The sequence below is a fragment of the Savagea faecisuis genome (genome assembly GCF_042675605.1).
Classification (GTDB): domain Bacteria; phylum Bacillota; class Bacilli; order Bacillales_A; family Planococcaceae; genus Savagea; species Savagea faecisuis.
Genome location: NZ_JBHTJF010000035.1, coordinates 1 through 57,671, shown reverse-complemented (window position 1 = coordinate 57,671; position 57,671 = coordinate 1). Strand labels below are relative to the sequence as shown.

General features: G+C 40.4%; 56 protein-coding genes, 1 tRNA gene and 1 riboswitch (1 of these 58 running past the window's edge). Of the genes, 47 read left to right on the top strand and 10 right to left on the bottom strand.

The window, feature by feature from the left end; genetic code table 11:
* The 3 genes in view from ACFQ0V_RS10960 to asd are tightly spaced (at most 18 nt apart) and all read right to left on the bottom strand, a layout consistent with a single transcriptional unit that may run on beyond the window.
* Positions 1–210, bottom strand: the 5' end (the start) of a protein-coding gene (locus ACFQ0V_RS10960) for a TatD family hydrolase (protein WP_381013373.1). It extends 552 nt beyond the left edge of the window; only the first 210 of its 762 coding nucleotides appear in the window; it begins with the start codon at positions 208–210; its stop codon lies off the left edge, out of view.
* Positions 203–715: a DedA family protein gene (locus ACFQ0V_RS10955; RefSeq protein ID WP_381013370.1), complete on the bottom strand. Its 513-nt coding sequence runs from the start codon at positions 713–715 to the stop codon at positions 203–205. Before ACFQ0V_RS10955 ends, ACFQ0V_RS10960 begins: the two co-directional genes overlap by 8 nt.
* A gap of 18 nt (positions 716–733) precedes the next feature.
* The gene (gene asd, locus ACFQ0V_RS10950; protein ID WP_381013368.1) at positions 734–1,510 is read right to left on the bottom strand and encodes an archaetidylserine decarboxylase; all 777 of its coding nucleotides are present in this window, start codon (positions 1,508–1,510) and stop codon (positions 734–736) included.
* 34 nt (positions 1,511–1,544) lie between these two features.
* Here asd and pssA point away from each other — a divergent pair, with 34 nt between their 5' ends.
* The 3 genes from pssA (at position 1,545) to ACFQ0V_RS10935 (ending at position 4,164) form a co-directional block, all read left to right on the top strand.
* Positions 1,545–2,078 carry a CDP-diacylglycerol--serine O-phosphatidyltransferase gene (gene pssA / locus ACFQ0V_RS10945; protein ID WP_381013366.1) on the top strand — a complete coding sequence of 178 codons (534 nt, stop codon included), beginning with the start codon at positions 1,545–1,547 and terminating at the stop codon, positions 2,076–2,078.
* Between the two features lie 86 nt (positions 2,079–2,164).
* Positions 2,165–3,952, top strand: a complete 1,788-nt coding sequence (recQ, locus tag ACFQ0V_RS10940) for a DNA helicase RecQ (RefSeq protein ID WP_381013365.1) — start codon at positions 2,165–2,167, stop codon at positions 3,950–3,952.
* On the top strand, positions 3,949–4,164 hold the full coding sequence (locus ACFQ0V_RS10935) for a hypothetical protein (RefSeq protein WP_381013363.1): 216 nt from the start codon (positions 3,949–3,951) through the stop codon (positions 4,162–4,164). The genes recQ and ACFQ0V_RS10935 overlap by 4 nt, the downstream gene beginning before the upstream one ends.
* 64 nt (positions 4,165–4,228) lie before the next feature.
* Here the strand turns inward: ACFQ0V_RS10935 and ACFQ0V_RS10930 are convergent, their stop codons facing one another.
* From ACFQ0V_RS10930 to ACFQ0V_RS10920, 3 genes are all read right to left on the bottom strand, one after another.
* On the bottom strand, positions 4,229–4,873 hold the full coding sequence (locus ACFQ0V_RS10930; protein WP_381013360.1) for a queuosine precursor transporter: 645 nt from the start codon (positions 4,871–4,873) through the stop codon (positions 4,229–4,231).
* A gap of 8 nt (positions 4,874–4,881) precedes the next feature.
* Positions 4,882–5,379, bottom strand: a complete 498-nt coding sequence (gene queF, locus ACFQ0V_RS10925; RefSeq protein WP_381013357.1) for a preQ(1) synthase — start codon at positions 5,377–5,379, stop codon at positions 4,882–4,884.
* A gap of 77 nt (positions 5,380–5,456) precedes the next feature.
* Positions 5,457–5,500: riboswitch (PreQ1 riboswitch) on the bottom strand.
* A 30-nt stretch (positions 5,501–5,530) separates the two neighbouring features.
* Entirely contained in the window at positions 5,531–6,688 is a 1,158-nt protein-coding gene (locus ACFQ0V_RS10920) for an MFS transporter (RefSeq protein WP_194563147.1), read from the bottom strand.
* 141 nt (positions 6,689–6,829) lie between these two features.
* On the opposite strand from ACFQ0V_RS10920, the gene ACFQ0V_RS10915 reads away from it, so the two are divergent.
* The 6 genes from ACFQ0V_RS10915 to pheT all read left to right on the top strand — a co-directional run bounded on the left by ACFQ0V_RS10915 (position 6,830) and on the right by pheT (position 14,784).
* Complete coding sequence (locus ACFQ0V_RS10915) at positions 6,830–7,807, top strand: diaminopimelate dehydrogenase (protein ID WP_381013354.1); 978 nt, start codon at positions 6,830–6,832, stop codon at positions 7,805–7,807.
* 64 nt (positions 7,808–7,871) lie between these two features.
* Entirely contained in the window at positions 7,872–8,960 is a 1,089-nt protein-coding gene (locus ACFQ0V_RS10910; protein ID WP_381013351.1) for a M42 family metallopeptidase, read from the top strand.
* A 211-nt stretch (positions 8,961–9,171) separates the two neighbouring features.
* Positions 9,172–10,107, top strand: a complete 936-nt coding sequence (argF, locus tag ACFQ0V_RS10905) for an ornithine carbamoyltransferase (protein ID WP_381013678.1) — start codon at positions 9,172–9,174, stop codon at positions 10,105–10,107.
* 128 nt (positions 10,108–10,235) lie between these two features.
* Positions 10,236–10,982: a TrmH family RNA methyltransferase gene (locus tag ACFQ0V_RS10900; protein WP_381013348.1), complete on the top strand. Its 747-nt coding sequence runs from the start codon at positions 10,236–10,238 to the stop codon at positions 10,980–10,982.
* A 336-nt stretch (positions 10,983–11,318) separates the two neighbouring features.
* Positions 11,319–12,356, top strand: a complete 1,038-nt coding sequence (gene pheS / locus ACFQ0V_RS10895) for a phenylalanine--tRNA ligase subunit alpha (RefSeq protein WP_381013345.1) — start codon at positions 11,319–11,321, stop codon at positions 12,354–12,356.
* Between the two features lie 13 nt (positions 12,357–12,369).
* Positions 12,370–14,784: a phenylalanine--tRNA ligase subunit beta gene (gene pheT / locus ACFQ0V_RS10890; protein WP_381013343.1), complete on the top strand. Its 2,415-nt coding sequence runs from the start codon at positions 12,370–12,372 to the stop codon at positions 14,782–14,784.
* A gap of 30 nt (positions 14,785–14,814) precedes the next feature.
* Here the strand turns inward: pheT and rnhC are convergent, their stop codons facing one another.
* The gene (gene rnhC, locus ACFQ0V_RS10885) at positions 14,815–15,741 is read right to left on the bottom strand and encodes a ribonuclease HIII (RefSeq protein WP_381013340.1); all 927 of its coding nucleotides are present in this window, start codon (positions 15,739–15,741) and stop codon (positions 14,815–14,817) included.
* A 141-nt stretch (positions 15,742–15,882) separates the two neighbouring features.
* Between rnhC and zapA the strand changes: the two genes are divergently transcribed.
* The 12 genes from zapA to uvrC all read left to right on the top strand — a co-directional run bounded on the left by zapA (position 15,883) and on the right by uvrC (position 28,941).
* A complete protein-coding gene (zapA, locus tag ACFQ0V_RS10880; protein ID WP_381013337.1) occupies positions 15,883–16,143 on the top strand; it encodes a cell division protein ZapA in 261 nt (86 codons plus the stop codon).
* 9 nt (positions 16,144–16,152) lie between these two features.
* Positions 16,153–16,695 carry a CvpA family protein gene (locus ACFQ0V_RS10875; protein ID WP_381013334.1) on the top strand — a complete coding sequence of 181 codons (543 nt, stop codon included), beginning with the start codon at positions 16,153–16,155 and terminating at the stop codon, positions 16,693–16,695.
* Positions 16,696–16,737: 42 nt separating this feature from the next.
* Positions 16,738–18,438: a DNA polymerase/3'-5' exonuclease PolX gene (polX, locus tag ACFQ0V_RS10870; RefSeq protein WP_381013331.1), complete on the top strand. Its 1,701-nt coding sequence runs from the start codon at positions 16,738–16,740 to the stop codon at positions 18,436–18,438.
* A gap of 15 nt (positions 18,439–18,453) precedes the next feature.
* Positions 18,454–20,802 (top strand): endonuclease MutS2, encoded by a 2,349-nt coding sequence (locus ACFQ0V_RS10865; protein WP_381013328.1) that lies wholly within the window; start codon positions 18,454–18,456, stop codon positions 20,800–20,802.
* A 16-nt stretch (positions 20,803–20,818) separates the two neighbouring features.
* Positions 20,819–21,232, top strand: coding sequence for a DUF350 domain-containing protein (locus ACFQ0V_RS10860; protein WP_381013325.1), 414 nt, complete (start codon positions 20,819–20,821; stop codon positions 21,230–21,232).
* Between the two features lie 243 nt (positions 21,233–21,475).
* Positions 21,476–23,158: a long-chain-fatty-acid--CoA ligase gene (locus ACFQ0V_RS10855; RefSeq protein ID WP_381013322.1), complete on the top strand. Its 1,683-nt coding sequence runs from the start codon at positions 21,476–21,478 to the stop codon at positions 23,156–23,158.
* Between the two features lie 135 nt (positions 23,159–23,293).
* On the top strand, positions 23,294–23,875 hold the full coding sequence (locus tag ACFQ0V_RS10850) for a TetR/AcrR family transcriptional regulator (RefSeq protein WP_381013319.1): 582 nt from the start codon (positions 23,294–23,296) through the stop codon (positions 23,873–23,875).
* A 94-nt stretch (positions 23,876–23,969) separates the two neighbouring features.
* Entirely contained in the window at positions 23,970–24,737 is a 768-nt protein-coding gene (locus ACFQ0V_RS10845) for an enoyl-CoA hydratase (RefSeq protein WP_381013317.1), read from the top strand.
* 65 nt (positions 24,738–24,802) lie between these two features.
* Positions 24,803–25,576, top strand: coding sequence for an electron transfer flavoprotein subunit beta/FixA family protein (locus ACFQ0V_RS10840; protein WP_381013314.1), 774 nt, complete (start codon positions 24,803–24,805; stop codon positions 25,574–25,576).
* 31 nt (positions 25,577–25,607) lie between these two features.
* On the top strand, positions 25,608–26,576 hold the full coding sequence (locus ACFQ0V_RS10835) for an electron transfer flavoprotein subunit alpha/FixB family protein (protein WP_381013312.1): 969 nt from the start codon (positions 25,608–25,610) through the stop codon (positions 26,574–26,576).
* Positions 26,577–26,776: 200 nt separating this feature from the next.
* Positions 26,777–27,091, top strand: a complete 315-nt coding sequence (gene trxA, locus ACFQ0V_RS10830; protein ID WP_381013309.1) for a thioredoxin — start codon at positions 26,777–26,779, stop codon at positions 27,089–27,091.
* Positions 27,092–27,150: 59 nt separating this feature from the next.
* Positions 27,151–28,941, top strand: coding sequence for an excinuclease ABC subunit UvrC (uvrC, locus tag ACFQ0V_RS10825; protein ID WP_381013306.1), 1,791 nt, complete (start codon positions 27,151–27,153; stop codon positions 28,939–28,941).
* A 22-nt stretch (positions 28,942–28,963) separates the two neighbouring features.
* On the opposite strand, the gene ACFQ0V_RS10820 is transcribed toward uvrC, so the two are convergent.
* Positions 28,964–29,383, bottom strand: a complete 420-nt coding sequence (locus ACFQ0V_RS10820; protein ID WP_381013303.1) for a DUF2507 domain-containing protein — start codon at positions 29,381–29,383, stop codon at positions 28,964–28,966.
* A 190-nt stretch (positions 29,384–29,573) separates the two neighbouring features.
* Between ACFQ0V_RS10820 and ACFQ0V_RS10815 the strand changes: the two genes are divergently transcribed.
* From ACFQ0V_RS10815 to ACFQ0V_RS10730, 18 genes are all read left to right on the top strand, one after another.
* Positions 29,574–30,182, top strand: coding sequence for a succinate dehydrogenase cytochrome b558 subunit (locus tag ACFQ0V_RS10815; RefSeq protein ID WP_381013300.1), 609 nt, complete (start codon positions 29,574–29,576; stop codon positions 30,180–30,182).
* Between the two features lie 56 nt (positions 30,183–30,238).
* Positions 30,239–31,984 carry a succinate dehydrogenase flavoprotein subunit gene (gene sdhA, locus ACFQ0V_RS10810; protein WP_381013298.1) on the top strand — a complete coding sequence of 582 codons (1,746 nt, stop codon included), beginning with the start codon at positions 30,239–30,241 and terminating at the stop codon, positions 31,982–31,984.
* 27 nt (positions 31,985–32,011) lie between these two features.
* Positions 32,012–32,779: a succinate dehydrogenase iron-sulfur subunit gene (gene sdhB / locus ACFQ0V_RS10805; protein ID WP_381013295.1), complete on the top strand. Its 768-nt coding sequence runs from the start codon at positions 32,012–32,014 to the stop codon at positions 32,777–32,779.
* A gap of 236 nt (positions 32,780–33,015) precedes the next feature.
* Positions 33,016–33,885 carry a 3-hydroxyacyl-CoA dehydrogenase family protein gene (locus ACFQ0V_RS10800; protein WP_381013292.1) on the top strand — a complete coding sequence of 290 codons (870 nt, stop codon included), beginning with the start codon at positions 33,016–33,018 and terminating at the stop codon, positions 33,883–33,885.
* Between the two features lie 19 nt (positions 33,886–33,904).
* Positions 33,905–35,554 (top strand): class I adenylate-forming enzyme family protein, encoded by a 1,650-nt coding sequence (locus ACFQ0V_RS10795; RefSeq protein ID WP_381013290.1) that lies wholly within the window; start codon positions 33,905–33,907, stop codon positions 35,552–35,554.
* A gap of 12 nt (positions 35,555–35,566) precedes the next feature.
* Positions 35,567–36,775 carry an acyl-CoA dehydrogenase gene (locus ACFQ0V_RS10790; protein WP_381013287.1) on the top strand — a complete coding sequence of 403 codons (1,209 nt, stop codon included), beginning with the start codon at positions 35,567–35,569 and terminating at the stop codon, positions 36,773–36,775.
* A gap of 12 nt (positions 36,776–36,787) precedes the next feature.
* Positions 36,788–37,555 carry an SDR family oxidoreductase gene (locus ACFQ0V_RS10785; protein ID WP_381013284.1) on the top strand — a complete coding sequence of 256 codons (768 nt, stop codon included), beginning with the start codon at positions 36,788–36,790 and terminating at the stop codon, positions 37,553–37,555.
* Entirely contained in the window at positions 37,545–38,174 is a 630-nt protein-coding gene (locus ACFQ0V_RS10780) for a TetR/AcrR family transcriptional regulator (RefSeq protein WP_381013281.1), read from the top strand. Before ACFQ0V_RS10785 ends, ACFQ0V_RS10780 begins: the two co-directional genes overlap by 11 nt.
* A 58-nt stretch (positions 38,175–38,232) precedes the next feature.
* The gene (locus ACFQ0V_RS10775) at positions 38,233–39,288 is read left to right on the top strand and encodes a phosphotransferase family protein (protein ID WP_381013279.1); all 1,056 of its coding nucleotides are present in this window, start codon (positions 38,233–38,235) and stop codon (positions 39,286–39,288) included.
* A 5-nt stretch (positions 39,289–39,293) separates the two neighbouring features.
* The gene (locus ACFQ0V_RS10770) at positions 39,294–40,016 is read left to right on the top strand and encodes a 2-phosphosulfolactate phosphatase (protein WP_381013276.1); all 723 of its coding nucleotides are present in this window, start codon (positions 39,294–39,296) and stop codon (positions 40,014–40,016) included.
* A complete protein-coding gene (locus ACFQ0V_RS10765) occupies positions 40,016–40,696 on the top strand; it encodes an AMP-binding protein (protein WP_381013274.1) in 681 nt (226 codons plus the stop codon). The genes ACFQ0V_RS10770 and ACFQ0V_RS10765 overlap by 1 nt, the downstream gene beginning before the upstream one ends.
* 125 nt (positions 40,697–40,821) lie before the next feature.
* On the top strand, positions 40,822–41,286 hold the full coding sequence (locus tag ACFQ0V_RS10760) for an acyl-CoA thioesterase (protein ID WP_381013271.1): 465 nt from the start codon (positions 40,822–40,824) through the stop codon (positions 41,284–41,286).
* Between the two features lie 73 nt (positions 41,287–41,359).
* Positions 41,360–41,806 carry a MarR family winged helix-turn-helix transcriptional regulator gene (locus tag ACFQ0V_RS10755; protein ID WP_381013269.1) on the top strand — a complete coding sequence of 149 codons (447 nt, stop codon included), beginning with the start codon at positions 41,360–41,362 and terminating at the stop codon, positions 41,804–41,806.
* A gap of 10 nt (positions 41,807–41,816) precedes the next feature.
* Positions 41,817–42,629 carry a glutamate racemase gene (gene racE, locus ACFQ0V_RS10750; protein WP_381013267.1) on the top strand — a complete coding sequence of 271 codons (813 nt, stop codon included), beginning with the start codon at positions 41,817–41,819 and terminating at the stop codon, positions 42,627–42,629.
* A 77-nt stretch (positions 42,630–42,706) separates the two neighbouring features.
* Entirely contained in the window at positions 42,707–43,462 is a 756-nt protein-coding gene (gene rph, locus ACFQ0V_RS10745; RefSeq protein ID WP_381013264.1) for a ribonuclease PH, read from the top strand.
* Positions 43,455–44,042 carry an XTP/dITP diphosphatase gene (locus ACFQ0V_RS10740; protein ID WP_381013261.1) on the top strand — a complete coding sequence of 196 codons (588 nt, stop codon included), beginning with the start codon at positions 43,455–43,457 and terminating at the stop codon, positions 44,040–44,042. Before rph ends, ACFQ0V_RS10740 begins: the two co-directional genes overlap by 8 nt.
* A gap of 14 nt (positions 44,043–44,056) precedes the next feature.
* Entirely contained in the window at positions 44,057–44,551 is a 495-nt protein-coding gene (locus ACFQ0V_RS10735) for a metallophosphoesterase (RefSeq protein WP_381013259.1), read from the top strand.
* A 69-nt stretch (positions 44,552–44,620) separates the two neighbouring features.
* Positions 44,621–44,694: transfer RNA gene (locus ACFQ0V_RS10730), tRNA-Arg, on the top strand.
* Between the two features lie 53 nt (positions 44,695–44,747).
* On the opposite strand, the gene ACFQ0V_RS10725 is transcribed toward ACFQ0V_RS10730, so the two are convergent.
* Together ACFQ0V_RS10725 and chrA are read right to left on the bottom strand one after the other, a co-directional pair.
* Complete coding sequence (locus ACFQ0V_RS10725) at positions 44,748–45,182, bottom strand: hypothetical protein (protein WP_381013258.1); 435 nt, start codon at positions 45,180–45,182, stop codon at positions 44,748–44,750.
* Positions 45,183–45,227: 45 nt separating this feature from the next.
* Positions 45,228–46,394 (bottom strand): chromate efflux transporter, encoded by a 1,167-nt coding sequence (chrA, locus tag ACFQ0V_RS10720; RefSeq protein WP_381013256.1) that lies wholly within the window; start codon positions 46,392–46,394, stop codon positions 45,228–45,230.
* 157 nt (positions 46,395–46,551) lie between these two features.
* On the opposite strand from chrA, the gene ACFQ0V_RS10715 reads away from it, so the two are divergent.
* The 8 genes from ACFQ0V_RS10715 (at position 46,552) to ACFQ0V_RS10680 (ending at position 57,633) form a co-directional block, all read left to right on the top strand.
* Positions 46,552–47,505, top strand: coding sequence for an NAD(P)H-dependent flavin oxidoreductase (locus ACFQ0V_RS10715; RefSeq protein WP_381013254.1), 954 nt, complete (start codon positions 46,552–46,554; stop codon positions 47,503–47,505).
* Between the two features lie 81 nt (positions 47,506–47,586).
* Positions 47,587–48,483 carry a 3-hydroxyacyl-CoA dehydrogenase gene (locus ACFQ0V_RS10710; protein WP_381013252.1) on the top strand — a complete coding sequence of 299 codons (897 nt, stop codon included), beginning with the start codon at positions 47,587–47,589 and terminating at the stop codon, positions 48,481–48,483.
* Positions 48,484–48,807: 324 nt separating this feature from the next.
* Entirely contained in the window at positions 48,808–49,371 is a 564-nt protein-coding gene (gene ahpC / locus ACFQ0V_RS10705) for an alkyl hydroperoxide reductase subunit C (RefSeq protein WP_381013249.1), read from the top strand.
* 14 nt (positions 49,372–49,385) lie between these two features.
* Positions 49,386–50,915, top strand: a complete 1,530-nt coding sequence (ahpF, locus tag ACFQ0V_RS10700; RefSeq protein WP_381013246.1) for an alkyl hydroperoxide reductase subunit F — start codon at positions 49,386–49,388, stop codon at positions 50,913–50,915.
* A 161-nt stretch (positions 50,916–51,076) separates the two neighbouring features.
* Positions 51,077–52,093 (top strand): Wadjet anti-phage system protein JetD domain-containing protein, encoded by a 1,017-nt coding sequence (locus ACFQ0V_RS10695; protein ID WP_381013243.1) that lies wholly within the window; start codon positions 51,077–51,079, stop codon positions 52,091–52,093.
* Positions 52,094–53,596 (top strand): hypothetical protein, encoded by a 1,503-nt coding sequence (locus tag ACFQ0V_RS10690; RefSeq protein ID WP_381013240.1) that lies wholly within the window; start codon positions 52,094–52,096, stop codon positions 53,594–53,596.
* Positions 53,589–54,326: a DUF6063 family protein gene (locus ACFQ0V_RS10685; RefSeq protein ID WP_381013238.1), complete on the top strand. Its 738-nt coding sequence runs from the start codon at positions 53,589–53,591 to the stop codon at positions 54,324–54,326. The genes ACFQ0V_RS10690 and ACFQ0V_RS10685 overlap by 8 nt, the downstream gene beginning before the upstream one ends.
* Positions 54,310–57,633 carry a hypothetical protein gene (locus ACFQ0V_RS10680; protein ID WP_381013236.1) on the top strand — a complete coding sequence of 1,108 codons (3,324 nt, stop codon included), beginning with the start codon at positions 54,310–54,312 and terminating at the stop codon, positions 57,631–57,633. The genes ACFQ0V_RS10685 and ACFQ0V_RS10680 overlap by 17 nt, the downstream gene beginning before the upstream one ends.
* Positions 57,634–57,671 lie beyond the last annotated feature (38 nt).

Genomic DNA, 57,671 nt, shown 5'->3' with positions numbered 1-57,671 from the left:
GGCGCATTCATTCAATGTCGGAAGCGGTTGTTCAGGATGCCAACCGACTGCTGGAATAATTTGAGTGTGTTGTTTTGAAAGATTTAACGTTCGACGTGCACTTTCCCAATCTGTTGAAACAGCGATGAAATGGGAAGTGAGCTGCTGTTGCAGTAATTGTTTCACCATATTAGTAGATAATTGATCAAAATGGATATGACTATCAATCAATCACTTCACCTCCTGGATGTAAGAAAGGTATTCCGATATAGTATCCAAGCGTTAAATAAATAATCGTTGAAACCGAAGCTCCAATTAAAACGTAAAGGAGATAGGTTTTCGTTTTCATCCCACCCATTCCTGAAATGTAACAAATGATGTGACGCATACCCGGAATGAAAAAACCGAAAAGAACGGTGATGGGACCATGTTTTTTGATCCAACCTTCCGTCGTCTGAATCGATTGATCTTTAATGCCGATCCAACGCCCGCCTTTTCTTAAAAGTGGTTTCCCAATCCATTTCCCGATATAAAAGGTGAGCAACGTTCCGATGAAAACACCGAGAATCGTAATCGGTAAGGCGATGGAGTAGTGGAGTGTACCATTTGATGTGAAGAAGCCGACAGAGGTGACGACGACTTCATCAGGCATCGGCAGCCCAAAAATGCCGAGGGCTAAAAAAGTGAAAACTGCGAAATAACCGAAGTGTAATATGAATAGTTCTAAATTTTCCAAGATGCATTCCTCATTTAGTTAAAGCCATTGTCCTACTTTTTCACCGACATGTACTGCACTTCCGACATCAACGGTCGATTCGAATGATGGTTGATGTGAAAGGAATAAGACGACGGTTGAACCGAAGGAGAAGTGGCCAAAATCTTTTCCTTTTTCTACATGTTCATTTGCACAATAAAGCTGTACACTATTGACATTCAAAGCGCCAACCTTCACAATTGCTATATTCCCATAGTTTGTATCCAATTCAGTAATAAGACGATAGTTCGTATGGAAAGGTTCGTCTCCGTAAGTAAGACCTAATTGATTGACAGGATAGGAAGTAGAGCCTAATGCATAACGATTTCTAATCGTACCATCAATAGGATGATGAAAATGGTGATAGTGTTGAGGCGATAAATAAAAAATGTAATAGTAGCCATTTTCATAAGAAGATGCGATTTTTTTTGAACCGAATACCTCATCGATCGAATATGTTTTTCCTTTAATCGTAAATCGCGTACCTTCATGTAAAGGACCCGCAGCAGTTAAATCGGCATCGACAGGGGAAACAATTGCATTGGAATGTTGATCGATTGGGCGTAAATTCATATCGATTGAACGTGTAAAGAATTCATTTAATGTCTCATATGATGCAACCGGTCGTACCATTTCGGCGTCTGTAATACTGTATATTTTTTGGAAAGGACGAATGAGCGGTTTGCTAAGGGGGGAGGATGTGAATCCTTGCAAAAAATGAGATATCTTTTCGTTACCTGTTAGTCGAACAAATGATTGAAATAATTTTTGTTTCATAAATATCATCTCCCTTAAGAAAGGGGGGAATCGTATGTTTTCGATCCGTCACCATTATTATTGTAAATTAAAAGAACAACTTGCGAATATTTTAACATTAATTAATTTGAGTTTCGGTATTTTATCTCTTATTTTCTTATTTAAGGGACATCCATCAATTGCAGTCATTTTTATTATTATTGCAGCGATGTGTGACCGTTTTGACGGGGCAGCAGCGAGACGTTTCCATACAGAATCAGATTTTGGAAAAGAGCTCGACTCATTGAGTGATCTCATTTCATTCGGAGTAGCACCTGCCTTTTTGATTTATCAATCGGTATTAGTCGATACGTTATGGCTCGGTATTGGTATGGTCATCTTCTATATTTTAGCAGGCGCGATCCGTCTTGCTCGTTACAATGTGCAAACATTTGACGGTGCATTTTACGGATTACCGATTACCGTTGCGGGTGTGTTTGTAGCGACAAGCTATTTCATTATACCTTATATGTCGGTACAATTTTATATTATTTTATTACTTGTAATGGGTCTTGCGATGGTCAGCTCATTCCGCATATCAAAAATGTAAGCTTTGCACAAAGGAGCGGACATTGCGTATACTAAAAGGAGACGTTTGGGCGTCTTCTTTTTTGTTGTGGAAGGAGTTTTTAAAAGATGAGTGAAAGAGCCCAACAAGTGTTGCAAGAAGTATTCGGTTTTGCCACTTTTCGAGAAGGACAGCGTAAAGTGATTGAAGCAATATTAAAAGGAGAATCACATATTTGTGTCATGCCGACAGGAGGCGGAAAGTCTCTCTGTTATCAAGTGCCAGCTCTCGTCTTAGAGGGAACGACGCTCGTCATTTCCCCTTTAATTTCATTGATGAAAGATCAAGTGGACGCGCTCCATCAATTAGATGTAAGAGCAGCCTATATAAATAGTACACTTGCAGATGAAGAGTATCGTAATATTTTATATTTAGCGGAGCGTGGAGAATATGATTTATTGTATATCGCTCCAGAACGATTGCAGTCAGCATCTTTTTTACGTGTATTAGAACGCATGACGATTTCTTTCATAGCGATTGATGAAGCGCATTGTATATCGGAATGGGGTCACGATTTCCGACCGAGCTATCGCAATATCCATACGATTTTCGAACATTTTGAAACGCGGCCACCTGTGCTTGCGTTAACGGCTACTGCGACACCTGAAGTGCGAGCGGATATTAGTCGCGCACTCGACGTACCTGAACAGCAATTAACATTGACAGGGTTTGCGCGAGACAATTTAACATTCGGTGTCGTCAAAGGAGTAGCGCGCGACACGTATGTGAAAAGTTACGTTCAAAAAAACGTGACGGAAGCGGGTATTATTTATACAGCGACTCGAAAAGCAGCAGACGCTTTAACAGCGATGTTAGATCGTGCGCACATCGACGTAGCGAAATATCATGGGGGCATGACGGACGAAGAGCGTGAACGAGCGCAGGAGCAATTTTTAAATGATGAAGTAGCAGTGATGGTGGCGACGAATGCATTCGGTATGGGAATCGATAAATCGAATATTCGCTACGTCATTCATTATCAAATGCCTGCGAGTATGGAAAGTTACTACCAAGAAGCGGGTCGTGCAGGACGTGACGGTCTTCCGAGTGAATGTTTATTATTGTTTTCATCTCAAGATGTGATGACGCAACGCTTCATTATCGAGCAAGGTACCGATACGGAACGGATGCCGATGGAGCTTGAGAAATTACAACAAATGATCGATTATTGTCATACGGAGCAATGTTTTCAGTCGTATATTTTAACGTATTTCGGAGAAGAAGAAGCCGATTCGTGTGGACGTTGTTACAATTGTACAGATACGCGCGAACGGATCGATGTCACAGTGGAAGCTCAAAAAGTATTAAGTTGTATCGTGCGGATGGGGCAGCGCTTCGGAAAGACGCTCGTCGCACAAGTATTAACCGGTTCACGCAATCGAAAAGTGCTCGAATTTCAATTTGAAAAACTGTCGACGTACGGTTTATTAAAAGGTCATTCGATCAAAGAAGTGACGGCCTTCATTGAATTTTTAATTGCGGAAGGTTGTATCGGCGTTGAAAACGGTCAATTTCCAATTTTATACGTGACGGAAATAGGGCGGACTGTGCTGACAGGCGAACAACAAATTTTGAAAAAAGAGACGAAACGTGTCGAACAAATTGTTGAAACAGACGAATTGTTTGAACAGTTACGCGTATTGCGCCGGACGATTGCAGATCGTGAAGAGGTACCTCCATTTGTTGTTTTCTCAGACAAAACATTAAAAGAAATGGTCCATTTACGCCCGAAAACGGATGATGAATTACTTCAAGTAAGTGGGGTCGGGCAAGTGAAACTTGAAAAATACGGTGCAGAATTTTTACAATGCATTTGTCACTATATCGAAGAAGAGGAAAAGGAGCGAGTTCGTTGACGAGTTGGTGGAAAAAGATGAAGCAAAAATGGGATGATTCTGTCGATCGACGCATTCGTGAACGAGATGAAGCGGAACTGCGCATCATTGAAAAGTACGCTTCTTATGAAACGAGCGCTTTATTGCGTATGCATGACGTTTCGACCGATAAAAAAGAACGTGAAGAAATTGTTTTTGCCGTTCAAGTACGGAGAGAACTTGGTGGCATGTAAAAGTTAATGAAACACCCGAAAAAAGAGTGAATCACTCAATTTTCGGGTGTTTTCATGTTGATATTTAAGCATTGTACATCGCGATGTCTCGTTCGTCTTCTTTTTTACGAATATTGCGTACGACGTACACGAGTCCATACACAATCGGTGTATCTAAAATAGCGACGATAAATTTGAAAATGTATTGCGATGCGATCATGATGAGCAATGCTTGTATCGGCATCGTTCCTGTAAATGCGATTAAAATAAAAATGGCCGTATCCGCAAATTGACTCACCATCGTTGACGCGTTGTTGCGTAACCATAGCTTTTTAGTACCGTGGCGTTTTTTCAAGCGGTCAAAAATGATGACATCGATATTTTGACTGACTGCATAAGCGATTAAACTCGCTAATGTGACACGAAAGCTTCCAGCAAAAATAAGCTCAAATGCTTGTTGATTTTCATAAAATGGAGCGGCCGGAAAACGTATTGCAATCCAAATGAATCCGAGCGCGAACACTTGAGCGATGAGCCCAGCAAATACGGTGCGCCGTGCATATTTCTTTCCGTATGTTTCTGTAATGACATCTAAAATTGGATACGTAAAGACGTAAATGATGACCGCTGCTGGTAAGACGACCCAATCGCCAATCGCAATTAATTTGACGGCGATGACATTTGATAACAGTAAGAGCCCGACAAAAATTCCAGTTAAATATTGTAACATAACTCGATTTATCGGTTGTCGATTGGCTCAGGGTGTAAATCGTGATAGAGCAATCGTTGTTCCGCCATTTTTTCATATTTTGTACCTGGTTTTCCGTAGTTTACGTACGGATCGATCGATAAGCCGCCACGTGGTGTAAACTTACCCCACAATTCAATGTAGCGTGGGTCTAACAATTCAATTAAATCATTGACGATAATGTTAATGACGTCTTCGTGGAAATCTCCGTGATTACGGAAACTAAATAAATAGAGCTTCAATGACTTACTTTCGACTAATTTTTTATCCGGAATAAAACTTAAATACAATGTCGCAAAATCCGGTTGATTCGTCTTCGGGCAAAGCGATGTGAACTCTGGACAATTAAACTTCACGAAGTAATCTCGCTCCGTATGCAAATTATCAATCGCTTCTAATACACTCGGTGAATATTCAAATAAATAGTCCGTATTTTCACTTCCGAGTAAAGTGACATCCGGCATTTGGCAATCTGTTCTTCCTGCCATATTGCATTCCTCCTTAAATTGTCCCTGAAGGAAAACACAAAAAACGCGCTACTATAGAAGTAGCGCGTGAAAATGCGTATTCCATAGTTTTTTATAGAGGGTCGCTATGAACCTCTCCTACTGATAGGGATATGTTATTCAGGTCATTACTTTAATATAAGAAAGACGAGTTGTCAAATCCTCGTTTCATTTTGGATCCGACATAACCGGAAACGATGAATAAAATAATACTCGTAATGATGAATCCAGTGTTGATGGAAACATTTAATGCTCCAATGATGCTAGAGCCGACGAATACGCCAATTGAGAAAAATCCGTAAAAATATCCGTACGCTTTTCCCCGAACCTGTTCCCCTGTGCTGTCGATAAGTAAGGAATTAATCGATGGGAATAAAAGGGCAAATCCCGTACCGTAAATCGCCATCGTGCTGTATAAAATCCACGTTTCTTCAAATAAGCCGAGAAGAAGCATGCTGACAGCCATAAGAGATAATCCAATTGTAAATGTAATAATTGGGCGCACACGATCAAAAATGCGATTTGTCGGTAATAAAAAAATCAAAACAGCGACGAATCCAAACGTGCTAAACAAAAAGGCGCTCATATTTGTCGAATCTCCCGGTTGGTTCACTTTTAAAGGTAGTAATAGTGCGAGTACACCTTGAGAAAACATAAGGAAAAACGCACCTGCGAAAGAACGAAGTACGAAAGGGTTTTGGAAAAGTGCTTTCACTTCACCTTCATGAATGACAGGCTTTTCTTTCTTTTTCACAATTTCTTTACGGAGCAAAATAAAGGCGATGCCCCCTAATAAAAGCATAATCGCTCCGTTAATTCCCATTACATAAGCGGGGCTTTTAATACTTGAGACAATGCCTCCGAATGCGGGTCCGATAATCGCTGCGAGACCGACAAAGGCACCAGAGATTGCAACGTTTCGCCCCCGTTTATTCTCTTCACTACGATTAGCGATAAAAGTAAATGCAGCGGGAACGATTAAACCTTCTGTAAAACCGTGTAACAAACGAACGCTAATTAATGTAATCGTATAGTCGACTGTCGTGTACAAGAAAAGCGCGACGGCAGAACTTAATAAACCGGCGACGAGAACGTAAAACGGTCCGTATTTGTCGGTTAAAAATCCACTGATCACATTTCCAAACAAGTTAGAAAACGAGTAAATTCCGACGACGAGTCCGAGGACAAATCCTGTTGCGCCTAACGCTTGTCCCATCGGGGTCATAATCGGCAATTGGGTAAATAAATCAAAAAATGAGAAAAACACAATGAAATAAATAAAAATTCGCATAAGGCACTCCTTCACAAAAAGTCCATCATCTTTTCATTGTACAACTCTAACATGAATTCAACATGGACAAAAATGAAAAGTTAGCAAAAAATAAAAAAGAACGTTAAAATAAAACAAATGGTCACAAAGGAGAGATGGAAAATGATTCAAGTAGGTATTGTCGGATATGGAAATTTAGGGCGCGGTGTCGAATACGCGATCCAAAAGACTGAAGATTTAGAACTTGTCGGTGTTTTTTCACGACGTGCACCGGAGACAGTGGAAACAGTATATGCGGAAACGAACGTATATGCATTAAATACAATTTTAGATTTTAAAGAAAAGATCGATGTCCTCGTTTTATGTGGAGGTTCGAAAGATGATTTACCGCAACAAACGCCGGAACTTGCGGAGCATTTCGCTGTTGTCGATAGCTTTGATACGCATGCGAACATTCCTGACCATTTCGCAAAAGTAGACGAAGCAGCTCAAAAAGGAAAACAAGTCGCGATCATTTCAACAGGATGGGACCCAGGTTTATTCTCATTGAACCGTATCATGATGGAAGCGATCATTCCAGACGGGAAAACGAACACTTTTTGGGGGAAAGGGTTAAGTCAAGGGCATTCGGACGCTGTTCGTCGTGTAGACGGTGTAAAAGGTGGCGTTCAATATACGATTCCATCAGAAGTCGCGATGGAAAAAGCACGTTCTGGCTCGAAAGAAGAACTGGAAACGAAAGAAAAGCACGTACGTGAATGTTACGTCGTGTTAGAAGAAGGAGCGGACGCAAAAGAAGTAGAGCAAGCGATTGTTACGATGCCGAACTATTTCGAACCGTATGACACGACTGTTCATTTCATTACAGAAGAAGAGCTCGCACGTGACCATCAAGCGATGCCACATGGTGGGTTTGTCATTCGCAGTGGACAAACAGGAGAAGGAACGAATCAGACGATGGAATTTTCTTTAAAATTAGATTCCAATCCGGAATTTACATCGAGCGTTCTCGTTGCTTATGCGCGCGCAGCAGCACGTCTCGCAAAAGAGGGAGTGGTCGGAGCACAAACGCCATTCGACGTCGCACCGAAGTACATTCATCCGAAAACGAACGAGCAATTACGTAAACAATATTTGTAATTGTTTCGTTTCTCGAAAGAATTCATTATAATGGAGAAGATGATGAATTAAAGGAGAATGTAGGATGACGAAATTAGACGCAGATTTACAAATGTTAAAAGAGTTAACGGACGCGAACGGAATTGCAGGTAACGAACGCGCTGTTCGCGAAGTGATGAAGTCGTATATCGAGCCGTACGCGGATGAGATCACATATGACGGTCTCGGGTCACTCATCGCTAAAAAAGAAGGACAAGCAGACGGACCACGCATCCTCGTTGCGGGTCACTTAGATGAAGTTGGCTTCATGGTGACACGCATCGACGACCAAGGATTTTTACGTTTCCAAACAGTTGGCGGATGGTGGAGCCAAGTGATGCTTGCGCAACGTGTAACAGTCATTACACGTGAAGGTAAAACGATCACAGGTGTCATCGGTTCAAAACCACCACATATTTTACCAGCGGCAGCACGCAATAAGCCGGCAGACATTAAAGATATGTTTATCGATGTCGGTGCAGCTTCGAAAGAAGAAGTGTTAGAGTGGGGAATTTTACCAGGAGATATGGTTGCGCCGTATTTCGAATTTACGGTGATGAACAACCCGGACTATTTATTAGCAAAAGCATGGGATAACCGTATTGGAATTGCGATTGCGATTGACGTGATGCGCAAATTAAAAGACGAAAATCACCCGAACATTTTATTCAGTGCGGGAGCGGTACAAGAAGAAGTCGGCTTACGCGGAGCGAAAACGGTGACACGTCAAGTGAAACCAGATATCGGATTTGCGGTAGACGTCGGTATCGCGGGGGACACACCTGGAATTTCACCAAATGACGCAACGAGCAAAATGGGAGAAGGCCCACAAATTATTTTATATGACGCTTCTATGGTCTCTCATCGTGGTTTACGCAATCTCGTCGTCGAAACAGCGGAAGAAAACGATATTCCATATCAATTCGATGCGATTGCAGGAGGCGGAACAGACGCTGGTTCAATTCACGTGTCAAATGAAGGAGTACCGTCATTAGCGATCACAATCGCGACGCGTTACATCCATTCAAACGCGGCGATGCTTCACCGTAAAGACTATGAAAATGCGGTCGACTTACTCGTCGCAGTCATTAAAAAACTAGACGCAGATACAGTAGCTCAAATTAAATTAAGTTAATCGATAGCGATTTTTCTCATCAGAGGAAGGTCGCTTTTTTAGGGGTAGAACGTCAATCAATTCAGAAAAATGAATACGATTGTATAAAAACATATAAAATCTTTTAATTTTAAAATAAAAATACAGTTGACTTTATATTTATACAATTGTATACTCCTTTTATACAGTTTGAAAAGAAACGGGGCTGACGACATTGACGAACGAACAACAAATGTTACAACAACTTAAAAATAGAGATATGCTTTCATTATTGGATTATACGAGTGAAGAAATTGAATTTTTATTACAGTATGCAGTTGATTTGAAAGCGAAATTACACGCAGGTGAAAAAGTAGATATTTTAAAAGGAAAGACGCTCGGTATGATTTTTGAGAAGCATTCGACGCGTACGCGTATTTCATTTGAAGTCGGAATGCAACAACTCGGTGGATACGGTATGTTTATGAATGCGCGTGATTTGCAAATTGGCCGTGGAGAATCAGTATATGATACGGGGAATGTAATGAGCGAATATTTGGACGGCATTATGATTCGTGCCAACTCACATGAAATGGTGAAAGAATTAGCAGAACATTCTTCTATACCGGTCATCAACGGGTTAACGGATATTTTCCACCCATGTCAAGCGCTTGCGGACATGTTGACGATGATTGAAATTAAAGGAAATATTAAAGGATTGAAAATTGCATATATCGGAGACGGTAATAATGTGGCGCACTCATTGATGATCGCAGCTGCTCATCTTGGATTGCATGGCGTTGTCGCTTCACCAAAAGGATATGAATTCGCAGAAGACCTCATTCCGAAAGTGCAAGCAATTGCGGAACAAAATGGTGGTTCATTCACAGTGACGAACGATCCGATTGCAGCGGCAACGGATGCGGATGCGATTTATGCAGATGTTTGGACGAGTATGGGGCAAGAAGAGGAAGCTGAGCAACGTTTGAAAGATTTTAAAGATTATCAAATTAACGATGCACTCGTCTCACATGCGAAAGACGATTACATGTTTTTACATTGTCTTCCGGCTCACCGTGAAGAAGAAGTGACGACATCGGTTATCGATGGACCGAACTCGCACATTTTCCAACAAGCTGGAAATAGACTTCACGCTCAAAAAGCAGTACTTGCAGCAGTGATGCAATAAATGATGAAGCACCTTTTTCAAAAGGCGTAACGCTATTTTGAAAAAGGTGCTTTTTTGTACAGAAAACGTTCTTTTTTTATCGAAACACGTTACAATAAAAGAAGCTCAATGATAGAAAGGAAATCGGTATGAAAGAAATTACATCGAGTCAAAATAATCTCGTCAAACAGTGGCGAAAATTAATCGATAAAAAGAAAGAGCGTGAACAGACGGGACAGTTTATCGTCGAAGGGTTTCATCTCGTAGAAGAAGCGATGAAAGAAGGATTAGCGATTCAAGTAATGATGACAGAAGATGTCATTACACCTTTTTCATTAAATGATGTCGAAACGATTTTAATTACAGAAGAAATTGCAAAACTACTCGCTGAGACGGAAACGAGTCAAATGATTTTCGCGCATTGTAAAAAGAAAGAATCAAGCTTAGACCAAGTACAAGGCAAACGCTTTTTACTCATCGACGCGGTGCAAGATCCAGGTAATGTCGGTACGATGATTCGCACAGCGGACGCTGCAGGGGTCGACGGCATTATTTTAGGGAAGGGAAGTGCGGATGCGTACAATTCAAAAACATTGCGTGCAGCACAAGGCTCGCATTTCCACGTACCGATCATTCAAATGGATTTGCAAGAAGCGGTGGAACAATTGCAAGCGCGCCGTATTCCAGTACTTGCAACAGGTTGGACGGAGCAAGCGATCAATTACCGAGAGGTCGAGACGGAGTCATTTGCCATCATCGTTGGAAATGAAGGAAGCGGCGTTGCCACACATCTGTTAGAAATGTCTGACGAAGTCATTTACATCCCGATGCCTGGCCGTGCTGAGTCATTGAATGTCGGCATTGCGACAGGAATATTGCTATTTCACTTTGCATAAGTGAAAAAAGTTGATATACTAGAGTTGATATACTAGAAACGAATGAAATAATAAATGCGTTATGAGTAGGAAGAGTACGTTACGTTCTTCATTGTGAGGGAGTTCGCATCATAGACTGGAAGTGCGAATATGAAGACTTAGCCGAAGTTCACCCTACGAGCAGCCGCCAGGACCACAAATGTGTAAAGGTGAGCCGGTTCCGAGCCGTTAATCGTTACAATGAAGTGACTGCTTATTAAAGCAGTAATTCAGGGTGGTACCGCGAACTCGTCCTCGTCCCTATATTTATAGGGGCGAGGACTTTTTATTTTTTACATAATTGAAAGGAGCAAGAGCATGGAAACAAAATTACAGCAATTAAAAGAAGAAGCGTTATTGAAAATTAAAGAAGCGCTCGACACGAAAGAATTAAATGACATTCGAGTGAAGTATCTCGGGAAAAAAGGTCCAATTACCGATTTATTAAAAGGGATGGGAAAACTTCCAGCGGAAGAACGTCCAAAAATGGGGCAATTGGTGAATGTCATTCGTGAAGAAGTGACGACATTTTTAGAAAGTAAAAAAGCAGATTTAGAAGAGCAAGCATTGAACGAACAATTAGCAAAAGAAACGATCGACGTCACATTACCAGGTCGTCCGGTCAATGTCGGCAACCATCACCCGATTACACGCGTAGCGGAAGAAATTGAAGATTTCTTCTTAAGTATGGGGTATGAAATTGCGGAAGGTCCAGAAGTAGAACGTGACTTTTACAACTTCGAAGCTTTGAACTTACCGAAAGATCACCCAGCACGCGATATGCAAGACTCATTTTACATTTCAGAAGAGACATTATTGCGTACACATACATCACCTGTTCAAGCGCGCACGATGGAGAAAAAAGAAGGCGCACCAATTAAAATTATTTGTCCAGGTAAAGTGTACCGCCGAGATTCAGATGACGCGACACATTCACACCAGTTCTCACAAATCGAAGGACTCGTCGTCGGAGAAAATATTCGCATGAGCGATTTAAAAGGAACGCTCGATCTATTTGCGAAAAAGATGTTCGGTGAAGAGCGTGAAATTCGTTTACGTCCAAGCTTCTTCCCGTTTACAGAACCTTCTGTTGAAATGGATATTTCATGTTTCAAATGTGGCGGAGACGGTTGTAACGTATGTAAGCAAACAGGCTGGATTGAAATTTTAGGCGGTGGAATGGTTCACCCGAACGTTCTCGAAATGGCAGGGTATGATTCGAAAACGATGACAGGATTCGCATTCGGTATGGGTCAAGAGCGTATTGCGATGTTGAAATACGGAGTGGAAGACATCCGTCATTTCTTCACGAACGATATGCGCTTCATCTCACAATTCGGGCGAACAGAACAATAAGGAGGAACGGAACATGTTAGTATCTACGAAATGGTTAAACGATTACGTCAAAATAGATGATCAAGATGTGTTTGAACTTGCCGAGCGCATTACACGTTCAGGAATTGAAGTCGATGCGGTACTCGTGCGCGGACACAATATGCAAAATGTTGTCGTCGGAGAAGTAATGGAATGTGAAAAGCATCCAGAAGCCGACCGATTAAACATTTGTCAAGTAAATGTCGGAGGAGAAGAGCTTCAACAAATTATTTGTGGAGCGCCGAACGTAGCGAAAGGACAAAAAGTCATTACAGCTTTACCAGGAGCTGTCCTTCCAGGTAACTTTAAAATTAAAAAAGCGAAACTGCGCGGTGAAGCTTCTCACGGTATGATTTGTTCACTTCAAGAACTCGGAGTAGAAGGGAAAGTCGTCGCTAAAGAATTCGCAGAAGGCATTTACGTCTTACCAGAAGATGCGAAAGTTGGCGATTCAGCGCTTGACTACATCGGATTAGACGACGTCGTCTATGAGTTCGATTTAACACCGAACCGTTCAGATGCACTGAGCATGCTCGGTGTTGCATTTGAAGTCGGAGCGATTTTAGATCGACCAATCCAAATGCCTACGGTGCAATACGATACGATTTCAGAACGAGCATCGGATTATATTTCAGTCCAAATTGATGCGAAAGAACAAAACCCATTGTACGCGGCGAAAGTTGTGAAAAATGTTAAAATTGGTCCGTCTCCAATGTGGATGCAAAATGTTTTAATGTCAGCAGGTATTCGCCCGCACAACAACGTCGTGGATATTACGAACTTCGTGTTATTAGAGTTTGGTCAACCACTTCACGCATTCGACTACGATAAATTAAACTCGAAAGAAATCGTCGTTCGTTTAGCAGAAGAAGGCGAAAAGATGACGACTTTAGACGAACAAGAACGTGAATTAACAGCGTCAGACCTCGTCATTACGAACGGTAAAGAGCCAGTCGCATTAGCAGGTGTCATGGGTGGAGGCAACTCAGAAGTGACAGAAGATACGACAACGGTCGTCATCGAAGCTGCGTACTTCGATCCAGCAACGGTGCGTCGCACGTCACGTCGACTCGGTTTACGCAGTGATTCAAGTGCACGTTTCGAAAAAGGAGTCGATCCGAACCGCGTCTTATTAGCAGGAGAGCGTGCGGCTCAATTGATGGCTCAATATGCAGGTGGAGAAGTGTGTGAAGGAACGGTTTCCATTGACGAACTCGATCGCACACCGAAACGTATTATTTTATCGCCAGACGATGTGAACAACCGTCTCGGCATGAAAATTAGTTTGACGGAAATGTTATCGATTCTCGGTCGCTTAAACATTCCGACAACAGTGGAAAACGGAAAAATGATCATCGATGCACCGACACGTCGAGTGGATCTTGCGATTCCAGAAGACATCGTGGAAGAAATTGCGCGTATGTACGGTTATGATAACATTCCGAAAACATTACCAGTGACGGCAACAACACCAGGAAAATTAACGAACTATCAAGCGAAACGTCGCATCGTACGTCGTTATTTAGAAGGTGCTGGTTTATATCAAGCAATCACGTATTCATTAACGAGTGAAGCGAAATCACAACGTTACGCAATTGAAGAAGACACGTTGACGAAATTGATGATGCCGATGAGTGAAGAACATAGCACATTGCGTCAAAGTTTAGTGCCGAGCTTGCTCGATGTCGCAACGTACAACGTGGCACGTCGTAATGAGACGGTGCTCATGTATGAGACAGGTTCTGTTTACTTAGGGAAAGAAGAAGATGGACTTCCGAGAGAAATTGAACGTGTCGCAGCAGTGATGACAGGTGACTGGCTCAACCATATGTGGCAAGGAGAAACGAAAAAAGTTGACTTCTTCGTCGCAAAAGGTGTCGTAGAAGGATTGTTCGCTGAACTCGGACTCGCTCAACGTGTTCGTTATGAAGCGGCATCAATCGACGGTATGCATCCTGGCCGTACAGCTCACGTTTTACTCGACGATGTCGTCGTAGGGTTCGTCGGTCAAGTACATCCGACAGTTCAAAAAGAACAAGATTTGAAAGATACATTCGTCTTCGAATTGAACTTACATGCGATTTTACATGAAACAGCAGGTGCACTCGTTTACGAACAAGTATCTCGCTATCCATCCATTTCACGCGACATCGCACTCGTTGTGAAACGCGATACGACAGTGGCAACACTTCAAGAAATTATTCATGAAGCAGGCGGGAAATTATTGAAACAAGTACGTCTTTTCGACCTTTATGAAGGGGACAATGTCGCAGCAGATGAAAAATCAGTCGCATTCTCTCTCACATATTTCGATCCGACACGTACATTGACGGATGAAGAAGTCGTACAAGCGCATAATAAAGTCTTAAAAGCATTAACAGAAAAAGCGAACGCAACATTGCGTGCTTAATAAAAAAGAACTCCTTTTTGGAGTTCTTTTTTATGTCAATTTTTTCTTCGCTTTCAATGTATTCGCAAAATGCCATTTTGTCATACTGCGCAATACGTCTTCCCCTCGTTGTTTCCATATGCGTGCAGCGATTTGGTCTACTTTTGAGCTCGCTCCTTTTGGAATGGTGACTCCTGCTATTTCTGATAAACGGTCTATCTCTTCTAAAAAAGCGACACGAGCTAAAATGGAAGCAGCAGCGACGCTCACATGGATTTGTTCCGCTTTCGTCGCAAACAGTACACGCTCGTTCACAACTGTTGGAACGTCTGATAAGTAGCGATAGTAGGTGCTCGCTTCAGCGAACTGATCGATTAAAATATAATCGTACGAAGCACCGTCCATTTTTCGCAATACGTGCAATAAAGCTTGATTGTGCATCATCCCTTTCATTTTGCCTTGACTCATTCCAGAAGCTTGTAATTCATTATATTTTGGGTTTGGTAAAACGAGCGTACTATGAATGAGTGATTCCTTTAATGCTGGTGCCATTTGACGCATCAAATCATCGGTTAACATCTTTGAATCTTTTACACCGTATTCCGTCACCCATCCGATTTCGGAAGCGGGAACGAAGCATGCGGTGACAGTGATCGGTCCGAAGTAATCGCCTGTCCCTGTCTCATCAGAACCGATTACGGAGAGTTTAGCGAGATGATCTGGTAAATGCGTCCCTGTCGTTTTTTTGCTTGGGCGCTTTGTAGAGGGAGCATTCGGAGATCCGAATTGTTGAGCGAATTCTGCTGCTCCTCCTCCTTGAAAGAGTACTTTTTTTGAATTGTAAATCGTTACGGTTACCGTTCCGACTTTAAAACAGAAGCGAACACCAGGGGCATTGCGTTCGATTTTATTTGATTGATAACGCTCGATTAATTGCTCAATTTCTCGTTCCGTCATGACGAGGGTCGTGTTGCTCAAAGAAATCCCATCCTTTTCTCGATAACAAACGTATACGTTCATTCATCGTTATGTTAAAATTAGTATATCATTTTTCTTATCCAATGATTCATTTCATGGTATGATAAACATTCAATGTACAGTCGGTAGGGGGTTGAGAGTGTGGCGGATGAAGAGAAAAATCGTGTCGAAGTCGATATTTATGGGCAGTCCTACACGATTGTCGGAAGAGAGAGCCGAGAACAAATGAGACTCGTCGCGACGATGGTCGATGACAAAATGCGTGAAATACGCAAAGTCAATCCAGCTTTAGATAGCACGAGGCTCGCTGTACTCACCGCTGTGAACAGTGTAAACGAACAAGTGAAGTTGAAAGAGCAAATAAAACAATTACAACAACAGTTGGAACAATTGAAGGGTTGACAGGCCAAGATGTTTGATATTTTAATACTTTTATTATTAGGAATCGGCTTAGTGTTAGGGTTTCATAGAGGACTCATTATGCAATCGATTCGTTTTTCAGCGTTATGGATTGCGATTTTAATCGCTTATTTCCTTTATCAAAAACTAGCATCTTATTTCGTTTTATGGGTTCCTTATCCGAATGTTCAAGCACATGAGAAATTAGCATGGGCTTCTGAACAACTCGATTTAGATATTACGTTTTACAATGCTCTAGCATTCGTTGCGTTATTTTTCGTTAGTTATATTATTTTACTTATTGTCGTCGCAATGTTTGATTATATGCGTTACGCATATGTGATGAAATTTGAAACGAGATTTATTAGTGCTGGTATTGGATTTTTAGAAATGTATTTTATTTTATTTTTTATATTTTCAGTGATGGCATTATTACCACTTGATTTTGTACAAGGGATTGTCAATCGCTCATTTTTCATGAGAATGATGTTTGAACATACGCCATTATTGTCGCGTATTATGCAAAATTGGTGGTTTTCGTATATGACAAATTAAGCTTCCCACATTGAGCGGGGAGCTTTTTTTCGAGGTGAGGAAATGGACAAAAAAACAATTATTCGTACGTTAGAACAAATTGCATTACACATGGAACTACTCGGGGAAAACCCGTTTAAAATATCCGCATTCCGTAAAGCAGCGAACACTTTAGAATTAGACGGTCGTAGCTTAGCAGAAATGGACAATATTTATGAGTTGAAAGGAATCGGAAAAAGTACAGGAACCGTCATTCGTGAACTCATTGAAAAAGGGGAGTCTGAAACTTTAAAGGAACTGGAACAACAAGTTCCAAAGTCGATGTTAGATATGTTGAAAATTCCTGGACTCGGTGGAAAGCGAATTGCTAAAATTCGTGAAGCGTTAGGGATTGAATCGATCGAAGCGCTGTACGAGGCAGCGAAAGCGAATGAAATTAGTCAATTACCCGGTTTTGGAAAAAAGACCGAGCAAAACTTTATCGAAGCGATTGAACAATTGAATGAGCGCAGCGATAAACATCCGCTTTGGCTCGTCGAAAAAATGGTGAAAGAAGTAGCGACTGCACTCGATCAAATTGAAGAAGTCGAAAAGTACGAAGCGACAGGAAGTTACCGTCGTCGTGAAGAGGAGAGTAGTGATTTAGATTTCATCGTCGTGACAGCACAACCAGAAGCTGTGACTGACCAAATGAAAGAGTTATTGCCTATCGACTCTATTATTGGAAGTGGGGAAGCGAAATTTTCTTTTACTGCTCATTTTGATGAATATGTTGATGTCGACATTCGTTTCGTGACAGCGGAGCAATTTGCGACAGCGATTCACCATTTCACAGGCTCGAAAGACCATAATGTGAAAATGCGTCAACGTGCGAAAGAGCGCGGTGAGAAAATTAGTGAATACGGTGTCACTTTAGAAGATGGCACGATGCAAACGTTCGATACAGAAGAACAATTTTTTAATCACTTTGATTTGCCATTCATCCCACCGAACTTACGTCAAAATGGGGCAGAATTAGAAAAGTTAGATGAAATGGAACGCATGGTGAAGATTGAGCATATTAATAGTGACCTCCATATGCATACGACATGGTCAGACGGGGCATTTTCCATCGGTGAAATGCGAGAAGCTTTGAAGGCGAAAGGGTATACACATGCGGTCATTACCGACCACTCTCAATATTTAAAAGTAGCGAACGGATTAACACCAGAGCGTTTATTTGAACAACAAAAAGAAATTACAGCGTCGAATACAGATGATTTTTTATTGTTGAGTGGAACGGAGATGGACATTTTACCTGATGGCACTCTCGATTTCGATGATGAAGTGCTCGCAAATCTTGATTTTGTGATCGCTTCAATTCACTCTAGTTTCAATCAAAAAGAAGAAGAAATTATGGATAGACTTCACGAAGCGATGAAAAATCCTCACGTCGATATGATTGCGCATCCGACAGGTCGTGTCATCGGAAAGCGTGATGGTTATGCAATCGATATTCCACAATTTTTGCAGTGGGCGAAACAATATAATAAAATTGTAGAAGTGAATGCGAGTCCGTATCGTTTAGATTTAAGTGTAGAACATTTAAAATTAGCGAAAGAACTCGGTGTATGGATTGCGATCAATACAGATGCGCATGCGATCGATCAATTGGATTATATGGAACTCGGTGTATTGCATACACAAAAAGCGTATATAGAACGAGAACAAATCGTCAATACGTGGACGAAAGAGCAATTTTTAGAACGAATTGTTCATAAATGAAAGGAAGTGTAAGACATGGAATCACGTGTCTTGAAAACTTTAGAATATGACAAAGTGATCGAACAAGTCGCGACGTTTTGTGCGACGACGATTGGAAGAGAGGCGATTCAATCGCTTCGGCCTTCTACGGAATTAACAGCTGTACAGGAAATGTTAAATGAAACGGATGAAGCGCTCGCTGTTTTGCGTGTGAGAGGCCATGCGCCACTCGGCGGAATCTTCGATATAAAACCCCACGCCAAACGCGCGCAAATTGGTGGGATGCTATCTGCACAAGAACTGATGGAAATTGCGAGCACGATACGAGCGAGTCGCATGATGCGTCAATTTATTGAATTACTTAACGACGAACAGGAAATCACGATACCGTTACTCGTTGCGAAAAAAGATGAATTGCCGATTGTTACACAATTAGAACATGAAATTAACCGTGCGATTGACGATAATGGAAAAGTATTAGATAGCGCTTCGAGCACGTTGCGAAATATTCGTCAAAAATTGCGCACTGCCGAATCGCGCGTACGTAGCCGTTTAGAAAGTTATACACGCGGTGCAAATGCGTCGAAAATGCTTTCGGATTCTATCGTGACGATTCGAAATGATCGCTTCGTTTTACCAGTAAAAGCAGAGTACCGCTCGCATTATGGTGGCATTATTCACGATATGAGTGCGTCGGGTCAAACTTTATTTATCGAGCCAGATAGCGTCGTGCAAGCGAATAACGACATTCGTGAGCAAAAGATGAAAGAAAAAGAAGAAATTGATAAAATTTTAATGACATTGTCGGGACTAGTCCAAGAAGTAGCGCACGATCTATTCACTTTAATTGACGTGCTTGCCACATTCGATATCGTCTTTGCGAAAGCACGTTACGGAACGGAACATAAATGTACGAAGCCTGAAGTGAATGATGAAGGATATATGAAATTGACGAAAGCGCGCCATCCGTTACTTCCTATAGAAGAAGCAGTTGCAAATACGATTGAATTTGGCGACGATGTGACGACGATTGTCATCACAGGACCGAATACGGGTGGTAAAACCGTTACGCTTAAAACGGTCGGACTGTGTACGCTTATGGCACAATCAGGTCTGCCGATTCCTGCACTTGATGGTTCGGAAGTGGCGGTCTTTGAATCGGTCTATGCGGATATTGGAGACGAGCAGTCAATCGAACAAAGTTTAAGTACGTTTTCTGCTCATATGGTGAACATCGTCAGCATTTTAAAGAAATTTAACGAACGTTCCCTCCTTCTCTTTGACGAATTAGGCTCAGGGACGGATCCACAAGAAGGGGCAGCGCTTGCGATTGCGATATTAGACGAAGTTCACGGTACAGGGGCACGCGTCATGGCGACGACACATTACCCAGAATTGAAAGCGTATGGCTACAATCGTCCAGGTGTTGTCAATGCGAGCGTCGAGTTCGATATTGATACATTGAGTCCAACATATCGTTTATTAATTGGAGTGCCAGGGCGCAGTAATGCGTTCGAAATCTCAGATCGACTCGGTTTACAACATCACATTATCGACCGAGCGCGCTCATTTACGGGCGAAGATCGTGGCGAAGTGAATACGATGATTGCGAGTCTTGAGAAGAGCCGTGTCGATGCTGAAAAAGATGCGGAGCGCATGGCGAAGCAACTAGCAGAAGCAGAGCAACTACGTGAAGAGCTCGAACGAGAATTAGAAGAACTTCGCAAAAATGAAGAGCGCCTCGTCGAAAAAGCAACGAATCGTGCAGAAAAAATCGTCGCGAAAGCGGAAGCAGAAGCGGAAGAAGTAATGCAAGAGTTGCGTGATTTAAGGCTGTATGCACGCGCTGATGTTAAAGAACACGAACTGATTGAAATGCGCAAACGTTTAGAAGGAGCAAAACCAGAACGAGTGAAGAAAGAAGGCCCTAAAAAGACGACGATGCGTCCGCTAAAAGTCGGTGATGAAGTAAAGTCGCTCGACTACGGTCAAAAAGGTACGCTCGTTGATAAGCTAGAAGATGGACAATGGGTCGTACAAATCGGTATATTAAAAATGAACTTACATGAAGATCGTTTAGAATTTGTAAAACCTGAAAAAGAACAAAAGCCTGTCACGACGGTACAACGTCACCGAGCGCCAGCTAAAATGGAACTCGACCTACGAGGGATGCGCTATGAAGAAGCGATTCAACGAACAGAACAATATATTGATGATGCACTTTTAGCGAATTTACATCAAGTATCGATCATTCATGGTAAAGGGACGGGTGCTTTAATGAAAGGTGTTCAAAAAGTATTGAAGCGCCATTCGCGCGTAAAAGAATATCGTTTCGGTGAAGCGGGAGAAGGCGGATACGGTGTAACTGTCGCAACATTGAAATGATGAAGGAGAATCATCTATGATGAAAACGAATTTTTGGTCCCATCCACTCGTTGAAACGGCTGGCTATTTTAGTGTAGTTGTACTTTGCTTAATCGTTTCGATGGTATTATTTGAAATGGTGACAAAATACAATAACTGGGAAGAAATTAAAAATGGGAACTTATCTGTCGCGCTCGCAACAGGAGGAAAAATCTTCGGTGTCGTCAATATTTTCCGCTTTTCGATTCAACAACACACTTCGTTGCCGACGATGATTGGATGGGGATTGTACGGTTTTACTTTACTCGTTTTCGCTTACTGGCTGTTTGAATTTTTAACACCGAAATTTCATGTGGATGAAGAAATCGAAAAAGATAATCGGGCGGTCGGATTTATTTCAATGACTATTTCAATTAGTTTATCGTATGTTATTGGGGCAAGTATTGCATAGGAGTCGATCAAATCAATGGAACGTTTATCTAAAATACTCATTTTAGCATGTGTCATTTTTATCGCTATCGGCATCTATTGGATGATGACGAACAGTCCATCTTAACAAATTGAAGTGCTAGTGAACTTTGCGTTTACTAGCATTTTTTTTGTTATCACTATATAATATATGTATAAACGATTGTTTCCTTAAATGTAAGCGTATTCAATTGTGAGAGAACATGGTACAGAAGGGGGAATAGAAATGACGGAAAAAATTTGGTTAAAACAATATCCAGAAGAGATTCCGCAACAAGTTCAGTATGAGGAAAGAACACTTCAGTCTTATTTGAGTGAAGCGGGAGAAGAAGCGAGTGAGCAAATCGCGATTCACTTTATGGGGAAAGAATTGACGTATGCTGAAATGATGAGGGCAGCGAAACGGTTAGGAGCATACTTGCAAAAGGTCGGCATTGAAAAGGGAGATCGTATTGCTGTCATGTTACCGAACACGCCACAAGCTGCCATTGCATTTTACGGTGTGTTATACGCAGGTGCGATTGTCGTACAAACGAATCCACTTTACACGGAGCGGGAACTAGAATATCAATTGCAAGATTCTGGCGCGAAAGCAATCATTACGTTGAAAGCGCTTTATCCTAGAGTGGCAAATATTCGTCAACGAACAGAGTTAGAACATATTATTACGACAGGGGTAGAAGATTATTTACCATTCCCTAAAAATAAAATCTACCCTTCCATAGAACGTAAAAAGACAAAAGTGATTGTCGATTTTCCGAAAGACTCCCAAATTTCGGATTTCAAACAAATTGTTGAACAAGAACAAGGTGAATTGACAGAGTATGATTTTGCATTTGATGATGTGGCTGTTTTGCAGTATACAGGAGGAACGACAGGACCACCGAAAGGCGTCATGCTCACACATGAAAACTTAGTATCGAACGTTTCGATGTGTAATGCTTGGTTGTATCAATCAGAAAAAGGAAAAGAAGTAGTACTAGGCATCATCCCGTTATTCCATGTGTATGGAATGACAACAGTGCTATTGCTTTCTGTTATGCAACATTATAAGATGGTTTTAATGCCACAATTTAAACCTGAGGACGTTTTGAAGACGATTGAGAAACAAAAACCGACATTTTTCCCAGGAGCACCGACGATTTATATCGGTTTACTCAATCATCCTAAAATTGAAAAATACGATTTATCCTCAATCGAAGCTTGTATTAGTGGCTCTGCACCACTTCCAGTCGAAGTGAAAAAGAAATTTGAGCAACTAACAGGCGGACGATTAGTAGAAGGATACGGATTAACAGAAACATCTCCAGTGACACATGCGAACTTCGTTTGGAAAAATGAAGCGCGTGTCGGTTCTATCGGAGTACCGTGGCCGAATACAGATGCTTGTATTTTAGGACCGCATGACAGTGACGCGGTAGGCTCTGAATATGTAGGAGAGATTGCGATTAAAGGACCACAAGTGATGAAAGGGTACTGGAATCGTCCGCAAGATACAGAGGAGACGTTCCGAGACGGTTGGTTATTAACAGGAGATCTCGGTTACATGGATGAGGATGGATATTTCTATATCGTCGACCGCAAAAAAGATATGGTCATCGCAGGTGGTTTCAATATTTATCCGCGTGAAATTGAAGAAGTATTTTATGAACATGAAGCGGTGCAAGAAGTCGTCGTCATCGGCATACCTGATCCGTATCGCGGAGAAACAGTAAAAGCATTCATCGTGTTACGTCCAGGATATGAAGTGACTGAAAAAGAATTAAATAAATTTGCTCGAAAACACCTTGCAGCATTTAAAGTTCCACATTATTATGAGTTTAGAGAAGATTTGCCGAAAACAGCAATCGGTAAGATTTTACGTCGAGTATTAATCGATGAAGAGAAGAAAAAAACAAAAAGTAAGTAAAAGTGTTGACGAAATAAAAATTAGTGTGTAATATAAATAGTGAATGAATGTTCATTCACTATTTATTTGCACAAAATATGAACGACCATTCATTCATAATTGATTTGTAGAGTAGGGGCGCAAGGTGGTGGAACAATGAAAAGAGAAAAACCGAAGTATATGCAAATTATCGATGCAGCAGTTATCGTCATTGCTGAAAACGGTTATCACGGTTCGCAAGTCGCAAAAATTGCGAAACAAGCAGGGGTAGCAGATGGAACAATCTATCTTTACTTTAAAAACAAAGATGATATTTTAATCTCTGTCTTTAAAGAGAAGATGGGGGTATTCATTGAAAGACTTCGTGAAATTGCGCATCGACCAATCTCCACAGAAGAGAAATTGTATGAACTAGTGAAAAATCATTATACGATTTTACAAAATGACCACCATTTAGCGATTGTCACACAACTGGAATTGCGTCAAACTCGCAAACCGTTACGTACGAAGATTAGTGATATTTTAAGAGAATATCTTTCCCTCTATGATTATATTTTAAAAGAGGGCATCGAAAACGGCGTCTTGAAAGATTCGATCGATATTCGTCTATTGCGCCAAGCGATATTCGGAATGATTGATGAAACATCGACATCATGGGTCATGACAGGTCAAAAGCATAATTTAGTCAGTTTAACTGACGAAGTTCATCAATTGATTCTTCATGGATTGAAAAAGTAACACGTATCAAAATGAGTGCGAAAGTTTTCGCACTATCATTTTGACACTCATAATAAATTGTAGTAAAGTGAATGACATAAAAAGGGGTGATAGGATGGTATTACCAAAAATGGATATTAATAATAGAGTCGCAATGATTACGTTTAACAATCCGCCAGCGAATGCTTTGAGCTCAAAGATTGTAGCCGAAATCGATCAACTTTTAAACGAGATTGAAAGCGATTCCAATATCCGAGCAGTCGTTTTACATAGTGAAGGTAGATTTTTCTCTGCGGGAGCAGATATTAAAGAATTTACCGAGCTAGATGGCAGTCGTGGAGCTGAAGAGTTAGGAAGAAAAGGTCAAGAAGTGTTTAACCGCATTGAGACATTTTCGAAGCCTGTTATCGCAGCGATTCACGGAGCAGCTTTAGGTGGGGGACTTGAGTTAGCATTAAGTTGTCATATTCGATTAGCGACAAAAGATGCCAAACTTGGTTTACCAGAATTACAGCTTGGCTTAATTCCAGGCTATGGAGGAACGCAACGTCTACCTCGCATCGTCGGTCAAGCACATGCGGTTGAAATGATTTTATCAGCGGAACCAATCGACGGTGAGAAAGCGCATACAATTGGACTCGTCACAAAAGTTGTCGATGAAGCGAATTTAGTAGAGGAAGCTGTTCAACTTGCACAAAAGCTTGGCTCGAAAAGTCCAGCATCAACGAAAGCAGCATTGCAACTTATTCACAAAGCAATCGCATTGCCAGAAGATGAAGGCTTCTTAAATGAAAGACAAGCATTTAGCGAAGTGTTTGAAACGGCAGATGCAAAAGAAGGCATTCAAGCTTTTATTGAAAAGCGCAAACCAAATTTTAGTTAATTAACGTTCAATATGAACGGTTAATCATAATTTAAGCATTAAATATTGAACAGGAGGGTTCTATTATGAATATTGTAGCTTTAGTAAAAAGAACATTCGATACAGAGGAAAAAATCGTCATCAATGGCGGTCAAATTAACGAAGATGGTGCGGAGTTCATCATCAACCCATACGATGAGTATGCGGTAGAAGAGGCAATCGTTTTACGCGATGAGCACGGTGGTGAAGTGACAGCACTTTCAATCGGTAGCGAAGAAGCAGAAAAGCAACTTCGTACAGCACTCGCAATGGGAGCAGATAAAGCGGTGTTAATCGACACGGAAGATGACCTCGACGTGATGGATGAATTTACAATCGCTAAAATTATCGCGACATACTTGAAAGATCAAGAAGTGGACCTTATCATCGCTGGAAACGTAGCGGTTGATGGTGGTTCAGGTCAAGTAGGACCACGTGTAGCAGAAATGCTCGGCATCAACTGCATTACGACAATTACAGACATTAAAGTAGACGGAGACGACGTAACAATCGTGCGTGACGTTGAAGGGGATACAGAAACGATCGAAACGAAACTTCCACTTCTCGTAACGGCACAACAAGGATTAAACGAACCACGTTATCCATCACTTCCAGGAATTATGAAAGCGAAAAAGAAACCGCTTGAAGAGCTTGAGTTAGATGATCTCGACTTAGATGAAGATGATGTAGAAGCGAAAACAGAAACAGTGGAAGTATTTTTACCACCAGCGAAAGAAGCAGGTAAAATTCTTGAAGGTGAAGTCGCAGATCAAGTATCTGAACTCGTCTCACTATTGAAAAACGAAGCGAAAGTATTGTAATCATAGATAAAACGTGTAGGAGGGAATCATTATGTCTAAAAAAGTACTCGTATTAGGTGAAGTAAAAGATAATGCATTACGTAACGTATCATTCGAAGTGATTGCAGCAGCGAAAACAATCAGCGGTGGAGCAGAAGTAACAGCTCTTTTAATCGGTGACGATGTGAAAGGGTATGCGAATGAACTCGCACAGTACGGTGCAGATCGCGTACTCGTCGTAGAAGATGCTAAGCTCGCCCAATATACATCAGACGGCTATAGCCAAGCGTTCATGGCGGTTTATGAACAAGAGCAACCAGACGCAATCGTAATGGGTCACACAGCACAAGGGAAAGACTTATCGCCGAAAATCGCAACGAAAATCGATGCAGGTCTTATTTCAGACGTAACGTCAATCGAAGGTGAAGGGGACGACGCAGTATTCGTTCGCCCAATCTATTCAGGTAAAGCGTTTGAAAAAGTGAAAATTAACGACGGTTTAACATTCGTTACAGTTCGTCCGAACAACATTACACCACTTGAAAAAGATGAAGGCAAATCAGCAGATGCAGAATCAGTAAGCGCAGACATCGTCGACTTACGTTCAGTCATTAAAGACGTTGTACGTAAATCAACAGAAGGTGTTGACTTATCAGAAGCGAAAGTCATCGTAGCAGGTGGACGTGGTGTGAAAGGTGAAGAAGGTTTCGAACCACTTCAAGAACTCGCAACATTATTAGGAGGAGCAGTTGGAGCATCACGTGGAGCATGTGACGCTGAATACTGTGACTACTCATTACAAATTGGTCAAACAGGTAAAGTCGTAACGCCTGACCTCTACTTTGCAGTCGGAATTTCAGGAGCGATTCAACACGTTGCTGGAATGTCGAACTCGAAAATTATCGTAGCAATTAACAAAGATCCAGAAGCAGAAATTTTCAAAATTGCAGACTACGGAATTGTAGGCGACTTATTTGAGGTAATGCCAATCTTAATTGAAGAAGTGAAAAAAGCAATTTAATGCTAGAAGAGGTGGGGAGCGAATAGTTTATTCGCTTCCCATTTTTTTGCTCAATAGGCAAAACGTTATTCAAAGAAAAAAGGCTATGTTATACTTAAAATGAAGTAAACGTTGAGCAAACAACTAGCCCCCAGGGGTATAAGTTGTTATAATTCAAAGTGAATGAATTGTTCAATGACAATCTAAGGAGGATTTTAATTATGGCTATTATTAATGCAACAGACGCAACATTTAACGAATCAATCGCAGAAGGTGTCGTACTCGTAGACTTTTGGGCTCCATGGTGCGGACCTTGTAAAATGATCGCTCCAGTACTTGAAGAAGTAGCGGACGAAGTAGACGGAAAAGCGAAAGTTGTTAAAGTTGACGTTGATGACAACCAAACAACAGCAGCACAATTCGGTGTTATGTCAATCCCAACGCTCATCGTATTCAAAGACGGTGAAGCAGTAGATAAAGTAGTTGGCTTCAACCCGAAAGAAAAATTAGTTGCTTTAATCGAAAAGCACCTATAAGATGAACAAAACAAGACTAGGTCGCCTATGGCAACCTAGTCTTTTTAGTAGGTGAGATGATGAATGAACAATTGCAAGAAAAACTAAAAATTTTGCCAGAGCGCCCTGGTTGTTATTTAATGAAAGATCGACAAGGGGAAGTTATTTATGTAGGAAAAGCGAAAGTATTGAAAAATCGAGTGCGCAGTTACTTTACGGGAAGTCATGACGGAAAAACAGCCCGCCTCGTCCAAGAAATTGTCGACTTCGAATACATTGTGACCGATACGGAAATTGAATCACTCGTTTTAGAACTCAATTTAATTAAACGATACGATCCGCGTTACAATATTATGTTGAAAGATGATAAAACGTATCCTTACATTCAAATTACGAACGAAAAATATCCCCGTCTTCTCGTGACACGCAACGTAAAAAGAAAGAGCGGTAAATATTTTGGTCCTTATCCGAACGCATACGCAGCACAAGAAACGAAAAAGCTGCTAGACCGCATTTATCCATTTCGAAAATGTCGTCATTTGCCGAAGCAAGTTTGCTTATATTATCATTTAGGACAATGTCTCGCTCCTTGTGTGTATGATGTTCCCGAAACAACTTACGAAGAAATGATTAAAGAAGTGAGTCAGTTTTTAAAAGGCGGATACGGAGAAGTGAAAAAAAAGCTGGAGCAAAAAATGATGGATGCTTCTGAAAAGTTAGAGTTCGAGCGCGCAAAAGAATACCGCGATCAAATCGCCCATATTGAATCCGTTATGGAAAAACAAAAGATGTCGACGAGTGACTTTACTGACCGCGACATATTCGGTTATGCCGTAACGGAGCAATACATGTGTGTCCAAGTGTTTTTTGTGCGCCAAGGAAAGTTGATTGAACGAGATGTCTCTATTTTTCCTTATTATCGAGAACCAGAAGAGGAACTCATTACATTTATCGGACAATTTTACAACGATGGCAAACATTTAAAGCCGAAAGAAGTGCTCGTGCCGATTGAAATTGACACTTCTTTACTCGCCCAATTGTTAGCGATTAAAGTTCATGCGCCTCAACGAGGACAAAAAAAGCAAATGCTCGATTTAGCGAAAGACAATGCGGAAGTAGCGCTGCGAGAAAAGTTAACATTAGTGGAAAGAAAATACGAACGTACGGTAGGGGCATGTGTCCACTTAGGAGAATTGCTCGGCATTGATACACCTTTGCGCATTGAAGCATTTGATAACTCCCATTTACATGGAACGAACCCAGTATCAGCGATGGTTTCTTTCGTTGATGGAGAGCCGAGAAGACAAGAATATCGCAAATATAATTTAAAAGAATCAAGTGCTCACGATGATTACGGTGCAATGCGTGAAGTTGTTCGTCGGCGTTACGTCCGTTTATTAAAGGAAGAAAAACCGTTGCCTGATCTCATCGTCATAGACGGTGGAAAAGGACAAATGTCTGTCGCGCGCGAAGTGTTAGAAGACGAACTCGGTTTATTTATTCCGATACTCGGATTAGCAAAAGACGATGACCATGATACGAATGAAGTGTTGTTCGGAGACCCTCCACAAATTATACAAATGAAAAAGACGAGCGATACTTTTTATTTATTGCAACGGATTCAAGATGAAGTACATCGGTTTGCGATTACGTTTCAAAGAGCAAAACGTCAACAGAATGCTTTTCATTCTATATTAGATGAAGTGAAAGGAATTGGAGAACAGCGTAAAAGAAGGTTGTTAATGCATTTTGGATCTGTCGATCATATTAAAAATGCGACAGTTGAAGAATTGAGAAAGTTAAAAATTCCACAAGCTGTCGCTGAACAGTTGCTTGCAACACTCAATCAAAAAGAAAATGGTCAACAGTGAATGATTCACCGGTGACCATTTCTTATAAGCGAGAAGATGCATCCCATTTCACTTCAAATTGAATCCACTGCTTTTTTATATTTTTTTCTGCGTAACATTCCGTTACTCTTTTTTGTAAAGCTTCATGTTGCGCAGCTAAAAACCCTGCTTCTAGTGCGTGGGAAGCTTGTTCAAAGTCTTCCACTGTCGGACGTGTCAATGTATAGATGATCGAGTCGTTTTTCTCTTTTTCAACGATCAATTCTCCCCAGTCAGCTTCTCGGAAAAAATCAGGGAGTTCTTGGAGTGAAAAGAGAGGAAATTCACGGGCGATTTCTTTTCCTACCCAGTAGAGAATATCTTCTTCATGTTTTCCTAAAATTGCTGGTATAACATGATATCTTAATAGTTCGTAGCCGAATTTCGTCGGACGTTTCGTTTCTTCATTAGCCAAAATATTCACCATCCTTTTCAAAAACTTCAAATCAACTTCATATGTAATTGAGAATCGATTGAAAAAGCTTTCGACATCTTGATTTCTTATGTAGTGAGGAGTACAATGAAATTGTAATCACATTGTAACATGAAAGGAGTACGTCGGAAAAGTTTACTTTTAAATTGACGTGCTTCAGCTATAAGGGAGGGTAAAAGACTTGTCGAGAGAATCAGATTTTTTCTTACGTCGTCTTCATTCACTGCTCGGAGTCATTCCAGTTGGGTTATTCTTAACACAACACTTAATCATTAACTATTTTTCAACGCGTGGTGAAGAAGCATTTAACGCAGCTTCAGATTTCATGGGAAGCTTACCATTTTTGTATGTGTTGGAGTGGGTAGTAATTTATATCCCATTAATGTTCCACGCATTCTACGGTGTTTACATCGCATTTACTGCGAAAAACAACACAGGTCGTTTCGGTACATACCGCAACTGGATGTTTAAGTTGCAACGTTTAACGGGAGTGTTCTTAGTGATCTTTATCGCATGGCACATTTACCAAACGCGTATCCAAAAGGCACTTGGTGTTGACGTGAACTACGACATGATGGCTGATATTTTCCAATCTACTGGAATGGTTATTTTCTACTTTGCAGGAGTTCTCGCTGCAACATTCCACTTAGCTAACGGAATTTGGGCTTTCCTCGTAACTTGGGGTATTACACAATCTCCACGTTCACAGCAAATTTTCTCTTACGTATCAATCCTTATTTTCATCGCATTATCATTCGTTGGTATCCGTGCGATCTTAGGATTTATGTAAGAAAGTAGATGCAATCAGATTTTGAGATTATGTAAATATTGAGGAGTGAAACAATAATGGCAAAAGGTAGATTGATCGTCGTTGGTGGCGGTCTTGCAGGTCTTATGGCAACAATTAAATCAGCTGAAGCTGGTATGCCAGTTGACTTGTTTTCTTTAGTCCCTGTTAAACGTTCACACTCTGTATGTGCCCAAGGTGGTATTAACGGAGCTGTTAACACGAAGGGTGAAGGTGACTCACCTGCAATCCATTTAGATGATACAGTATACGGTGGAGACTTCTTAGCGAACCAACCACCTGTTAAGGCAATGACAGATGCTGCACCTGGAATTATTCACCTTTTCGACCGTATGGGTGTTATGTTTAACCGTACAAATGAAGGGTTACTTGATTTCCGTCGTTTCGGAGGTACTTTACATCACCGTACAGCATTCGCTGGTGCGACAACAGGACAGCAATTATTATACGCTTTAGATGAGCAAGTACGTTCACATGAAGTAGCTGGCCTCGTTCAAAAATATGAACACTGGGAGTTTTTAGGAGTTATTCTTGATGACGACGGTGTTTGTCGAGGAATTAAAGCACAAAACTTAAAGACAATGGAGATTAAATCATTCCGTGGAGATGCGGTTATTATCGCGACAGGCGGACCTGGTATTATCTTCGGTAAGTCAACGAACTCTGTTATTAACACAGGTTCTGCAGCTTCAATCGTTTACCAACAAGGTGCGAAATACGCAAACGGTGAGTTCATTCAAATTCACCCAACGGCTATCCCAGGAGATGACAAACTTCGTCTCATGAGTGAATCAGCACGTGGTGAAGGTGGACGTGTTTGGACGTATAAAGATGGTAAACCTTGGTACTTCTTAGAAGAAAAATATCCTGACTATGGTAACTTAGTTCCACGTGACATTGCGACACGTGAAATTTTCGACGTCTGTGTAAACCAAAAGCTCGGTATTAATGGCGAGAACATGGTTTATTTAGACTTGTCACATAAAGATCCACATGAGCTTGATATTAAACTCGGTGGAATTATGGAAATTTATGAGAAATTCGTTGGGGAAGACCCACGTAAAGTTCCGATGAAAATTTTCCCTGCTGTCCACTATTCAATGGGTGGTCTCTGGGTAGACTACGATCAACATACGAATATCCCTGGATTATTCGCAGCGGGTGAAGCTGATTATTCACAACACGGTGCGAACCGTCTCGGTGCGAACTCATTACTTTCTGCTGTATTCGGTGGAATGGTTGCAGGACCGAAAGCTGTTGAATACATTAACGGACTCGATAAGAGTTCGGAAGATGTGGAATCATCAGTATTCGACAATGCAGTTAAAGAAGAGCAAGCGGCTTGGGATGCAACGCTCGCAATGGACGGTACTGAAAATGCGTACATGCTCCATAAAGAGCTTGGTGAAGTAATGACGAAAAATGTTACAGTTGTTCGTAATAACAAAGACCTTGCAGCTACAGATGTGAAAATTCAAGAATTACTCGAACGCTATGAAAATATTAACATTACTGACACACAAAAATGGTCAAACCAAGGTGCGACATTTACTCGTCAGTTAAAGAACATGTTGCAATTAGCGCGCGTTATTACGCTCGGAGCTCTTAATCGTAACGAGAGCCGTGGTGCTCACTACAAACCAGAATTCCCTGAACGTGACGACGAGAACTTCTTAAAAACAACAATCGCTGAATTTACGCCAGAAGCTCCTAAATTATCGTATGAAGATGTAGACGTTTCATTAGTACCGCCACGTAAACGTGACTACACTTCAAAATCGTAGTAATAAGAGGAAAGGGGAAAATACGAAATGAGCGAGAATAAGACAATCGAGTTAAAAGTGCGTCGTCAAGACACAGCTAACTCTGATTCATATTGGGAAGAGTTTTCGATTCCATATCGTCCAAACATGAACGTTATTTCTGCTTTAATGGAAATCCAACGTAATCCAGTGACGAAAGACGGTAAGAAAACGACACCAATTAACTGGGAAATGAGCTGTCTTGAAGAAGTATGTGGAGCATGTTCAATGGTTATTAACGGACGTCCACGTCAATCTTGTACAGCATTAATTGACCACTTACCATCACCAATTACACTTGAGCCGATGTCAACATTCCCAGTCGTACGTGACTTAATCGTCGACCGTGAATTCATGTTTGACTCACTTAAGAAAGTAAAAGCATGGGTTCCAATCGACGGAACGTATGACTTAGGTGAAGGTCCACGTATGCCAGAGCGCAAACGTCAATGGGCTTATGAATTATCAAAATGTATGACATGCGGTGTTTGTTTAGAAGCATGTCCAAACGTTAACGATAAAACAGACTTCATTGGACCAGCTATCCTTTCACAAGTTCGTTTATTCAACACACATCCAACAGGATCGATGAATAAAGATGAGCGTCTTGCAGAAATTATGAAAGACGGCGGACTTGGAGAATGTGGTAACTCACAAAACTGTGTCGTTGCATGTCCGAAAGGGATTCCTTTGACAACGTCAATCGCATCACTTAACCGTGCAACAACAGTTCAAATGTTCAAAAACTTCTTCGGAAGCGACCATATGGTAGACTAAAATCTACACGACTCACCCTAAATTTAGGGTGAGTTTTTTATTTGGAAAAAATATTGTCTTTTTTCATCTCAATGAAACATCATCATACGAAAATTATTTTTATTTAAAACAATTACTTAAATGAGCTGAAGCATTAAAAATTTGCTTTAAACACAAAAAACACTTGCATTTTAAAAGGATAAGGAATATATTAACTATAACATACCGACTGGTTAGTATAGAAAAGGGGCGAGATAATGAGTGTAGAAAAAATTGAACGTGTTGCAGTAATTGGAGCAGGAGAAATGGGACAACAAATTGCTTTACTATGTGCGAAAGGCGGATTTCCAACGCATTTGCATGATCAAAGCGAGGAAGCATTAGAAAAAGCAATTCATAAATTAAATCAATTAACCGATCGTTGGATTGAGAAAGGAAAAGTGACTGTAGAAGAACGAGAAGAGATGTTTGCTCGATTGATTGCAACGACTTCTATCGAAGAAGCGGTTCAATCAGCTGATTTAATTATCGAAGCTGTTGTTGAAAAGTTGGAAGTGAAACGAGAAGTGTTTCAAACATTAGATCGCATCGCTGCACAACATACGATACTCGCGACGAATAGTTCGACAATCGTCAGTTCGAAATTAGCATCCGTTACAAAACGTCCAGACCGAGTGCTCAATATGCATTTCTTTTATCCACCTGTTGTGATGGATTGTATCGAAATTGTAAAAAATGAAAAGACATCTCAACAAACGGTTGATCTCGTATCGCAATTTTGTAAAGAGATTGGGCGAACAGGTATCGTCATTGAGAAAGAGATATTTGGATTTATCGCAAACCGCTTTGTTTTAGCTTTAACGAAAGAAGCACTTCACTTATACGAGGGAGGATATGCTGATTATGAAAATATCGATCTTATCGTGAAGAAAGCACTCGGTCATCCACTCGGACCTTTCGAATTAATGGATTTATCCGGACTTGACGTCGGTTATTATGTCAACGTTTTACAGTCTGAAGAGACAGGAAAAGAGGAAGATCGACCAGCACAATCAGTCATTGATAAGATTGAAAAAGGCGAACTCGGACGAAAAACAGGAAAAGGATGGTATGACTATACGAAGTAAGACGAAAGGATGAGCAACGATGAATGTTCAAAAAAGACCTTATTGGCCACAATATTTAGACGATACGTTGCATTATCATTACGGAAAGATACCATTACATGCTTACATTGACCGACATGCTAAGGAAAATCCAGAAGGAGTAGCGATTCATTATTATGGAAAGTCATTCACATGGAAACAGTTAAATCGGTATGTGAATCAATTCGCACAATTTTTAGCCGAACAAAATGTAAAAAAAGGCGATCGGATTGCTCTCTATATGCAAAATTGTCCTCAATACATCATCGGCTACTATGCGATTCAACGAATTGGTGCGACAGTCGTTCCTTTAAATCCGATGTACAAGGAGACAGAATTACTTCATGCTTTTCAAGAAGGTGAAATAACAGGAATTTTTTGTAGTGAAGAAGGTTACCCTCATATTGAAGAAATTCGTGAACAACTGCCTGAACTTCATGTAGTAGTCATCACGAATTATTCGGACTTTTTATTAGAACAATCGACGATACCATTTCCTGAAGAGTTGTTAGTAGAGAAACGAACCTATACAAAAACATTTGATTTTCTTAATATTTTACAACAGACAGAGGAGCTACCCCAATTTGTTGAAGTGAATATGGAAGAAGACATTGCATTGCTCGTCTTTACTTCAGGAACGTCAGGTAGACCGAAAGGGGCGATGCTTACGTATATGAACAGTTTGTTTACGACAGCAGCGAATGCTCAATCGAATCATATTAAACGTGGAGCACGTTCACTCAACATTGCGCCTTACAGTCATATTGCTGGAATGTTAATGGGTGTGAATACGTCAGTTTATTTAGGATTAGAAACTGTTGTTTTAACGAAGTTTGACCCTGCCGTAGCAGCTGGAGCGATTGAGAAATATCGCATTGAAGTTTGGTACAGTGTAGCGATTATGAACGTTGCTATTTTAAAATTAAAAGATTTAGAAAAACGAAACTTAACATCACTTCGAGTGAATATGGCGACGAGTTTTGGTATTGCTGTAACAGCACAATTAGCACAACAATGGTCTGAAGTGACAGACGGTTGTCTCATGTTTGAAGCAGCTTACGGACTGAGTGAGTCGCATACAGGGGATACGTTTATGCCAAGAGATCGAATTAAGTATGGCAGTTGTGGTATCGCCATTTATGAAACAGAAATTAAAATTGTAGACGGAGAAGGAAATGAAAAAGGAATCGATGAACATGGTGAAATTATTTTAAAAAGTAAAGGGAATTTTAAAGGATATTACAATCGTCCAGCTGAAACGAAAGAAGTGTTACGTGACGGTTGGCTTCATACAGGGGATATCGGAATGATTGATGAAGATGGATATTTATATTATTTAGGAAGAACGAAAGAAATGATTAAAAGTTCAGGATATAGTGTTTTCCCAGATGATGTAGAAGCGTTGTTAAATGAACATCCAGCCATTAGTCAAACAGTCGCCGTCGGAATACCAGATGAAAAGAGAGGAGAAAGTGTAAAAGCTTTCGTGAAATTGAAAGAAGAATATGTAGGGAAAATAGAAGAACGAGAAATTATCGAATGGGCGAAAGAACATATGGCAGCTTATAAATATCCGAGAGAAGTGGAATTCATCGATGAATTTCCATCAACGAGTACAGGAAAAATTTTAAGAAGACTGTTAAAACAATAAGGAGGAAGAAAAATGAATTTTAGTTATTCAGCAAAAGTAGAGAAGTTGAGAAGTCAGTTAACAGAGTTTATGGAAACGCATATTTATCCAAATGAAAGCGTATACAAAGAACAACTCGATGCGATGGATGATCGTTTTAGTGCGATTCCACCTATTATGGAACAATTGAAAGAAGAGGCGAAGAAGCAAGGGTTGTGGAATTTGTTCATGCCAGGAGATGAATTTGGAGCAGGTTTGACGAATTTAGAGTATGCGCCACTTTGTGAAATTATGGGACGTTCTTCTATCGCGCCAGAAGTGTTCAATTGTAGTGCACCGGATACAGGAAATATGGAAGTGCTCGTACAATACGGGACAGAAGAACAGCAAGAGCAATGGTTGAAGCCGTTACTTGCAGGAGAAATTCGTTCTTGTTTTGCGATGACAGAACCAGCTGTCGCTTCGAGTGATGCGACGAATATTCAGTCGAGCATCGTGCGCGACGGAGATGACTATATTTTGAACGGGACGAAATGGTGGACGTCAGGTGCTGGAGATCCACGTTGTAAAGTCGCCATCTTTATGGGGAAAAGTGATCCAGACGGACCGAAATACGAACAACAATCGATGATTCTCGTGCCGATGGATGCACCAGGTGTCACGGTGAAGCGGATGCTTCCTGTATTCGGTTACGACAGTGCACCAGAAGGACATGGAGAAGTGGAATTTAAAAATGTGCGTGTGCCTGCGAGCAATATGTTATGGGGAGAAGGGAAAGGATTCGCCATCGCACAAGGTCGTCTCGGACCAGGAAGAATCCATCATTGCATGCGCTTAATTGGAGCAGCGGAACGTGCGATTGAATTGATGTCAAAACGAGCACTTTCTAGAAGTACATTCGGCCAACCAATCGCGCAACACGGTGTCGTTCAACAATGGATTGCCGATTCGAGAATGGAAATTGAACAAGCCCGTTTACTCACTTTAAAGGCAGCTTACATGATGGATACGGTCGGGAATAAAGAAGCGAAAGCTGAAATTGCGATGATTAAAGTAGTCGCTCCACGCATGGCACAAAAAGTGATCGACCGTGCGATTCAAGTGTTTGGTGGCGGTGGCGTAAGTGATGATTTCCCTTTAGCCCATATGTATGCGAATGCTCGAACATTAAGCTTAGCAGATGGACCAGACGAAGTGCATAGCCGTCAAATTGCACGGCTTGAATTACGAAAATATTCATAAGGGGTTGAGGAAATGAAAGAAATGTTTACACTGAAAGGAAAAGTCGCGCTCATTACTGGTGGAGCGAGGGGGCTCGGCTACCAAATTGCTGAAACGTATGCGGAAGCAGGAGCGAATGTTATCGTCTGTTCAAGAGACGGAGAAGCTTGTGAGAAAGCAGCGGTTCAGCTAGCGAACGATTATCATGTGACGACATTAGGCGTTCGTTGTGATGTGACCGATGAACAAGAAGTCGAGCACGTCGTGCGTCAAGTAGTGGAGCAATTTGGAACGATTGATATTTTAGTGAATAATAGTGGAGCTTCATGGGCTGCGCCGATTGAACAAACGCCTTTACAAGGTTGGCAAAAAGTGATGGATGTGAATGTTACAGGTGCATTTCTCATGTGCCGTGCAGTCGGTCACGTCATGCTTCCAAATAAATCAGGGAAAGTGATTAATATTGCTTCCATCGCTGGATTCGGTGGTACACCGCCTTTTATGCAAACATTAAGTTATAACACGAGTAAAGGCGCGTTAATGACTTTTACGAAAGATTTAGCGGTGAAATGGGGAGCATCTGGCATTTGTGTCAATGCTTTAGCACCTGGATTTTTCCCGACGAAAATGTCGAAAGTGTTAATTGAACACGGAGGGGATGAAATTCGTAAAAGTACGCCACTCGGACGTTTAGGAAGTGATTCAGATTTAAAAGGTCCAGCGCTCTTTTTAGCGAGCGAAGCATCTGATTATGTCACAGGGATCATTTTGCCTGTAGACGGTGGAGCGAGTGCGTTATAACCGAACTTATGGTAAATTTGTAGAAGAGTATGAAAAAGAAAGTGTGGTACAGATGAAAAATAAAATTATCGCAACGAGTATTGAACTCTTCGAAAAACAAGGCTTTACCGAAACATCGATTCAACATATCGTCGATGCACTAGACGTAACGAAAGGGACATTTTATTACTATTTCCAATCGAAAGAGCAATTGTTGATGGACATTCATACGCAATATATCGATGACTTATTGTATCGTCAACAGCAATTAATTGCTGAACATCGTACAGCGAAAGAGCGTTTAACTGCAATGCTTCATTTACTCATTGAAGATATCGAAATTCAAGGAGCACGAGCCCGTGTTTTCTTGCGTGAAATGCGTCATTTGATCGATACGAATAGTGTGGAAGTGAAAGAAAAGCGTGATGAATTTCGACTCGTCATCGAAGAAGTTATTCGCCAAGGGATTGAAACAGGAGAATTGTTAGATTCATTAGATCCAGCCATTACAGCATTTGCCTTTTTAAGTTTGACGAATTATAGCTACAATTGGTTTAATCCACATGGAGCTTTAACGGCAGCTCAATTAAGCGATGCGTACAAGGACATTTTTTTTAAAGGAATCGCAAAAGAAGGGTGAGATTGTTCATCCTTCTTTTGAACATACTAACTAGTCAGTATAAAAGGGGATGAACAACATGTCTGAAATTATCGAAGTGAGAAAAGAAGAACAACTATCACTCGATCGAGTGAATGACTATATCGAACAACATATTGAAGGAGTACCTTATGAGCCGCTTCAAATTAAACAATTTAGCGCAGGGCATTCGAATTTAACATATTTACTGCAAAAAGGAGATTGGGAAGCGGTACTTCGTCGTCCACCGCTCGGGCCGATTGCGCCGAGAGCGCATGATATGGAAAGAGAATATACGTGGTTGAACAGGCTGTACCCACACTTTCAAATCGCGCCGAAACCGTACACTTTTTCTAATGATGAAGCAGTCATCGGCGCTCCATTTTTCATTATGGAACGTCGTACAGGACTCGTATTTGATACAGAAATACCGTCTTCCATCACTTATGAAGCATCGATCGGTAAACAATTATCGCATCTCATGGTAGAAACACTCGTACATTTACATGCGGTTGATCCAGCGGAGGCAAATTTACTTGAAATGACGAAGCCAGAAGGATTTATGGAAAGACAGGCGAACAGTTGGACGAAGCGTTACCGACGTGTAGAAACGACGAAATTACTCGATGTAGAGCGTTTAATGGATTATTTAGTGACGCACGTTCCGAAAACTGCGCAAGCGACTGTTATTCATTATGACTATAAATTAAACAATGCGATGTTTTCAGAAGATTTATCGCAAATGACCGGTTTGTTTGATTGGGAAATGTCGACCGTCGGAGATCCACTCGTTGACTTAGCAGTTGCGATGAGTTATTGGATTGAGCCGGATGATCCCGACATTTTAAAATATGCGCTCGGGGCACCACCTGTTACGATTATGGACGGATTTTATACGCGTCAGCAATTTATTGAAGCATACGCTGAAAAAAGTGGTCGTGACGTATCGAATATTCATTATTATATGACGTTTGCCTACTTTAAATTAGCGGTCATCGGTCAACAAATTTACTATCGATATGCGAAAGGACAGACGACGGATTCGCGCTTTAAACATTTTGACCATCTCGTATCCAATATGGTTCAACTCGCTGTTCAAACGATGGATGAAGGGTGATATGTATGACGATTGATGTCGTTTTTACAAAACATGAAGTGCCGCTCGATTTGCGAGAACAAAATGTCGTCGTCTTTGATATTTTATTAGCGACATCGACGATCGTTACGTTAATGGAAAAAGGGGTGCAATCAATCTACCCAGCGGTGAGTGAACAAGAAGCGCTTGAAAAGCATCAAGCTTTACCAAAAAGCCAATTAATCGGAGAAAAAGATGGCCGTCCGATTGAGCCGTATTTTGCGCCACCGCTCCCGACTATACTCATTCAAGATCATCTTCCGGCACAAGTCGTCATGTTGACGACGAATGGGACGCTGGCCATTCGAAAAAGTGAAGGGGCGAAACGTGTATTGATCGGTTCTTTATTGAACAATCGAGCGATCGTTGAAGTATTTTTACAAGAAGAGAATTGGACGCTCGTTTGCGCAGGGTCACACGATCAATTAGCGATTGAAGACGTATACGGAGCAGGACAGTGGATTGCGGAATATTTAAAGCGACGGCCTACTACTCGCTTAACCGAACGAGCGGAAGTGGCATTTGCAACGTACAATCAGAAATCTGCGCAACGAGAAGAGCGATTACGTCAATCGATGACGGGAAGAATGTTAATAAAACAAGGGTATGAAGACGATATCGCATACGTCGCAAAGCAACATGCGATGCATGTCATTCCGTACTATGAACGAGGCATTATTAGAAGAACGATTGATGAGGAGGGAATATGATGCAACAGACACAACATTTTGATTATTGGCCACCATTATTAACGAAGACGATTACGATTCCTGAAACAACTTTATACGAAAATTTACAAATTTCTGCAAAACGTTATCCTGAACAAATCGCGATTGAATATTATGGACGTGCGATGACGTATCGACAGCTTATAGAAGAAGTCGATCAGCTCGCTGCTTACATGGCGACACATTGGAATTTAAAGCGTGGCGAAAATGTCATGCTCTTTATGCAAAATGCACCACAATACTTAATCGCACTTTACGCTATTTTACGCAATCGAGCAGTCGTCGTACCGATCAACCCGATGAGTAAGACGCATGAATTACAATTTTATTTGCAAGATGGAGATATTCATCACGCTTGCATTTCACAAGAATTGTATCCGATTGCGGAAGCTTTCGTGGGGGACGGACAATTAGAAAATCCGATTATCGCAACGTATCGTGATTATATAGAGGAAGAGCGAGCGATTGGCACATTGCCTGATGTCGTCAAGCAGGAGCGAAAAACATTTCCAAAGACAATTGCTTGGGAAGATGCGTTACAGGAGGAAAGTACATTGCCTCCTTACAAATACCCACGTGAAATTGAATTTTGGGATGAGTTTCCAATGACGAGCAGTGGAAAGGTACTTTGGCGACAGTTGCAAGATAAAATAGGAGAATAAAGTGAAAAGGGTGGCTTAGCCATCCTTTTTTGAGCAGAAAATGAATGGTTATTCATTAAAAGTATTGTTATTTTTAAAAAATGATGTAAAGTAAAGAGAAAGAACGTTTAGAAAGGGAGAATGTTATGAGTAAAGCAGCATACATACAAAACTGGGAAGAATGGCAAATGGATTTTAATTTTTACGTACCGATTCGTGTGAAGTTTAGTGATTTAGATGCGTTCGGTCATTTGAATAATGTCGAAGTATTTCGTTATTTAGAACATGCTCGTATTGAATATTTAAAGCGTGTTCAAATTTTGAATTTTAAACATGTAGAAGAAATCGATAAATTTTCTGTCGTGGCAGATGTACAATGTGATTTTTTACATCAAGTTTTTTACGATGAAGAAATTCGTGTATATGTGAAAGTGCATCATTTAGGAAATACATCGCTCGATATTCATTACATGGGAAAAAATGAAAAAGGGCAAGTCGTTTTCACAGGACGTGGCGTCATCGTGCAAATTGATAAGCATACAGGAAAACCGTATCCTTGGAATGATACACAAAAGACACTGATTGAAGAGTTGAATCGAGTAAACGTGTAATAAAAATAGTTGCACAAACGATTGAAAAAGGCGACAATATACAGTATGTCATCGTTTTGAAGGAGGGGAAGAAATGACTCAATCCGATCAACGTCATACTGAAATTGCGCAAATGGAAAAAGATTTACGTCATATCGCAGGCATTATTAAGCAGCAAGGGCGAAAGATTTTAACGAACTATAAAATTACACCTCCGCAATTTATCGCACTTCAATGGTTGTTTGAATTAGGAGATATGACGATTGGGGACTTATCTACAAAAATGTATTTAGCATTCAGTACGACAACAGACCTCGTCGATCGTATGGAAAAAAATGAACTCGTCAAACGCGTCCGCGATGAACAAGATCGCCGCGTCGTGCGCATTCATTTATTACCAGAAGGCGAGCGTATTATTGAAGAAGTGATTGAAAAGAGACAAACCTATTTACAAAAAATGCTCACTCATTTAGGGGAAGATGAGGTACGACAGTTTTCACAATATTTAAGTGCTTTGCACGTAGAAATGAAGAAAGAATAGAGGAGATAGTGTGAAAGCACCGATAGGCGTTATTGATTCAGGAGTAGGCGGTTTAACAGTAGCGAAAGAGCTTATTCAACAACTTCCGAATGAGTCCATCATCTATATAGGAGATGATGCGCGTTGTCCATACGGTCCCCGGACGACAGAAGAAGTGACACAGTTTACAGTAGAAATGACGGAAGCATTAGAAGTACTCGGCATCAAAATGCTCGTCATTGCTTGTAATACAGCGACAGCAGCAGCGTTAGAAACTGTACAGGAACGCTTCGATTTTCCGATTATCGGTGTAATTGAACCTGGTGCACGCGCGGCCTTACAAGCATCAGAACGAGATGAGATCGTCGTGCTCGGCACACAAGGAACCGTTAATAGCCGTGCGTATGATACGGCCATTTTACGTCACGCCCCACACGCGAAAGTTCAAGCGCTCGCTTGTCCGAATTTCGTTCCCGTCGTGGAAAGTGGTGACTATAAAACAGAAGCGGCACGCGACATTGTAGATGCGACATTGCGTGTTCTTAACCGTAAAGAGTTCGATACAGCGATTTTAGGTTGTACGCATTACCCGCTACTACAACATCATATTCAAGCAGCATTACCTGATGCGAAAATTATTTCATCCGCAACCGAAACGGTCGTCGATGTGAAACGCGTCTTACATCATTTTGGCATAGAGTCGACACAACCTGATGCGACATATCGATTTTACACGACGGGAGAAGTAGATAAGTTCCGCGACATTGTGGAAGATTGGCTACAAATTCAAAACGCGACTGTTGAAAAAATTCATTTACAAACAATTATTCAATCGAAGAAATAAACGAGCGCAAGGCATAGGAACTTGCGCTTTTTTTGTGTACAATAAAGAAAGATTATAAAAAGAAAAGGAGCTCGATTATGAGACACGACGGTAGAACAGCACAACAATTACGTCCGGTGACGATGACACCCAACTTTATCATTCATCCAGAAGGTTCGGTCCTCATCGAAGTAGGCAATACGAAAGTTATTTGTAATGCGACGATTGAAACGCGCGTCCCACACTTTATTCGCGGAACAGGAAAAGGGTGGATTACGGCTGAATATTCGATGCTTCCACGTGCGACGACAGAGCGTACGTCACGTGAATCTTCACGTGGTAAGGTGACAGGTCGTACGATGGAAATTCAACGTCTCATCGGCCGAGCTTTACGAGCGGTGACGAACTTAGAAGCGTTAGGAGAAAAAACAGTTTGGGTTGATTGTGATGTCATTCAAGCGGATGGTGGAACGCGTACAGCATCGATCACAGGAGCTTTTGTCGCACTTGCATTAGCCCTTGATAAATTAGATCAAGAAGAACGTTTTGAAACGTTCCCATTAACACAATATTTAGCGGCGACAAGCGTCGGTAAAGTTGGTGAAAATCTCGTACTCGATTTAGATTTTGTAGAAGATTCAAGTGCCGATGTCGACATGAACGTCATTATGACGTCGAATGGAGAATTTGTAGAATTGCAAGGAACGGGAGAAGAAGCGACATTTACGAAACGCGAAATGTTTGATTTGATTGAACTTGCAGAAGGCGGTATTCAACAATTGATCGATTTACAACGTGACGTTTTAGGTGAAGTAGCACAAAGTATCGGAAGGCAGGACGAAACGAATGAATGAAATTTTAATCGCAACGAATAATTTAGGAAAAGCGAAAGACTTTGAAGCACTCTTTAAGCCGCTCGGCATTACAGTGCGCACGCTTCAAGATATGCCTGAATATATCGATATTGAAGAGACAGGAACGACTTTTGAAGAAAATGCGATTTTAAAAGCAGAAGGAGCAGCGCGTTTACTTCAAATGAATGTCATTGCGGACGATTCAGGGTTGGAAATTGATGCGCTTAACGGGGAACCGGGTGTTTATTCAGCACGTTATGCAGGACTCGACAAAGATGACGAAGCTAATATTGACTTAGTGCTTCAAAAATTAGAGAATGTCGACAATCGTCAAGCGCGCTTTAAATGTGTGCTCGCTATCGCAGGTCCTAATTTACCGACACGTACGTACGAGGGAACTTGTGAAGGTGAAATTTTAAAAGAAAGAGTGGGCAGTAACGGATTCGGATACGACCCGATTTTCTTTGTTCCATCTTTGAATCGCTCGATGGCTCAATTATCAGCGGAAGAGAAAGGTGAAATTTCACATCGAGGGGCAGCATTGCGTCAGTTAGAAGAAGAGCTCGATCAACTTATTTAAAAGGGGATGACACTATGCGAATAATCGTCGTCAGCGATACGCATGGAGATACGCAATTTCGACAAGTGCTCGATGCGTATCAAGCCGATGCGATTTTTCATGCAGGGGATAGTGAACTTGATTATGATGCAAAAGCGATGCAAGGAATGTATCGCATACGGGGAAACAATGATCGAGATGTACGGTACGAAACAGAATTATCTGTCACACTAGGTGGGAAGACGATTTTTATTACACACGGTCATTTATACGACATTTATAACGGTTTGCAACGTTTAGATTATCGAGCACAAGAAGTGGATGCAGATATCGTATTATTCGGACATACTCATTTACTCGGTGCGGAGCAAGTGGGAGAAACACTCTATTTAAACCCAGGAAGCTTCACTCGTCCGCGTGGAGGGAATCCTGCGACATTTGCTATTTTAGATGTTCGCATTGATGGCAGTGTGAAAGTAACGTATCGAACACCTAAAGGAATCATCGTACATGAAGTAATTTTTAAATAGCGTTGACAAAATGAGATATATTTCATATAATAATGGATGTCCGTTTCTTCGGATGAGGGAGCGGTACAAGTCCCAGTAGCTCAGCTGGATAGAGCATTCGCCTTCTAAGCGAACGGTCGGGGGTTCGAATCCCTTCTGGGACGTCATCGTAAGTAAAAAGCGTACATCACCTAGTTTTAGGCGATGTACGCTTTTTTTATGTGCTTTTTGAAAATTTATATTCTTTATATAAAGCTAAATATTCCCCAAGTAAAACAAGTCGTTCATTTCGATGGTCAAAAAAACGTTCGACTAACATGAGCAATACAATCCAAATGAAAACGAATGTGAGCAAATGACTGATCGTCCAACTTTCAATTAAATCAGTAGTGGCTACCGTCGCGAGCGCAATTAAACTCGAAAAAATCGTTAAAATAAATGCAGAATCATTACGACGCGCTTTTTGTGCTTCAATGACGGCGATGATGACATCTAAATCAAAGGCGCTCATCTGCCTAAAATCCCCTTTTTTCAGTTCAATCGTACTGTACAATTCATCGAATAATGTTTCGATTTCTCGTTCAATCTTTTCGAGTGAATATCCGGTTAATGGACGACTCGCATGAACGAGATGACTTTTCTTGAAATTCAAAACATTCCCTCCTTTTCATTAGTTTAACAGAAAGGAAGAGAGGATTTAAGAAAGAAAAAACGCTCCAATCATCGCACCAAGTAAGACAATTTTCCAAGAAGGCCATTTTGTAAATTGTAAAAGAATGAAGAGTAGACTAGCAATTGTAAAATGAACAGAAGATGTTATCGAACTCGTCCAAATCGGATCATAAAATGCTGCGATTAATAATCCGAGTACAGCAGCATTCATTGCGCTTACTGCTCCTTGCATATGTGCGTTATTGCGCAACAGATCCCAAAATGGGAGAGCGCCTACAATCAATAAAAAAGCAGGTAAAAACATCGCAAATGTTGCAAACAATCCACCAATCGGACCGTTGAGCACAGCTCCTAAATAGGCCGCAAATGTGAAAAGAGGACCCGGAACGGCTTGAGCGGCACCATACCCAGCTAAAAATGTTTCTCCTGACAAGCCGGTCGGGGAGACGAATTGTTGTTCTAAAAGAGGCAAGACGACATGACCGCCTCCGAAAACGAGCGCTCCTGACTGATAAAATGATTCGAAAAAGGAAAGGATTGGAATATCTTTCCATGCCAATATGATAGGTGGAGCGAAAAGAAAGAAGAAAAAGAGAACAAGCGCGACACTCCCAGCAGTTTTTGAAATAGGTACGTGCTCACCTGGACGATTTTGTTGCTGAATGATTTGAGTGAAAAGCAATCTTCCTACACATGCTGCAATGAGAATAATTCCGATTTGAATAAATGGATGAGGAAAGAGCAACATGGTAGCCATCGCAACAAAAGCAATCCATTGGCGAGAAGTATCGGGAGCAAGTGATTTACTCATACCAATAATAGCGTGCGCTACAATAGCGACGGCGACGAGCTGTAAACCTTTCAATAAACCGGCTGCAAAGGCTAAGTCAGTAGGAAACCACATAGCGAAAGCGATGAGTAAAAAGACAGAAGGAAGAGTGAACCCTAGAAAAGCAAGTAGTCCTCCAAACAATCCTCCTCGATACAATCCAATGCCGATTCCTACTTGGCTACTTGCAGGGCCTGGTAAAAACTGAGAAAGTGCTACGAGGTCTGCATAACTTTTTTCTGATAGCCAACGTTTTTGTTTCACATACTCATTATGGAAATAGGCGAGGTGCGCAGTGGGACCACCGAAAGAAGTGAGTCCGAGTCTTAAAGCAATCGTAAAAATATCTACATAATGTTTCAAAATCGCTCATTCCTTTTATACTTACAGTAGCATAATTCAAGCTGAACGAATGTTAATCCTTTGTAAACGAGTAGAAAGTAGAGTTTATGTATAAATTGTGATAAAATTTAAATAAATTATGAATGAATGTTCATTCGTTATGAAAGGGGAAATTAAAATGAAAGCGCTTCAATTAAAAGAACAACTACGTATTCCAGTCATCGGATCTCCGATGTTTATCGTCAGCACACCGAAACTTGTCATCGAACAATGTAAGGCAGGAATTGTCGGATCGATGCCCGCATTGAATGCTCGTCCTTCATCGCAACTCGATGAATGGCTCGCTGAAATTACAGAGACATTAGATGCTTACAATAAACAAAATCCAGAACGTCCTGCTGCACCTTTTGCGATTAATCAAATTATTCATCGGTCGAATGAACGATTAGAGGAAGATATGGCATTATGTCAAAAATATAAAGTACCGATCATCATTACATCACTCGGTGCGAGAGAAGATGTATATGAAGTAGCACATGAATACGGTGGGATTGTATTTCATGATGTCATTAACAATTTTTTCGCTAAAAAAGCGATTGAAAAAGGAGCGGATGGCTTGATCGCTGTCGCTGCCGGAGCTGGCGGACATGCGGGTGTTAAAAGTCCATTTGCGCTCGTCCAAGAAATTCGAGAATGGTTCGATGGACCGCTCGCACTTGCAGGGTCGATCGCAACAGGAGATAGCGTATTAGCAGCAGAAGCGATGGGGGCAGATTTTGCCTATATCGGTTCACCGTTCATTGCGACAGAAGAAGCGAATGCGGTAAAAGACTATAAGGAGACGATCGTTGAAAGTAATTCGGACGATATCGTGTACAGTAATTACTTCACGGGCGTACATGGCAATTATTTAGCGCCTTCTATTCGCGCAGCGGGTATGGATCCAGAGAATCTCCCTGAAAGCGATCCGACGAAAATGAACTTCGGGGGAGACAGCGCACATAAAGCGTGGAAAGATATTTGGGGAGCAGGGCAAGGGATTGGAGCAGTGAAAGAAATTCAAAAAGCTTCTGAGTATATCGAATCGCTCAGTATGCAATATGAAGAGGCTAAAAAACGAATATTAAGCTGAAGGTAAATGCTGGTAACAGGTGTAGAAGTCCGCTATGATAAAAGAGAACATCTCTATTTTAAAATAATGAGGAGGATGATTATGAATTATCAGCATGTAACAGTAGCAGGTGGAGGCGTCTTAGGCAGTCAAATTGCAATGCAAACAGCATATTTTGGATATGATGTCACATTGTATGACATTTCTGAAGAAGCGATTGCACAAGCAAAAGAACGCACAGCGGCACTCAATGAACCGTATCGACAAGATTTAAAAGCGACAGATGAACAGTTACAAGCGGCGCACGAGCGTTTGACGTATACGAGCGACTTAGCTGAGGCTGTGAAAGAAGCAGACCTCGTCATCGAAGCGATTCCAGAAGTGATTGAGATTAAAGTTGACTTCTATGAGAAAATCGCTACTTTAGCGCCTGAGCATACGGTATTTGTGACGAATACATCAACGCTTTTGCCAAGCCAATTTGCACAGTCGACAGGCCGACCAGCACAATTTTTAGCGCTTCACTTCGCTAACCATATTTGGAGAAATAATACGGCAGAAGTGATGGGGCATGCTGAAACGGCACAACAACATTTTGATGATGTCGTCGAATTTGCAAAGTCAATTGGAATGGTTGCTCTTCCACTGCATAAAGAACAGCCAGGCTATATTTTAAATTCATTGCTCGTTCCTTTACTTGATGCAGCAGAACTTTTATATGTGAATGATGTAGCAAATCCTGAAACAATCGATAAAACATGGATGATTGGAACAGGTGCACCACTCGGTCCATTTGCTATTTTAGACGTTATTGGAATTAATACAGCCTATAATATCGTCCAAATGAAAGCGCAAGTGACAAAAGATGATAACTATATTCGTTTAGCGCAATTATTAAAAGAACAATATATCGACCAAGGGAAACTAGGCCGTGAAACGGGAGAAGGATTTTACAAATATCCAAACCCAAGCTTCGCCGACCCAAATTTCTTAAAATAGAGAGCGGTCCAGTTTGATGAAGAATCGAACTGGACGGCTTTTCATGTTTTATTAGAAAAAGTCAGTGCAATTGAACTTATTGTGAATAAGATGTGAGTGTTTTCATTTAAAAGTAGACTTTCTCAATGGATATCGCTTGACTTTAAAATGGTTACTTCTTATATAATAGAAGTGTAGAGATTAGGAATGTATCTTCTTTGAACCATTGTTCATAAAAGCTTGCAGATGATGTTTCAGTTATCGCTTGCCTTTTTCTACAATGTATCATATAATAATTATTATAAAGAAGAAATCATTCTAAATTATTGAAGGAGGAATTTGATTATGTCATTAATCGGCAAACAAGTAGAGCCTTTCTCATTAGAGGCTTTCCAAAACGGTGAATTTTTAACAGTAACAGAAGAGAACTTTAAAGGTAACTGGACGGTGCTTTGCTTCTACCCAGCGGACTTCACATTCGTATGTCCAACAGAATTAGAAGACTTACAAGACCAGTACGAAACTTTAAAAGGTATGGACGTTGAAGTTTACTCATGTTCATCAGATACTCACTTCACACATAAAGCATGGCACGACCACTCAGAAGCGATCGGTAAACTCGAATACGCAATGATCGGTGACCCAGCTCACAAATTAATTAACCAGTTCGACGTTTTAGATGAAGAAGATGGTCTTGCACAACGCGGAACATTCATCATCGACCCAGACGGCGTTATCCAAATGATGGAAATTAACGCAGGTGGAATCGGACGTGACGCGAGCGCGTTAATCGACAAAATTAAAGCAGCACAATACGTGCGCACAAACCCAGGTGAAGTTTGCCCGGCAAAATGGAAAGAAGACGGTAAAACGTTGAAACCAAGCCTTGATTTAGTTGGTAAAATTTAAGGGGGCCATATAATATGTTAGATGCAGACATTAAAGCGCAATTAGCTCAGTATTTAGAGCTAATGGAAGGCGAAGTTACTTTACAAGTAAGCCTCGACGAATCAGATTCTTCTAACGATATGAAACAATTCGTTGAAGAACTCGAAAGCATGTCTCCTAACATTAAACTAGAGCGTACGCAATTGGAGCGTACGCCTAGTTTTAGTGTTAACAAAACAGGAGAGAACACAGGAATCGTATTCGCAGGGATTCCGTTAGGCGAAGAGTTCACATCACTCGTGCTCGCACTACTTCAAGTGAGCGGTCGCGCTCCAAAAGTAGATGAAGCCGTGATGCAACAAGTGAAAAACATTGAAGATACGCTTCAATTTGAAACGTATGTTAGCTTATCATGTCACAACTGTCCAGACGTCGTACAAGCGTTAAATATTATGAGTGTATTAAACCCAAATATTTCACATACGATGATCGACGGTGCGACATTTAAGCAAGAAGTAGAAGAAAAAGAAATTATGGCAGTACCAGCTGTCTTTTTAAACGGTGAATTTTTCGGAAGCGGTCGTATGACACTTGAAGAAATTCTCGTGAAACTTGGAAATGAAGTAGACCCAGCAGAAATTAATGCGAAAGATCCATTCGATGTACTCGTCGTCGGTGGCGGTCCAGCAGGAGCGAGTGCAGCGATTTATGCAGCGCGTAAAGGGCTCCGTACAGGGATTGTCGCAGAACGTTTCGGCGGTCAAGTGCTCGATACATTGAGCATCGAAAACTTCATCAGTGTGAAGAAAACAGAAGGACCACAACTCGCAGCGAATCTTGAAGAACACGTGAAAGAATACAATGTAGACATTATGAATACATTGAAAGCGAGCGAATTGAAAAAGACGGATGATTTCATTGAAATCGGACTTTCTAACGGTGCGATGGTCAAAGGGAAATCAGTCGTACTCGCAACAGGTGCACGTTGGAGAAATGTCAATGTCCCTGGTGAAGCAGAATTCAAAAACAAAGGTGTCGCATACTGTCCACACTGTGACGGTCCACTCTTTGAAGGTAAACGCGTTGCTGTTATCGGCGGAGGAAACTCAGGCGTTGAAGCAGCGATTGACTTAGCAGGAATCGTTGAGCATGTAACGGTATTAGAATTCGCAGATACATTAAAAGCGGACGATGTGTTACAAGAACGTTTACGCAGCTTACCGAACGTTGACGTTTTCACAAATGCACAAACGAAAGAAATTACTGGCGATGACAAAGTGAACGGTATTACGTACATCGATCGTGAAACAAATGAAGAACACCACGTTGAATTAGAAGGTGTCTTCGTTCAAATCGGTCTCGTTCCAAATACGGAATGGTTAGATGGTGTCGTAGATCGCAATCGCTTTGGTGAAATCGAAATTGAGAAAAACGGTGCTACAAACGTACCTGGCGTATTTGCAGCAGGCGACTGTACAAATAGCGCGTATAAACAAATTATCATCTCAATGGGTGCAGGTGCAACTGCAGCACTCGGCGCATTCGATCACTTAATTCGTAACTAAATATCAATTATGTAATCTCTCATTTTTATAAATGAGGGATTTTTTGTTTTTGTAGAAATTACGAAAAGAGCAGGACAAAGGGGATATTATGAAGAATTTACATCGATTCGTGAAAATAAACAAATTTTGTTTTATGATGGAGAAGATAAGGAGGTGTAAGTATGCTAGAAAGATTAGCACTACATCCTAGAAAAATGATTCAACTTGATGAATTAGAACAGTATATTGTTCATGACTCCTATGAACAATTTGCTCACCAAATATTAGAGCTTCAACAAAAACACATATTAAAGCCCGTCATTGCATCTGGTCAAACGAATCAAACTCCACCGTTATTTTATAAATACCGTATTGAAAAAAGTAAATGGCAACAAATGAAACAAATCGAAATTGAACAACTACAATTACAATTACATTCAGCATTATCATTAGACGATTATTACCGTTTACCTTTAGAACAATTGAAAAAAGACAAACCTTGGATAGAAAAAATCAATCATTTTATTAAACACACTTCATTCCCTTTAACACCTGCTTCTGCACCTGAAAGAAGTCAAATGTTAGTGGGAGATGAGAAATGGATTCAGTATAGAGGGGGGCAATCACTTTTAGAACGATTAGGGATTTATGAAAAATTAGCGATTCAAGTAAGTAGAGAACCTCTTTGGATGGCGGTCAATCGATACTCTTTATTTCAAGAAACACAATATCATCTGATCGTTGAAAATAAAGCGACATATGAAGGTTTACTGCCTGTTTTAGAACATACTTGTTTTTCTAGTTTAATTTATGGAGGCGGTTATGGAATTGTTGGCAGCTTACGATCTTTTGAGAGTCAACTCCCGTTAGAAGGGGTAAAATCTATTTTTTATTATTTTGGAGATTTAGATTTTACAGGCATAGCAATTTGGCATACATTGATAAAACAGCGATCCATTCGAATTGCTACTTCTTTTTATAAAGAAATTTTGAAAAAAGAAGGAAAGCTTATTCCGACGGAACAGTTAAGAAATGAAGAGGCCATCACTGCTTTTTTACAATTTTTTGATGAACGAGAACAGCAACAGATTGAAAATTTATTACAGCGCCGTTATTATTTATCACAAGAAAATCTCACATCGAATCAACTGCAACGCATTTGGTTACATATGAGTGAGGAGTTGAAAGGAGGCCTTTAATTGAATGATCCGCTACATATTTTAACCGATTATAAAGAACGAATGCGCCGTATTTTATTGAAAGAACCACTTTCAGAATTAGCTAGAAAACAAAAGAAAGATACGAATGGTATCGCAATTGATATGAGAATGATAGGATTATTCGTTTTACTTTATTTTTTCGAGATGAAATTGATGAGAGAGACAAAAGTTGGCATTCGGGAAGCTGCGTCCTATATCGAGCAACTATTGAAAGAGACATATATTTTATCTACTGACGAAGTGATAGATTTATTAGAAGAAGTGAAAGAAGTGTTTCGCCCTGCAAAAGGAGAGTATAAAACGTATTCCTTTTATAACATAGAATCAAAAAAGACAGAGACAATCACTTTCAGCTACTTCAAAACATCTTATTTCGATGTGAAAAACAGTCGACAATATTATGAATTAGACGATGATGGATTAGAGTTAATCTTTGCGACGAAAGAATATTTCCAAGAGTTTCAATTATCTATTCATCAACTCATGTTGAGGAAATTGCTCGAAAAGGGTGAATTACAAGGAGCTTTGCGTCAAATTAATGAAATGCGAATGGATGTCGAACAATTGCATGATCGCATTGAAAAATTATCATTAGAAGTGAAACGGAATATTATTAATTTAGAAATTCAACAAAAGTATATGCAATTATTTGAAGATCGAAACTATCGAATTGCTCATGAAAACGAAGAGTTCGAACAATTACATGCATTTATTATTTCGATGCGGAAGATGAATGAATCTAAAATGACGACTGAAGACCAAGAAGCATATCGACTATTAGTGAAAATTGAAGATTCATTAATGGCTGTACATGCGAAGCATAAAGAGCTATTGACACGAAGTTTACATTTGCGTGAAGAAGTATTAGAAGCGGCCGAGCAATCATTATACACAATCGGATTGGACCATTTTAATATTGATCAAGAAATCGTATCAGAATTTGTGACACAAATCCTTCCAATTGAAAGGATGAAAGGTGTTTTAGCTCCTTTTTTATCGATGGAGCGTTATGAAGCGTGGTCATTATTTACGATATTTGCCCCTCAGCAATGGAGAAAGGAATATGAAATTGACCGTAAACATTATATTTCACAAGTAGTAGAACAAGAAGAAAAAGAAAAATATGCTGAGCATGTGCGTCGACAATTTCAAATTTATATGGAGAGATTGATTGTATTTGGGCAATCACGAGAGCAATGGACATTAGAACATTGGATCGATGCAATGAATAAAGATGAAAAATCTTTTTTGCAGAAAGAAAGTTTTTATTATTTTTTAACCCTTTGTCATCAAAAGTCACCACTTCAAGGGACGGAAAAAGAAATCGTAGAAGAACATTCTCTTCACTTCTTTGCAAAGGCGTTACCCCAACTGCCGAAAGCTTTACACATTATTGAAGCACAGCCAATCCTTCGTGTGACAGAGCGATATACGATGCAAAACTTACAATTTAGTTGGAAAGGAGTTGAAGGTTATGTATGAACAGGAAGAAATTAAGCGAGCATTTCAAATGTATCAACAACTCGCAATGACAGGCTATGTAACTGGAGAAGCGATTCAACACTATAAAAGTGAGACGAACTTTAGAGCACTCGTCGATTTTTATTGTGAACAAGTCGATTCGATTTGCATGTTAATTGGAAATGAAGCCATCTTAGTTCCTAAAACAACATTGTCACCTCATCATGTGAGCAATGAAACATTGCGTCGTACATATTTCGGTAGCCAAGGAAAAAATGAAGATTTATATTTAATGTATTTTGCGACATTATGTGTTCTCGGTGAATTTTACAATTCTTTTCATTCTTTAGAGCCGACTCGTGCGTTCATTACGTTAGAAGAATGGATACAAAGTATTGATCAGCGAATAGAAGCTTTACAAAGTTTAGGAGAAGAAACATTAGAACAGAAAGAATTAGAATTTAGCTATCATTGGCGAGGCATTATTGAAAAATGGCATGCCTTAGATGATGTGCGAGAAGGTGTGAAACATCAAAGAGGACAAACGAAAAGTAGGGTAAGTTTTTTGCATAAAGTATGCCATTTTTTAGAGCAAGAAGAAGTTTTGCGACAAGTCGGAGAAGGGGAATACAGTTTAGCAGAACGTACAAAAAATATTGTAGGGAACTATTTTATGGATTCTGAATATAATCGTGGGATATTAGAGTTTTTATACGGTGAGGAGGAAAGAGAAGATGCCGACAATTCGTAAAATAAGATTTTCTAATGTGCAGTTTTCAAATGGAGATAAGCGCTATTACGATGAGACATTTCACTTCGAAGATCAAAATAGTATTATCCTTTTAGAAAATGGAGGGGGCAAAACGGTTTTTATTCAAACAGCGCTCCAAGCGATCATTCCTCATAGTTCATTAGGAGACCGTACTATTAAAGAAACACTTTACTTAGAAAATGGCCCTGCTCATATTGCGATTGAATGGACTGTAAACAATCATCCAAAACGTTCTGTTGTAACAGCTGTAACGCTATATCGTAAAAATAATGCGATCGAATCGCTTCGTTATGTATATGAGTACGGAGAACAAGACGAACATCGTATCGAAAATATTCCGTTTCTTCTAGGAGAAGGACAAGAACGTTACGTTGCCACGAAAGAACAAATGTTACAATACTATCAAAATATTGTCAAAACATCTCCTGCTCGTGGAAAATTATTTTTGAAAACGCTTAAACAATATCGAGAGTATTTAGAAGAGACGTATGCCATTATGCGAAAAGAATGGGAAAATATTAGCATGATGAATAGCACTGAAGGCGGCATTGAAAAAGTTTTTGAAAATTGTAAAACGACTCAAGAATTATTCGATCGTTTACTCATACCTTCTGTAGAACAAGCAAATGTGCACTTCGAAAAGAAAGAGTTTGTTGACCAGTTTGAATCACAGCGAAAAAGTTTACGAAAGTCTAAAGAGCTGGCAGAACAAATTAAAAGTTACAAAAAAATTGACGAACAATTAAATGAATATGTTACACAGTATGCACATTATGACGAAGCAGCGAAGCGTTATTATGATAAAAAAGTCGAAACCGTTTTATATTATACGTATTTGGAAAATCAAAAGAAAAAATCAATAAAAGAAATAGAGAAGATTAAGGAAAGAATTAAGGGAATTGAAGAAGAGCAACGAGAAGGCGAGGCATTAAAGAAGCGCATTCAAATATATGAACTTCAAGAGAGCTTAACCGAAGAACAAGAGCAATATCAGAAATGTGAGCAAAAATTGTATGAAATAGAAGAACAGTTGAAGGAGCATGAACATCAGAAATATGCTTTATTGTATGCTAAAAATCACGCTGCAGCACGAGAAGCGGAACAATTGATTCGAGAAGCAGAAGAGCAAATGAGACGAGAAGATGAGCAATTCGATATGGAGCAACTTACCGAGCAATTGCAGCAATTGGAAGGTCAATTATTATTTTTACTCGAGCGAGAGTATCATATGTATGAAGAGAAAAGACAACAATTGAATAAGCAACTCACACAAACTCAAAAAGAAAGAAAACAATTTGAACGAGAGTTTCGTACCGCAACCGCACAGTTACAGACAATCAATAACGAAAAGACGGCAAGTGAAGTCCGAGAAGAAAAAGAGTTGGAAGAAGCAAAGCGTTTGAAAAAAGGACTCGTTGCGCATCCGAATGACAAAGTCGAACAATTGTTGAAAGAATGGAAAGCTCGTTTAACGACATTGGCAAATCAGATTCATGAAATGGAACAAGAACGCCAACAAATCGAAAAAGAACAAACGGCAAACAATGACCGTCTGGAAGAAATTAATCGAGCGTACCAAACTTTACAACTGAATCAAACATCGACGAATGAACAATTAAATATGTTAGAACGTGAAGAAGCGAAGTTAAAAGAGCAGTTACAAACAGTCATTGTTCATATACCAGTAGAAGAAAAAATATATCAAAAAGAACAGACGATTCGAGAGCAATTGCAAAATAAAATTCAAGTACTTGAAAAAAATAAACGAGAATGTTTGATGGAAGAACGCCGAGTATTGCGTCAGATTGATGATTACGAAGAGCAAGAATTGTTTTTTGCGGACGCTTATGTCGCTAAAAAACTAGAACAATGGAGCTCTCGATTTTCGTCCATTCAAACGGGTACACAATTTGTGAACTATCTCTCTTCACCTTCTGAACAGACGAGCGATTATCCTTTTTGGGCGAACTGTTTAATTACGATAGAGCAAGAACGGGATCAATTGAAATATGAGTTAAACTTAATCGAACAACAATTGACAATTCCGATTATTGTCTTATCAAGAGCTGAAGCGATGCAAATTTATAAAGGAGAAGTAGAAGTTCCGAAAGAATGGACGATTCCATCGTCTTGGCGCACTCATATTCAACGCGAACAATTTGAAGAGTGGAAGCATACTGCTAGGGAAGCAGCGAATAACGTAATTATGAAACGTGAGCAAATTGAACAAAATATAGAGAAACATAAACGAGTAGATCATGAATTTCAGAATTTTTTAGAGAAGTATCCATATGAACAGTATGAGCAACTGAAGCGAGCTCAATTTGAACAGCAACAAAAGATGCAACAATTGCATGATGAGCGCATTCAAATGATAGAAGATAAAGAAAAGTTAGAACGAGAATTGGAAAATCATCATATGCGACTTTACCATTCAAAAGAAGAGTCTCGCACGTTAGCAGAGCAAAAGATTCCGAAGGCGACGGATTATATGCGAGCGATGAAGCGAGCTCAATTTTATCACGATCAATTAGAGCAACTTACTGAAAATTTAAAGCGGCAAGAGCAAGAAGTAAAAGAGATTGAACAGAAGCGTGAGCAAGTCATCAATCATATGCAAGCGATTGAAACGGACTTGCAAAAGTTAGAATATGTCATTCAACATGAGATTGAAACACATCCAATTTATAAAAGAAAAGATGAGCTCGTTCCGCGAATGACGTCAAATAGTGAAAAAGTAATTTCAGAAAAAATAAAAGCGATCGATAATCGCCGTAATCAAATTTCTCAAAACATTCAAGTATATGAGCAAAAAATTGCTTACGAACGAAAAAATTATGAACAAGCGCTTGTAGCTTTGAATCAAATTTTAGAGCAATGTCCAGAAGTTCGTCGCGATCTTCCTGTTTACAAAAATATAAAACGTCAAATTGAAATGGAACAAGAACGCATCCGAGTAAAAACGATAGAAAAAGAAGAGAAAATGCAAGAAAGTAGAACAATATTAGAAAAAATTCGTGGAATAGAAGGACAATTGAGTGTTCATATCGATTCGTATGAAGGCAATGTTCCAAAGCAAACAGAGTCTATTGCTAGATTGAAAGAAAAATATGAAACAACGATGCAACGTTTACAAGAGCAGCTCGTATACGAAGAACAGTTATTATCCCAAGAGGAAGAGCAATACGAAAAAATGCAACGAGCTTATGAAGAAATGCAACGCTTCTATTACGCTCATGAACTAAATAAAATAACGCTTCATTGTAAAATGAAATGCAACAGCTAAATAAATAGAAAGCCATCGTGAAACCACGTATAGTTAAA

Coding starts and splice junctions, on each gene's coding strand:
- ACFQ0V_RS10910 (WP_381013351.1), top strand. CDS start 7,872: ATGACGAAATTAGACGCAGATTTACAAATGTTAAAAGAGTTAACGGAC.
- ACFQ0V_RS10790 (WP_381013287.1), top strand. CDS start 35,567: ATGAATTTTAGTTATTCAGCAAAAGTAGAGAAGTTGAGAAGTCAGTTA.
- ACFQ0V_RS10835 (WP_381013312.1), top strand. CDS start 25,608: ATGTCTAAAAAAGTACTCGTATTAGGTGAAGTAAAAGATAATGCATTA.
- ACFQ0V_RS10735 (WP_381013259.1), top strand. CDS start 44,057: ATGCGAATAATCGTCGTCAGCGATACGCATGGAGATACGCAATTTCGA.
- ahpC (WP_381013249.1), top strand. CDS start 48,808: ATGTCATTAATCGGCAAACAAGTAGAGCCTTTCTCATTAGAGGCTTTC.
- argF (WP_381013678.1), top strand. CDS start 9,172: ATGTTACAACAACTTAAAAATAGAGATATGCTTTCATTATTGGATTAT.
- ACFQ0V_RS10710 (WP_381013252.1), top strand. CDS start 47,587: ATGAATTATCAGCATGTAACAGTAGCAGGTGGAGGCGTCTTAGGCAGT.
- uvrC (WP_381013306.1), top strand. CDS start 27,151: ATGAATGAACAATTGCAAGAAAAACTAAAAATTTTGCCAGAGCGCCCT.
- ACFQ0V_RS10785 (WP_381013284.1), top strand. CDS start 36,788: ATGAAAGAAATGTTTACACTGAAAGGAAAAGTCGCGCTCATTACTGGT.
- sdhB (WP_381013295.1), top strand. CDS start 32,012: ATGAGCGAGAATAAGACAATCGAGTTAAAAGTGCGTCGTCAAGACACA.
- ACFQ0V_RS10715 (WP_381013254.1), top strand. CDS start 46,552: ATGAAAGCGCTTCAATTAAAAGAACAACTACGTATTCCAGTCATCGGA.
- ACFQ0V_RS10740 (WP_381013261.1), top strand. CDS start 43,455: ATGAATGAAATTTTAATCGCAACGAATAATTTAGGAAAAGCGAAAGAC.
- queF (WP_381013357.1), bottom strand. CDS start 5,379: ATGGCAGGAAGAACAGATTGCCAAATGCCGGATGTCACTTTACTCGGA.
- ACFQ0V_RS10770 (WP_381013276.1), top strand. CDS start 39,294: ATGACGATTGATGTCGTTTTTACAAAACATGAAGTGCCGCTCGATTTG.
- ACFQ0V_RS10915 (WP_381013354.1), top strand. CDS start 6,830: ATGATTCAAGTAGGTATTGTCGGATATGGAAATTTAGGGCGCGGTGTC.
- ahpF (WP_381013246.1), top strand. CDS start 49,386: ATGTTAGATGCAGACATTAAAGCGCAATTAGCTCAGTATTTAGAGCTA.
- polX (WP_381013331.1), top strand. CDS start 16,738: ATGGACAAAAAAACAATTATTCGTACGTTAGAACAAATTGCATTACAC.
- ACFQ0V_RS10860 (WP_381013325.1), top strand. CDS start 20,819: ATGATGAAAACGAATTTTTGGTCCCATCCACTCGTTGAAACGGCTGGC.
- rph (WP_381013264.1), top strand. CDS start 42,707: ATGAGACACGACGGTAGAACAGCACAACAATTACGTCCGGTGACGATG.
- ACFQ0V_RS10900 (WP_381013348.1), top strand. CDS start 10,236: ATGAAAGAAATTACATCGAGTCAAAATAATCTCGTCAAACAGTGGCGA.
- pheT (WP_381013343.1), top strand. CDS start 12,370: ATGTTAGTATCTACGAAATGGTTAAACGATTACGTCAAAATAGATGAT.
- ACFQ0V_RS10755 (WP_381013269.1), top strand. CDS start 41,360: ATGACTCAATCCGATCAACGTCATACTGAAATTGCGCAAATGGAAAAA.
- ACFQ0V_RS10930 (WP_381013360.1), bottom strand. CDS start 4,873: ATGTTACAATATTTAACTGGAATTTTTGTCGGGCTCTTACTGTTATCA.
- pheS (WP_381013345.1), top strand. CDS start 11,319: ATGGAAACAAAATTACAGCAATTAAAAGAAGAAGCGTTATTGAAAATT.
- asd (WP_381013368.1), bottom strand. CDS start 1,510: ATGAAACAAAAATTATTTCAATCATTTGTTCGACTAACAGGTAACGAA.
- ACFQ0V_RS10875 (WP_381013334.1), top strand. CDS start 16,153: ATGTTTGATATTTTAATACTTTTATTATTAGGAATCGGCTTAGTGTTA.
- ACFQ0V_RS10680 (WP_381013236.1), top strand. CDS start 54,310: ATGCCGACAATTCGTAAAATAAGATTTTCTAATGTGCAGTTTTCAAAT.
- trxA (WP_381013309.1), top strand. CDS start 26,777: ATGGCTATTATTAATGCAACAGACGCAACATTTAACGAATCAATCGCA.
- ACFQ0V_RS10840 (WP_381013314.1), top strand. CDS start 24,803: ATGAATATTGTAGCTTTAGTAAAAAGAACATTCGATACAGAGGAAAAA.
- ACFQ0V_RS10800 (WP_381013292.1), top strand. CDS start 33,016: ATGAGTGTAGAAAAAATTGAACGTGTTGCAGTAATTGGAGCAGGAGAA.
- ACFQ0V_RS10845 (WP_381013317.1), top strand. CDS start 23,970: ATGGTATTACCAAAAATGGATATTAATAATAGAGTCGCAATGATTACG.
- ACFQ0V_RS10850 (WP_381013319.1), top strand. CDS start 23,294: ATGAAAAGAGAAAAACCGAAGTATATGCAAATTATCGATGCAGCAGTT.
- ACFQ0V_RS10760 (WP_381013271.1), top strand. CDS start 40,822: ATGAGTAAAGCAGCATACATACAAAACTGGGAAGAATGGCAAATGGAT.
- ACFQ0V_RS10685 (WP_381013238.1), top strand. CDS start 53,589: ATGTATGAACAGGAAGAAATTAAGCGAGCATTTCAAATGTATCAACAA.
- recQ (WP_381013365.1), top strand. CDS start 2,165: ATGAGTGAAAGAGCCCAACAAGTGTTGCAAGAAGTATTCGGTTTTGCC.
- ACFQ0V_RS10765 (WP_381013274.1), top strand. CDS start 40,016: ATGCAACAGACACAACATTTTGATTATTGGCCACCATTATTAACGAAG.
- ACFQ0V_RS10855 (WP_381013322.1), top strand. CDS start 21,476: ATGACGGAAAAAATTTGGTTAAAACAATATCCAGAAGAGATTCCGCAA.
- ACFQ0V_RS10775 (WP_381013279.1), top strand. CDS start 38,233: ATGTCTGAAATTATCGAAGTGAGAAAAGAAGAACAACTATCACTCGAT.
- sdhA (WP_381013298.1), top strand. CDS start 30,239: ATGGCAAAAGGTAGATTGATCGTCGTTGGTGGCGGTCTTGCAGGTCTT.
- ACFQ0V_RS10865 (WP_381013328.1), top strand. CDS start 18,454: ATGGAATCACGTGTCTTGAAAACTTTAGAATATGACAAAGTGATCGAA.
- ACFQ0V_RS10795 (WP_381013290.1), top strand. CDS start 33,905: ATGAATGTTCAAAAAAGACCTTATTGGCCACAATATTTAGACGATACG.
- ACFQ0V_RS10695 (WP_381013243.1), top strand. CDS start 51,077: ATGCTAGAAAGATTAGCACTACATCCTAGAAAAATGATTCAACTTGAT.
- ACFQ0V_RS10920 (WP_194563147.1), bottom strand. CDS start 6,688: ATGCGAATTTTTATTTATTTCATTGTGTTTTTCTCATTTTTTGATTTA.
- pssA (WP_381013366.1), top strand. CDS start 1,545: ATGTTTTCGATCCGTCACCATTATTATTGTAAATTAAAAGAACAACTT.